This is a genomic window from Burkholderia sp. AU6039 (assembly GCF_002223365.1).
Lineage (GTDB): Bacteria > Pseudomonadota > Gammaproteobacteria > Burkholderiales > Burkholderiaceae > Burkholderia.
This window is the reverse complement of record NZ_NKFK01000005.1, coordinates 2,115,656-2,172,864: the sequence shown is the minus strand read 5'-3', so window position 1 is coordinate 2,172,864 and position 57,209 is coordinate 2,115,656. Positions and strand designations below refer to the sequence as shown.

The window sequence follows — 57,209 nt, the reverse complement described above, 5'->3', positions numbered from 1 at the left end:
TCGATCGTCTATGAGCTCACGCTCCGACCGTGGCTGTGGCATGCGACCAAGAATTGCGATTGCCGCATCTTTCAGGATATGTCCGTCGTAGAGATCACCGATGAGGTGCTCTCGGTATACCCGTTTCCGGTCAAAAAACGAATCACGACTCCGCGGCCGAACAAGGTATGGCCGAAACGGGATATTCAACGCCAGCACCTCGAAAGCGATTGGACGTTCCTGCAGCGCATGTGGGAAGAATGGGGTATTTATTATTTCTTCGAGCATGACGAAGGTAAGCATCGGCTCGTGCTTTGCGACTCGATGGGGGCACTCAAACCGCTGAGTGATGCTTACGCCGCGCTGCGCTATGAACCGCCGACCAGTCGTCGGATCGACGAGGAACACATTCACGAGTTATCGGTTTCGCATGCGTTGACCACAGGCGCAGTGACGAGTGTCGACTACGACTACACGTTGCCGCGCGCGAACCTCAAAGTGATGCGAGAAGACCCTCGCGACACCGGGCTCGCCCATCAGGAGCAGTACTCGTGGGGGGATTACGCGCAGCCTCAAGCTGGCGCGACCGGTCTCTCAGGCGACCACAACGAGCCGCGCACGGAGGCGGAGTATCTGACGCTGGTGCAGATGCAGGCGTGGCGTTGCCAAGGCTTGAGGGCACGCGGCAAAGGCAACCTACGTGGCATGGTCGCAGGTCAGACGTTCGTGTTGTCGCACTATCCGCAGGGCGCGGCCAACCGCGAGTACGCCGTCATTGGCAGCATGCTGATGATCGAGGATATCGGCGAAGCGTCAGGTTCCGGTCAGCGTTACCGCTGCGAAGCGGATTTCACGCTGCAGCCGACCAACGAGCCATTCCGCCTGTTGCGTACGATCGCAAAGCCGCGGATGACCGGCGTCGAATATGCCGTCGTGACGTGTCCCGAGAATCAGGAAATCTGGACCGATGCATATGGCCGGGTGAAGGTGCAGTTTCTGTGGGATCGGCTCGGCAATAACGATGAGCGCTCCAGTTGCTGGGTGCGCGTGGCCGGTGCATGGCATGGCGATCAGTTCGGTGGAATCTTTCTGCCACGCCGGGGGCATGAGGTCGAAGTCGCTTTCGTCAACGGAGATCCGGATTTGCCGATCATCGTGGGTAGTGCGACCAACGCATTCAACATGCCGCCGTTCGCATTGCCGGAGAACCAGACGCTGGCCGGCTATCGCAGCCGGGAGGTCGGCGGCCGTCGTGCGAACACGCTCGCCTTCGACGATACGAACGGAAAAATTCAGGCGCATCTGTCGAGCGATGAAGGCACCTCGCAGCTGAATCTAGGGTACATCACGCGCATTGCCGGCAACGCTGGACGGCAGGATGAGCGCGGTCGGGGTGTCGAATTGCGTACCGATGGAGACGGCGTCTTTCGTGCGGCGACGGGCATGCTGCTTACGACGGAAGGTCGTCCTAATGCGCAGGGTCATGCCAAGGCCATGTCGGAAGCGATTCGGCGGCTCGAAGATGCAAAGAGCTTGCATGTCGCGATGAGCAGGGCAGCCCAGGAAGGTGAAGCCCAGGAAGCCGACGGACACCAGTCCGATTTGGCGAAGACGATTGAAGCTCAGAACGACCAGATCCGCGGTGTCGCGAGTGACGGAAATCCGTTCCCGGAATTTTCTGAGCCCCATCTGATGATCGATGGTAAGGCGGGTGTTGAAATCACCACGCCTGCAACGGTTCACGTGGCTGCGCAACAAGTCGCAGTCACGAGTGAAGGGCATGTTGGTGTCGCCAGCGGTCGTAGCCTCTTTGCAAGCGTGCGTGACACGATCAGCCTGTTCGCGCAGCGTGCGGCAATCCGGATCTCGGCCGCGCTCGGTGACATCGTTCTTCACGCGTTGACCAGTTCGATCAAGCTGGAGTCTGCGAAGTCCATTCAGTTACTGACGAAAGTCATTCAGATCACGGGCGTTGAAAAGCTGGAGCTACAAGGCGGCAAGACTCGCATGGTGCTTGACGACAGTGGCGCCCAGATCTTTACGCCGGGCAGGTTCGTTGCGTTCGCATCCACTCACTCGCTACCGGGGCCGAAAGACTCGCCGGTCAGCCTTGCGCCGAAGAGTATCTGCATCGAGTGTCTCATCAAGGCCGCCAGAGGCGGTTCGGCGCTGGTGCCACGGCAATAACTTCAACCTTCGGATCGATAGCATGGTCAATAGCGCTTGTTTCTCACGGTTGGGAGTTTTCCTGAAGAAGATGCTGCCGGGGCTTTGCCTGTCATTGGCGGCTTGCGCGGGAGGACAACCAACTGGCACGACAGTACAACTTGAGGTGCCCAAAAAGGTCCAGCTACTGGCTGGGGATTCCAAGGCATTGAACTACACATCTTGGTACATCCATTCTTTCGCGCTTTTCGGACCATCTGGAAGCAGTATCGGGGGAGGAGGGGGGAATGTGGTGGCGGTAAAGGCAGACGGAAGGCCATCCGAAGGGGGGGGGAAATGCTGTACCAGTCTGCCTGCTGAATGGCAACCGGATCTGAAGTTGACGGTGCGCTGGCTGGTGGAGAAGAAGAGAACGGACGGAAAGAAATGGGGCTACTGGTACAAAGCGGAGAACGTGCAGATTGCTCCGTACGCCAGTGGGAACACGGGTGATGCGTGGGCCATATTTTTACCGGGAGATCGGGTGCGCATCATGCTGACGGATGGCAATCGCGATGGCGGGAACAACCCGAACATTCGCCCGGCGGACAACGATCCCTACGTTGCGCAGGGCGTGATCGATGAAGAATGGAACCGGCGTTATCCGCCGGCTCATGATTGAGAAAGGGGATGCAGTCATGATTCGATGGCGTATTGCAGTAACCACCCTGCTGTCGGTGCTCTGCCTTTCATTGGGTGCTTGCGCGGGCGGACAACCAACAGGGTCAACAGTACAACTCGATATGCCCAGAAAGGTCCAGCTGCTGGCTGGGGACACGAAGGCATTGAACTACACACCTTGGTATATCCACACGTTCTCAATAGTTGGTCCGCGCGGAAGTGGCATTGGAGGGGGAGGGCCGAATGTCGTGCCAGTTCAGAAGAACGGTCGACCATCAGGTGGCGGAGCGGGAGTCTGTTGCACGAGCCTGCCTGCTGAATGGCAACCGGATCTGAAGTTGACGGTTCGCTGGCTGGTGGACAAAAAGCAGGATGGAATAACTCCAGGCTACTGGTACAAAGCGGAAAACGTGCAGATTGCCCCGTACGCCAGTGGGAACACGGGTGATGCGTGGGCCATCTTTTTGCCGGGTGATCGGGTGCGCATCATGCTGACGGATGGTAATCGCGATGGCGGGAACAACCCGAACATTCGCCCGGCGGACAACGATCCCTACGTTGCGCAGGCCGTGATCGACGAAGAGTGGAACCGGCGATACAGAAAGGGGGGGATGCAGTGATGATTCGATGGCCCGAGGCAATGCCGGAAGGCGGCCGGTTGCCGCTCTCCGAAAGCGAAGACGCATACAAGCAGGGCGCCCTGCGGATGCATGACGAAACGCGGTCGTGTCAGCAAACGCTGCAGATCAGTCTGTTCTTCGACGGTACGAATAACAACGATGCGCCGGATAATCCCCTGCGCGATTCGCTCAGTCGCACCCATACCAATGTCGCTCGGCTATTCAAAGTCGCCCGCGACAAGGTGGACGATGGCATCTTCAAGTTTTACATTCCCGGTGTCGGTACGCCGTTACCCGAAATCGGCGAAATGACCTACCTACAGATGGGCAAGGCGATGGCCAAGGGGTTCAATGCGCGTTGCGTACTGGGCCATGTCAGTGTACTGAATGCGGTCTACTATGCGATCGCGCCAGACAAGACCTTGCCTTTGATCACCCGTGAAAAAGCAAAGACGTTGTGCGACGCCGCCGCAAACGGTGACGTCAGCGGGTTCGAGGAACCGATCCAGACGCTGGGCGTGACCCACAAGCTTGCGGTGGATGCCCAGCATCCCCCAGGGACGATCAGGAAAATCTGGATCAACGTGATTGGTTTTTCCCGTGGGGCCGCTGGCGCGCGCGCATTTGTTCACAAGCTGGTCAACAGTTGGGCGCCCGGCGGCAATCTCGTCAAGTTCACCGGCAAGTACGCGCTGCCGTATCAGGTGAATTTCCTGGGGTTGTTCGACACGGTCGCATCCGTGGGCCCGCCTGACTCGACCCGTGCGACTGTCGACATCGGGTCTTTCGACGGACACTTCGCCTTTGCCAACGACGGTGCCATGCGCATCCCCGAGTCGGTTCGCTACTGCGTTCATGCGTTCTCGATCCACGAGCAGCGCATGAGCTTTCCGGTCGATTCGATCCGCGAGGTGGGGGGAGCTTATCCAGCCGGCATACGCCACGAAATAGCCTATCCCGGCGTGCATTCGGATGTCGGCGGTGGCTATGCGCCGAACGAACAGGGCAAGGGCCGTGATCCCGACAAGGGTGACGGTGGCAAGCTAAGCCAGATTCCGCTGCACGACATGTACATCCATGCGCTCAAATACGGTGTGCCGATGATGAAGGGCGACGAGATTCTGTCCAGGCCAGATTCGAAGGCAGATTTTGACCTGTTTCCTACCACAATCGAAGCCTTCAACAACTGGCTGAAAACCGCCGGACCGATCGGGCGCATGGAAGATGCGATCAAGCATGGCATGGCCGAGATGCTGGCATGGCGGACGCTACGTGCTCAGCCGGAGACGCCCGAATACGTGGCCAGTCGGGAATTCTTCCTCAAGGCGAAGGAAGACGGCATGACGCCCTACAAGGTCGAAGAGGCACTGGAGAAAGCGAAGAAGTCTGATCCGCAGTTGAAAGCGCTCAAGGCTAAGCGAGCGCGGCTGCAGGTGCAGAAATCCCAGGAAACGGGTAATCATCGCTATCCGGCCAACATGCCCAGGATTATGGAGCTGAACGCGCAGATCGCGGCAGTCCAGCTAGAGATCGACCGGCGCACGGAAGCACTGTGTGGTGAGGTGGCTCATCCGGACGCCGACGATGCCGCGCCAGCGCGGCCCGGCGAAGGCGTCTGTGACATTACAACCAACGAGCAGACCGACTTGCGCCAAGGCGCGGAGGAGATGCGCCTGCTGCTGGGCTACTTGCATCCTGAGGATCGCGAATCGAAGTGGAAGGTCACCGTGACCTCACGCATGGACTCGGCACTCCGACAATACCCGGACACGGGTACGACGACAACGACACTTTCTGTGAAGCACGAGCAGCCTGGCAGTGACACCCCCGAGGTCAGGCTTGCCGAGAGCGGAATTCTGCTTGCATCGACATGGAGCACGATTTTCAGCATATTCAGCCCGCCAAATGACATCGTGGCGGCGCCCGCACGCGGTGTTGTCAGTTTCCTGAAAAAGCATGCGTCGATGGACGCTGCCAACCGGCTCCAGAAGGAGAGCATCGTCCTTCTCGATGACTATGTCCACGACAGCCGAATCTGGTTCCGCGTGCCCTGGTTTCACGAATACGCGCCGGGCGGTTATGGCTGGCCTCGCGTGATCTTCGAGGGCGGTAAAAAGCGGATAGCGTATCTGGGTCTGACTTCCGAATCCGAACTGCTGGTGGCCGGGCACACCGGTAAGGCCGCATGGGCGTAGAAGCAGGAGAGGAAGTCAACCATATGCAACAACGCGCACAATCATTCGGTCTTGTCGACGGGGCAGCCAACCCGGCGGGGATCTTGCCTTTACTTGAGCAGTCGGGCACGCAGTTCGTTTCGCTCTTTGACGGGCTACCTGAAGAGCAGCTCGGGCCAGCTTCGCTATTCCTTACCTGTATTGATGATCCGGCCGCAACGTGGATGAGCGAGCTAGATCGAATTGACCTTCACTCGCCATGTCTCACGCTTGTCTGGAGCCGTGTCGGCTTGCAGGAACTCGCCACGCATTTTCGCGCGTTCCTGTTTGCAGGGATCGGGGACGGTATGACCGCGATGGTCCGATTCTTCGATCCTCGCAATACCGGTGCGGTGCTCGATATGTGGGGTAAGCAGATCAGCGATGTGTTCCTGGCGCCGGTCGAACGGATCAAATATCGCGGGCGTCACGCGCAGTGGCAGACGGTAGAGAACGATTCGCTCCACGTGGGGCGAATTTCCCGATCCGTGATGATCGAGCTTGACCAGAAGGATGTGGACAAGCTGATGGCGCATACCGAGCCAGATGAACTCATCGCATCGCTGATCGACTTGGGACACATCGATGAAAGCCTGCCTTACCGGAGGCGTTTCTCCGAATTCGAGCCCCGGTACCGACGGGCACTGGAATGGGGATTCACCGAACCCGGAGACCGGTTGGCCTATTGCAAATACTCGTACCGCTACGGAGCGGGTTTTGATCAGCACCGGTACATGCGCGACGCACTGACGACTCGTCGTCGAACTGGCGAGGGATTCGACGCGCTGGTGGATCAGATACCCGGATGGGTGTGGAGCGAACTCAAGCGCGAGAGTGAAGCTGGATTGCGCGCGCAAGCTTGACAAGTCATAGACTCGGAAAATAAATATGGCGCTGAAAATCATCGTGGTCGGCGATACGACCTCGCACGGGGGCCGAGTCGTCAGCGGCTCGGAAACGCACACCATCGGCGGTCGGCCGATTGCTCGGCTGGATGACTTGGTCGATTGCCCCGAAAAATATCCGGACGGTCGACTGCACGGGGTCAACCGGATTGTGGAGGCACATCCGACGTTCACCATCGGTAACCGACGCGTGGCGATGCACGGACATCGCACGGAATGCGGTTGCACGCTGATCGGCAGCGTCTCAGCGGACGCCGGAGGCTAACGTATGGCGACAATGAGTTTTTCGGCTGACGAGGCTAAGGAGCAGTCTGCCGTTGAAGAAAGAGGTGGATCATCGTCGGCCAGCGTCCCGACCGCTTTCAGCGATGGAGGTACTTTCGCAAAAACGGTTCCAGAAGATCTCCCGTCGGAACCATTTGACCAGCGGTTGGCGGCGGTTCGCGTGGCACGGAATCCGTTGATGGAGGCGTCCCGTGTTTTGCTCCGCGCTCAGGCTGACATGCCTGATATGTTGACGTCGAACCAAGCCATTGCCTGGTTAAAGTCGTTGCTTGAACGGGAGGTGCGAATATTCGAGAAGCTGTGCGAGCAGGCAAACATCCGACGCGACCACATGATCGGCGCGAGCTACTGCCTGTGCACGGCACTGGACGAGGCCGCAACGCAAACCGCATGGGGCAAGGAGGGCTCGTCGGCGATCGAATGGATCCAAGGGGGGCTCGCGACTACTTTCCACAGCGACCTCAAGGGCGGCGACAAGGTCTATTTGCTGATCGGCCGGTTGCTGGAAGACCCTCGCGAGCATCGAGACCTGGTGGCAGTGATTTACCGCATTCTCAGTCTCGGCTTCCAAGGACGCTACCGAGGCGTGGCCGATGGTCCACGCAAGCACGACGCGATTCGTCAGCGACTCTACAACGTGATTACGTCGCAGCGCGGCCCCGTGCCGCTGACGCTATCGCCCCACTGGCAATCGACCGCGAAAGGCGAGCGCCTGTCGTTCACTGATTTTCCAGTATGGATCACCGTGACCGTCTTGTCGGTGATCCTGCTCGGACTTTTCGGATGGTTCAAGTACGAACTGTTCAGTCGCAGCGCGGTTGTTCAGAAGCAGATTGTCGACATCGCCCGCATGACACCGCCACCTGTGCAGCCGCCGCAGCAACTGCACCTCAAGCAATTGCTCAAGGATGAAATCGCTGCCGGCACCGTCAGCGTCGACGAGGACGCCCGCCACAGCGCCGTCACGTTCCGCGGTGACGCGATGTTCCGGCCCGGTGGCGCTTCGGTTCAGGCATCGATGAATCCGCTGATTTCGAAGATCGCGGCCGAGATCGCCAAAGTGCCCGGCAAGGTAACGGTTATCGGCTATACGGACAACGTGCCGATTCGAAGCCGTCATTTCGCATCCAATCAGGCGCTGTCGGAAGAGCGGGCCATCCAGGTCATGCAGATGCTGCAAGCCGCAGGGGTGCCGGCAAACCGTCTCGAAGCAGTCGGCAAGGGTGAGGCCGATCCCGTCGGCGACAACCGTACCGCGCAGGGGCGCGCGCAAAACCGGCGCGTCGAAATCGACGTCGCACGATAAGCCAGATCCGTTTCCGGAATAACACATGAAGAAGTTCCAGTTCCTGTCGTTTCTGGCCTCGCGCCAGTTCCTCGCGTTCCTCGCACTGATTGTCGTTGCATTGGTGATCTGGTTCGTCGGCCCGTTTTTCGCGTTCGGCGGGCTCAAGCCGCTTGCCGGGGCGGGCATGCGTGTGCTGCTGATCGCGTTGTTGCTCGCCGGTGTGCTGTTCTGGCTCGTGGGATGGTCGATCAGCATCGTGTTTGCCGCATTGCTTTGCCTGCTGGTCTGGTACGCGGGGCCGCTGCTTTCGCTGGGCCACACGGTACCGCTTGAACCGGCATCGGCGCGGTTTACCGCGATCGCGCTGGTAGTGGGCGTCTTCGTTCTTTTCGGGATGTTCCGCCTATGGCAGAAAATGCGCGAAGACGATGCGTTCCTGAAGAAGGTACTGCGTCTGGACCGCAAGCGGGAGGATTCGCCGGCTGCTGCCCGTCTTCGGAAAGTTGAAGGGGGCGTGACGAGCGCACTCGCGCGCCTGAAATCGATGCGTACTGGCGCGCGTGGTCTTGGCAAGTTGTTCCAGGGCAAGCGCTATTTGTACGAGTTGCCTTGGTACATCACGCTCGGTTCGCAAGGGTCCGGCAAGACCAGCGTCCTGATGAACGGCGGTCTGGCGTTTCCCGTTGGCGAGCAGATGCAGCGCGCTGCCGGGAGGCCCGCCGGCGATGCAGCCGCGGTGGACTGGTGGTTGACGAACGATGCGGTGCTGATCGATACGACCGGTTACTACACGCGCCATCGAACTTCGATGGCCGGCGGTGCCGATGCGCTCGCGGCCGAACCGAACAAGACCGCAATTGATGCTTCCGATAAGGATGCGGCGAACACCGAGGCGAGCACGGAACGTTCAAGCACTGGCACAAAGCAGGACGCCGCCCGGCAGTCGAGTGTGGCCACCGTGTCGAAATCGAGTGCCAATACTGTTCAGAGTCCTTCGGGCGAACATGACAGTCCACCGGAGATCGATCGCGCCGAGTGGCTTGGGTTTCTCGGCATATTGCGCCGGAACCGGCCTCGCGCACCGATCAACGGCGCGTTGCTGACCGTCGATCTCGCGACGCTGGCGAGTGCTGATGAACAGGCGCGTATTACCGAAGCCACTGCATTGCGCGCACGGCTGGCCGAATTGAGGCAGGAGCTGGGTATCCGTTTCCCTGTTTACGTGACGATCACGAAGATGGATCGCCTCGCAGGTTTTGCCGAGTATTTTGGGGCGCTCACGTCCGAGGGGCGGGCTCAGGCATGGGGTTTCGCGCTTCCGTACGGCAAGGAAACGGTCGCGAAAGAGGGGCTACGTGCGCGTTGTCACCACGAGCTCACCCAACTGGTAGAACGTCTGACGGGTTCGATCGATACGCATCTGCAGGACGAATACGATTTAAACAAGCGACGAAAGCTTGCTGCGTTGCCGGAGGAATTTTCCGCACTGTTCGGGCCGTTGCTCGACCTGATCGACCGGGTGTTCCTTGATTCGCGCTACGACGATACGCAACTCCATTCGACGTTGCGCGGGGTGTACTTCACGAGCGCCCGGCAACAGGGGGGCGAGATCGTCGCGCAACGCCATACGGTCGTTCAACGTCTTCTGTCGGCTCAGGATAGTGCCCCTGTCGTGCCGGCTCGCGCCGAAGGCAACCAGGGTTACTTCCTGCACGATCTCCTGACCCGTGTCGTGTTCCCGGAAGCGCATCTCGTGAGTCCCAACCTGCGCTGGGAATATCGATACCGGCTTTTGCGCCTGATAGGCCACACATTGGCGCTGCTGTTGTTCGTGTGGCTGGCAATTGGACTGCGCGTGAGCTTCGGCAACAACAGCGACTATCTCGACACGATTGGCCGCAAGGTGCAGGCGCTTACCGCGCGCGTCACGTCGTTGTACAAGACGCCCAAATTGCAAGCCGTGCCCGACACGCTGACGGAAGCGCGCAATCTGCCGACCCACCCTGGACTCGACTTGTCCGATCCGGATAGCGCGTGGCGCTACGGCCTCTACACGCCGGTAGGAATTGCGGCCGCAAGTCGCGACACCTACGATGCACTCGAAGACAACCTGCTGTTGCCTCAGATCGTGCATCGTCTGGAAGACGTCATGTCCGGTGCGATTGCCAACAAGGATCCAAAGTCCGCCTACGATGCACTGCGCGTATACCTGATGTTGTACGACAAGGCGAAGTTCAATGCAGGTGACGTCAAGGCGTGGGTGCTCGACGACTGGGCGAAGACCGACAGCGCGGCTGCTTTCGGTGGAAGAGCGTCGATGATCGACCACGTGCAACAGCTCTTCTCCGGGGAGCGTGTCGTGCAGTCTCCGCTGATCCGCAACGACGCGCTGGTACAGCAGACACGCGCGTTTCTCGACGGCAGCAATGCGACCGACCGTCTTTATCAGCGCGCGAAGGCGGCCATGCTCAAGGAGGCGCCCGATGAGTTTACATTGCTGCGCGCGGTAGGCCCGCAAGCCGGCACGGTGTTCACGCGAGCGAGCGACGCACCGCTGTCGCGTGGCGTGTCGGGGCTTTTCACGTTCGACGGCTATCGGAATCTGTTCGACAAGCGCCTGCCCGAGTTCATACAGATTGCCCGCGATGATGACGCGTGGGTGATGGGCCGATCGTACTTGGGCGAGGCTCAAAAAAAAACGGCTGAGATTGTGAGTAACGCCGCCGGCACGGACGATGCGTTGACCGACGCAGTCCGTCGCGAATACCTGATGGAGTACGCGCAGCAGTGGGATGCGTTTCTCAACGACATTCGGACCGTTAGCGGCACGAGTCTGGCGTTCAATTTGAAAGTGCTGCGCAGCTTTGCGGCGCCCGATTCTCCGCTCGCACGGCTTGCTCGTGCGGCAGTGCGCGAAACGACGCTCACGCAGCAGTCGGCTGCGTCGAATGGTTCGCTGCTGCAGAAGGCCGCCGACCAGTTGAATCAGAAGACCGACAAGGCGCTGGGCATTCGGGCGTCGGAGCGTGTCGAACGGGAACTCGTCGACAATCGTTTCACGGCACTACGCGAGGTCGTTACAGGAAACGCGGATGCGCAGCTCGATCCGCAATCGGCTACGGTGCAGTCGGACAAGACGGGGCTGGACGGCGTTGCCAACCTGCTGAACGACTACTACACGGCGCTTACCGTCGCAGATAACGCGCTGTCGAACAACAGCATGCCGCCCGCAAGCGACGCGGCCGCGAAGCTCAAGATGGCCGCCGACACGATGCCTGCACCGTTCCGCGCGACGTTACTCAAGCTTGCTGCCGATGGGTCACGCGAGGTCAATCAGGGAATCGGTCAACTGCTGTCGCGGCAGATGCAGGCGGTGGTTGGCGACACCTGTCGGCTGACGGTCGAAGGAAACTACCCGTTCTCGCCCGACAGCAAGCGCGATGTCGGCATTGACGACTTTACGCGCGTGTTTGCGCAGGGTGGCGTGATTGACGATTTCTTCGTGAAAACGCTGGCGCCGTTTGTCGATACGTCCGCAAAGCCGTGGCGCTACCGAACCCTGCCGGGGGCGACGGAGCCCGTACAGGGGCCGAGCCTTGAGCCGTTCGAGCATGCGAAGGCGATTCGCGACATTTTCTTCAACGATCCTGGCCGCAAGCAGATGACGTGGACGGCCGATATCAGGATTCCCGAGCTCGCACCGACCATCATGAGTCTCGCGCTCGACATCGACGGACAGACGACGCGTTACCAGCACGGTCCGGTCGCGCCGTTCACGGTCACTTGGCCTGGACCACGCGGCGGTGTCCATGCGGAGATCACGGCCAGCCCACGCATTCGGCCCGACACGTCGACGATTTCAACCGATGGTCCGTGGGCATTGATGCGGCTGCTTCAGAAGGGTCAGGTGATTGGAACGGCTACGCCGGGGCGCACACGAGTCGCGTTCAGTTTTGACGGGCGCGACGCGGCGCTCGACATCGCGAGCGCCGGCAGTGTCGCGAATCCGTTGACGAGCGATGTGCTGAAGACGTTCCGGTGCCCGACCTCGATGGCGATGTTCAATTTGCCGGATAGCGGTCCGCCGCCGGGATTGCCTCAGGGCATGTTGCCGATAAACGCGGGAAGCGTTTCCCGTTGAATCGAGAGGGGCGTTCAAGATGAGTCTTTCAACAGCCGATCCGCTGAGCCGCGCAGGGGCATTGGCGTCGCCGTCTATCGCAACAAGGCTCATGGTGGCGGAGCAGTCGATCAACCCGCTGCTCGAAGGAGCGCGCATCCTGCTTAGCGCGCTGGCAGACAGCCCTGAAATGCTCGACGCAGATTTGGTGATCCGCCGCCGACGTTGGCTGGAGCATGAAATCCGGTTCTTCACGCGAATGTGTGGCGAACTCGGCCTTCGCCCGGAGCACGTCCGCAGCGCAAGCTATTGCCTGTGCTCCGCGCTCGACGAGGCCGCGATGCAGACGACTTGGGGAAAAGGTGAAGCAACCGGTGTCGAATGGCAAGTCAATGGGCTGGCTGCGGCGATGGGTCACGATCGACAGGGCGGTGACCGTGTCTTCCAGTTGATCGACGAAGCGTTGCGCAGCCCGCGTGAGCATCTCGATCTGATCGAGTTGTACCAGAACATACTCGATCTCGGTTTTCGCGGTCGATACCGATTCGAGCGTGATGGCAGCAAGCGCCTGAAGGTCATTCGTGAGCGCGTGCACGACGTGGTTGTGACCGGCGGGCTGGGCATGCGTGATGTAACCGAGCCTGACAGATCAATGCGACGGAGGGTCGATCCGTGGGTACGCCCGGTGGTCATACGCCGATCACGTGTCGGAGCCGTCGTCGGCCTGGCTATTGCGTTGCTGGCGGGGGCTGCCGGATATGCCGCTGTGGACTATTGGGTCCGTCTGAAGGAGGTCCAGCGCGTGTCGTCGTTCGACTTGCTGGCGCGCGATCTGGATCAGCGACTCCGTGACGAGGTTGTCGCACGGAATGTCGAACTGATCCGAGATCCTGCGCGTAACACCTTGACGCTTCGCTTTGGCGGCATGTTCGTTCCCGGTGGTGTCACGGTGGCCCCGTGGGGCGCTTCCGTCGTGGCATCGGCTGGTCGGGAAATCGCGACGATGGCCGACGGTGCGACTGTTCGAGTGGCGGGATACGCGGACAGTGCGCCGACCAGTTCAGCGCGTCAGGTTTCCAACCAGGCGCTTTCGGAAGCGCGTGCCCGACATGTTGCCCAGATTCTTGTTGCTGCTGGTGTGCCCGTGCCGAGCATCAGCGTGGAGGGGCGCGGAGATGCCGATTCGTTGGCGGACAACGATACCGCTTCGGGGCGGGCAAGGAACCGTCGCGTTGAAGTGATCGTCTCGAATTGATGCGAAAAGCGTACAGACAAAAGATGCCGACCTTACTGACTACCTGGTGATGATGTGGCTGGGCCGCTTTTATATACGGGGTGATTTGACTGAGATGGAAAGACTTGAATTCGACATGCCACGGGATGACAACGCATCGATCCCGTCGCTGGAGGTGGATGAGTGGGACGCCGTTCGATCCCTGAACATCACGCATCTGGACGATGTCTATATGGAGGTGTCGTTCGCGACACCGATCCGGAGAATGATCGAGCTATGTGGATACGTCGCGATTTCGCCGCTTATCTTGGCTCTGCCGGCGTTCGGGATCTTTTCCGGTGATGCGGAGTTTTTCCTGTTCTTGCTTCTAATGTCTATTTTTTTGGGCGCCATTTTGTGTGTGGAAGCCTATCGGATTTTTCACAGGCCGCAAGATCAGCCGATTCGTTTCAATCGGGCGCGTGGGAAAGTTTACTTCTACTACTATAAGGATCGCCCATGCGCGCTACGGCGGAGCAGGGTCATTGCTCGAGGTTATGCGTGGGGGCAGTTGTGCATGAGGACATGGTCAACGGCCCGCGGTCACTCGGGTATCGAGATCATCGCGGTCAAACCAGCCACGAACAAAACCATCTTCACGTGCAGCATTCCTGATGCATTGATCAAAATCGATCTTTTTGCTGGTGGGGTGAGTGAGGATTTCTGGCATGTATGTGAAGCCTACATGGCTTATGGTGCCGATATTCTGAAGGAGACCGGGGCGTTTTCAGTCGGCCAAGGCGATGTGAGTTGGAAAAATGCATCCAGTATGAATCTCGCCATGCGTCTTGCGCCGAAAGTGGTTTGGCCTGCCAAGATGGACGTCGAATCGCGAACGGCCCCGGATGGGGGGCCAGTCAGAGACGGAGCAGGCGTGCCATCCTGGTTCCGTTCGGTCGTAGAAGACGATTGAGGCGCGTTGCGCTGCTTCAACCACCCCTCACTCCGGCAAATCCCGCTGACCGATATCCGGCTCGCTCCCCCCGGAATTCAGAAGTTCGATCTTCTCCATCCGCTGCCTTGCCATCTCCGGCAGCTGGTTCGTCACACCGATCACGAGCGCTTCGGCGAGTGCGAGCGCGGGCACGTTCGTCTGAAGCATCGCGAACGGCTGCCCGCGGATGCGCAGCACGATCTCGGCAAATTCGCCGATCGGCGAATGCCATTCGTCCGTGATCAGCAGCACGCGCGTGCCGAGCCGATGCGCGGCCTGCGCGAACCGAATACTGTCCCGCTGATAACGGCGAAAATCGAAAATAACGAGCACGTCACGGGCTCCCATGTCCGCGAGCGCGACCGACGCGAGGTTCACATTCGGTTCGACATGCTGAACATGTGGCCGCGCGTACGCGAGGGTGAACGAAAACAGCGACGCGAGCGGCGCCGTATAACGCCCGCCGCCGCAATAGACACGCACATCCGGATTGGCCAGCAGCGCCACCGCGGCGTCGAACGCTGCCGCATCGAGCCCTTCGATCGTGGTCGCCAGCGACTCGGACAGCCGCTGGAAGATTGCCGAATGACTGTCGCGCATGCCCGCGGCCGAGTGGAACGCATCCATCCGCGCGAGCGGTGAATTCATCGCCGTGTCGATCTCGCCGTACAGCGCCTGCTGGAACGACGAGTAATTCGGAAAGCCGATCCGGACGACGAAGCGAAACACGGTCGGATCGCTCACTTCCGCCTGTTTGGCGAAGCTCGCAATCGGCCCGAGCCCGAGACTCGGGTAGCGATCCAGCAACGCCTGCGCGACCTTCTGTTCCGACGGCGTGAAGCTATCCATCTGGGATAGCAGCAACGCCCTGATGCTCGTCCCCATCGGGCACTCCAACTCTCGTATCTGAATGACAAACGGCAGACGGGTGTCTGCCGGCGACTCCACGCATGTTAGCCGATCGACGTAAGGCAGACCGTGCACGCTCCGAAATTAGAGGGACGCATCGCTCGGTCGACCGGCTCATTCACCATTGTAATAAAACAAACATTGGCAAATGACCCATTCGGCCGATATTCGTTCGTTGTTCAGTGATAACCCTAGGTTTTGGCGCAAAAAGGCGAGTGCTATGATCGCGGCCTCGCTGGAATGTATTGTTTATTACAGACTTGATTGACGCGTCGACACACCCCGATGCGGCGTCGCATTCCGGCATGCCACGGTTTTATTTGTCTGGAGGATCCCGTCATGAGGCGGCTCGTAGTACTCACCCTGTTGTCGGCCATGAGCGTGTGCGCATTCGCCGCGTCCGACCCCGCGGTCGAAGCGAAGAACGGCATGGTCGTGTCGTCGCAGCACTTCGCGTCGCAAATCGGCGTCGACATCCTGAAGGAAGGCGGCAACGCGGTGGACGCCGCGGTGGCGGTCGGTTACGCGCAGGCCGTGACCAATCCGTGCTGCGGCAACATCGGCGGCGGCGGTTTCATGACCATCCACCTGGCCGACGGCCGCGACCGCTTCATCAATTTCCGCGAAACCGCGCCGGCTGCGGCTTCCGCGAACATGTATCTCGACGCGAAGGGCAACGTCATTCCGGACGACAGCCTGTACGGCTATCGCGCAGTGGGCGTGCCGGGCACGGTTGCCGGCCTCGATCTCGCGCAGCGCAAGTACGGCAAGCTGACCCGCAAGCAGGTCATGGCGCCGGCGATCCGGCTCGCGCGCGACGGCTTCGTGCTGACGCGTGGCGATACGGACATCCTCGACACGACGATCGACCGCTTCAAGAAGGATCCGGAAGCGGCCCGCATCTTCCTGCGTGCGGACGGCACGCCGCTGCAGCCGGGCGATCGCCTGGTGCAGAAGGACCTGGCGCGCACGCTCGAGCGTATCGCGGAGCAGGGCCCCGACGCGTTCTATCACGGCGAGATCCCGAAGATCGTCGAGGCGGCGGCCAGGAAGGGCGGCGGCCTGATCACGGCGGCGGATTTCGCGTCGTACCGTGCGCAGGACATGGCGCCGCTGACGTGCACGTATCGCGGCTACGAGTTCGTGTCGGCTCCGCCGCCGAGCTCGGGTGGCGTGACGATGTGCGAGACGCTGAACATCCTCGAAGGGTATGACATGCGCAAGCTTGGCTACCATTCGGCCGCGGCGGTGCACTACATGACCGAAGCGATGCGCCACGCATACGAAGATCGCAACACGCTGCTCGGCGACCCGAACTTCATCGACAACCCGGTCGCGAAGCTGACGAGCAAGGAATACGCGGCGCAGATCCGCAAGAGCATCCATTCGGATACGGCGACGCCGTCGGTTGACGTGCAGCCGGGCGTCGGCGTGCACGAGAAGCCGGAGACGACCCACTATTCGATCGTCGACCACGACGGCAACGCGGTGTCGACGACCTATACGGTCAACGGCCGCTTCGGCGCCGTGGTCATCGCGCCGGGCACGGGCTTCTTCCTGAACGACGAGATGGACGACTTCACCGTGAAGGTCGGCGCGCAGAACCTGTTCGGTCTCGTGCAGGGCACGCGCAACTCGATCGCGCCGGGCAAGCGTCCGCTGTCGTCGATGGCGCCGACCATCGTGAAGAAGGATGGCAAGGTGTTCATGGTGGTCGGCTCTCCGGGTGGCTCGCGCATCATCACGATCACGCTGCAGACGGTGCTGAACGTGATCGACTACGGGATGACGCCGCAGGACGCGGTCACCGCGCCGCGCATCCACCACCAGTGGCTGCCCGACGAGGTCTATTACGAAACCTACGGCCTGTCGCCCGACACGCTCGCGATCCTGCGCAACATGGGCTACAAGATGGTCGAGCAGACGCCGTGGGGCGCCGCCGAGCTGATCATGGTCGGCCTGCCGGGCACCGAAGCGGCGAGCCGCCAGAGTTCCGGGAACGATTCGTCCGTGTCCGGGAACGTGCGCGTCGGCTTCATCTACGGCTACAACGATCCGCGCCGTCCGGCCGGCTCGGCAATCGGTTACTGACCTGATCGGACCTGATCGCTTCATGCTGAATCGCTGCCCCGCAACGGCGCTCGCCCTCGCGCGAATGCCGTTGCGGCGGCGGCGCGTCAGTTCGCGGAGATCCGCGAGCCTGACCGGCGCCGGCGACCGTGCCTGATACACCGGGCACGACCGGCTCGCCACGCGCGCACCCTGGCACGGCACAGGCGTGCGCGCCTTTCATCCGTCAACTTCTTCCCGTGCGTCCAATTCCGATATGAACAAACGAATGTCCGCGGCAGGCTGGATCCTGCTCGCGATGGCGGCCGGCATCCTGATCGGCTACATGATCTATACGCAGCTGCCGGACAAACAGTCGGCGGCGGAAATCGCCGGCTACATCTCGCTGGTGTCCGACGTGTTCCTGCGGCTGATCAAGATGGTGATCGGCCCGCTGGTGTTCTCGACGCTGGTCGTCGGCATCGCGCACATGGGCGACGCGTCGTCGGTGGGCCGCGTGTTCGTGAAGGCGCTCGGCTGGTTCTTCACCGCGTCGCTGATCTCGCTGCTGCTCGGCCTGCTGATGGCGAACCTGCTGCGCCCGGGCGAGAACCTCGGTTTGCCGCTGCCGGATATCGGCGCATCCGCGCATCTGGCGACGTCCAAGTTCACGCTGAAGGATTTCGTCGGCCACATGGTGCCGAAATCGATCGCCGAGGCGATGGCGAACAACGAGATCCTGCAGATCGTCGTGTTCTCGATGTTCTTCGGGGTGGCGCTCGCGTCGCTCGGCGAACGCGGCAAGATTCTCGTCGCGGCGATCGACCAGCTCGCGCACGTGATGCTGAAGATCACCGGCTACGTGATGAAGCTCGCGCCGCTCGCGGTGCTGGCGGCGATGGCGTCGACCGTCGCGATCAACGGGCTGTCGATCCTGCTGAAGTTCGCGGTGTTCATGGGCGACTTCTACCTGAGCCTGTTCCTGCTGTGGGGCACGCTCGTCGCGGCCGGCCTGCTGTTCCTCGGCCGCCGCGTGTTCAAGCTGCTGGTGCTGATCAAGGAAGCGTTCATGCTGTCGTTCGCGACCGCGAGCTCGGAAGCCGCGTATCCGAAGATCCTCGATGCGCTCGACCGTTTCGGCGTACGCCGCAAGATCTCGAGCTTCGTGATGCCGATGGGGTATTCGTTCAACCTCGACGGCTCGATGATGTACTGCACGTTCGCGTCGCTGTTCATCGCGCAGGCCTACGGCATTCACCTGTCGCTCGGCACGCAGGTCACGATGCTGCTGATCCTGATGCTGACGTCGAAAGGCATGGCCGGCGTGCCGCGCGCGTCGCTCGTCGTGATCGCCGCGACGCTGCACCAGTTCAACATTCCGGAAGCCGGGCTGCTGCTGATTCTGGGCGTCGATACGTTCCTCGACATGGGCCGTTCGGCCACGAACGCGGTGGGCAACTCGATCGCCAGCGCGGTGGTCGCGAAATGGGAAGGCGAGCTGATGCCGGAAGCAGAAGCCGAAGCGAATGCGGCACGGCTGGATGCGGAAGCCGAAGCACGCATGAACGAGGCGGTTCGCGATACGGATCGCGTCACCCCTGCCTGAAGCAAGGCCCCGGGTCGAATCCCGGGCTGTCAGGCCGCCTCGGCGGGGCGGGCCGCGTCGAGGCACGCGGCCAGCACCATCGCGGCGGCGTTGCCCGGTGTCGAGCCGAGCAATTGCGGCGCATAGACGCTGTCGCCGATCTCGATCGGCTGCCCCGACAGCGCGCACACGCCGCGCTTGCGCGTGGTGAACAGCCGCCACTTCTGATAACCGTAGTGCCCGGTGCATGCGTCGCGCCATGAAATCATCACGGTGTCGGCCGTGGGCCGCTCGAGCACGCTGATGGACGGCTGGCTCGTCGCGTCCCACGACGGCAGCCGGTCGCGCGTGACGCTGCGCCGCCGCGGCGCCCCCCACGAGACGGACGGCATGTCGAAGCTGCTGATCGCGGCAACGGTCATGAGCCAGGGCGCTAAACGGTTGTTCATGTCGGTTTTCCTCGAAACGTTATGCGACACCGCCACGTGCGGTATCACGACAGGCGGATGCGCGGCTGCACGCAGCCGTTGATCCGTTCGGCGATCCACAGCAGGGTCGCCTTGGAGAAGCCGTGCAGCGCCTGCTGGTGCCGCCGGTAGAGCATCAGGTGGCTGAATTGCGCGAAACGCCCCTGGATGAAGCCGCCGCGAAAGAACCCGAACTGCCCGAGCGTGCCGAACGCGTCGTAGTCGCTGATCGACACGAGCGCGCCGAAATCGTGGAACGCGAACGGCGGAATCGGCGTGCCGTCGAGCCACGCGGGCAGGTGCTTCGCGAGATGCTCGGCCTGCTGCGTCGCGACTTGCGCGGTGGGCGGCAGCGGCCGTTCCTGGCCGTCGGGCAGCAGGCTCGCGCAGTCGCCGATCGCGAACACGTGCTCGTCGCCGGTGGCCTGCAGCGTCGGCCCGACGACGATCTGGTTCGCGCGATTCGTGTCGAGCCCGTCGAGCGCCTGCATGAAATCGGGCGCCTTCACGCCGGCTGCCCATACCATCAGGTCCGCTTCCGCGAACGAACCGTCGCCGTAGTGAAAGCCGTTTGCGTCGGCCGACGTGACGCGGGTGGACGTCAGCACATGAAAGCCGATCTGTTCGAGCCGCCGCTGCGCCGACGCGGAAATCCGCGGCGGAAACGCGGCGAGGATGCGCGGGCCGCTCTCGAGCAGCGTGAGCTGCAGCCGCTCGCGCACCGTCGCGTCACCGTACGCCTGTGCCACTTCCAGCAAGCGGCTCAGCTCCGCCGCGAGTTCCACGCCGGTCGCGCCCGCGCCGACGATCGCGACGCGAAACGGCTCGTCGCGCGCGATGCTGCGAAATACGCGCATCCGCAACGCTTCGTTGAAGGTCTCGGCCTGCTTCTGGCTGTCGATGAAGTAGCAGTGCTCGCGCACGCCCGGCACACCGAAATCGTTGGCCTGGCTGCCGAGCGCGAAGATCAGCACGTCGTATTCGAGTTCGCGTGCGTCGAGCACGAGTTCGCCGTCCTGCGAGCGGATCTCGCCGAGCTGTACGCGGCGGCGCGCCCGATCGAGCCCCGTCAGTTCGCCGGGCTGGTACGTGTAACCGTGATCACGTGCATGGGCAAGGAAGATCACCTGCTGCTGCTGCACGTCGCGTGTACCGGCCGCGATCGTGTGCAGCATTGGCTTCCAGATGTGGGTCGGGCTGCGGTCGACGACAGTCACCTGGGCGCGCCCGGACCGGCCGAGGCGCTCGCCCAGGCGGGTGGCGAGCTGCAGGCCGGCGATCCCGCCACCTACGATGACGATGCGTGTAGGGGTTGTCATGGATAAATCATCACGTGATGAATAAGGTATGATCCTAGCGCTTCCCGGCTTCGCGTGTCAACGGAGCGGGGCGGGTCACCCGGTGTTCGGCATCGCTCACGCGGGGCCGGAACACGGGTATTCGAATCATTCAAGGAGAGCAGGAAGACGTGGCTGAAGTCACTGAGCGCGCGCCGGCCAAGCGGCGTATGCGAGGGCGGCCGCTGGCCGGGGCGTCCGTGGGGCCGGACGTGATATTGCGGGCCGCGCGCCGCACGTTCGCGAAGCGTGGCTACGACGCCACGAGCGTGCGCGAAGTCGCGCGCGAGCTGGGCGTCGATGCGGCGCTGATCGCGCACCATTTCGGGACGAAGGAAACGTTGTGGCTGGCGGTCGTCGAGCAGATCGCCGAGCTGGCCGAGCCGATGTTCGACGCAATGCGCGCGCTGCGCACGTCGTCGCTGCCACATCGCGAGCGTGTGCGGCGCGCGATCGAGCTGTGCGTCGAGCACGAGTTCGACGAGCCCGACCTGGGCATGTTTTTCTCGACGGCGGCGACCGAGGAGGGCGGGCGGCTCGACCGGTTGCAGGAGCGGCTCGTGCGCCCGTATTACGACGTGATGTTCCCGCTGCTGTCGGAGGCGGTAGAGGCCGGTGTGATCCGCCCGGTCGATCCGGCGGTGCTGTTCTTCATGATCGCGAGCGCGATCGGCACGACCGTGTCATACAGTCACATGATGCTGGAGTACACGTCGCTGCCCACGCGGCAGGACGCGTTCCGGCAGGCCGTGGTGGACATTGCATTCAACGTCGTCGGCGGCTGAGCGCCGCGCGCGTGACGCGCGCGGTCACGCCGCCAGCACCCACCCCAGTTCGCGCACCGCGCTTCGCGTGATCTCGCGCAGCGCTTCGACGAGCGGCGATGGCGTCCGGTACGCGATCGCCAGCTCGTACGCGAGCGGGCTTCCCGCACCCGTCAGTTCGCAGAACGTAATGCCTTGCGGTTGCATCGGCACGAACAGGCGCGGCATCAGCGCGACGCCGATGCCGCCCGCGACGAGCCCGGCCGTCGTCTGCATCTGGCGCGGCTGCTGGACGATGCGCGGCGCGAAGCCGGCCTGCGCGCATGCGGTCACGATCAGCGCGTGCATGCCGGGCCCGTGGTGCGCGGCAAACATGACCCACGGTTCGTCCGCCAGTTCGGCAAGCGCAATGCGCCGGCGGTGTGCGAGCCGGTGACCGTCGGGCAGCGCGGCGACCATCCGGTCGCGCAGCAGCGGCTCGACGCGCACGTCGCCCGCATCGGCCGCCGGCAGCACGACGAGGCCGACGTCCGTGCGGTCCTGGCGCAGCGCGAGCACCTGCTCGGCGGTCGTGCCTTCCTCGAGCTGGAAATCGACGTCCGGATGGCGTTCCTGGAACGCGCGGAGGATCAGCGGCAGCAGCGCGTTGACCGTGCTGTCGACGAAACGCAACCGTAGCGTGCCGCCGAGGCCGGCGCCCGCGCGGCGGGCCACGGCCACCGCGCGCTCGGCCTGTTCGAGCGCGCGCCGTGCTTCGAGCAGGAACGCGTCGCCGGCCGGCGTGAGCGCCGTGCCGCGGTTGTCGCGCTCGAACAGCACGACGCCCAGCTCGTCCTCGAGCTTGCGGATCGCCGCGCTGAGCGGCGGTTGCGCCATGTGCAGCCGCTCGGCCGCACGCCGGAAACTGAGCGTCTCGGCGACCGCGATGAATTGCCTGAACTGGCGTAGATCGATCATGCGATACCTTTCGCGTATCAGTGGATCATCGAATTCGTATTTTACCTATCACACTGTGCTGCCCAGAATGGCCTTGTCATCAACGGTCGACATTCGGGAGGGCAGGTCATGACAGGGATCGAACAGCAGCGAACGGCAATCGTCACGGGCGGGTCGAGCGGGATCGGCTTCGCAATCGCGCGCCGGCTGGTGGAGGACGGGTATCGGGTCGCGATCGTCGGGCGCGACGCGGCGCGGCTGGAGGCGGCAGTTGCGCGTCTCGGCGGCGTGGTGATCGGGCGGGCGGCCGATCTGAGCGTGCGGTGCGAAGCGGAGGCGGCGGTTGCCGCGATCGTCGCGCAGTGCCGTTGCATCGACGTACTGGTCAACAACGCGGGGGCGACCGGCCGCGTCGGCGCGGATACGGAGGCAGGCGAGGCCGAGCGCGTGTGGGACGCCGTGCTCGACGCGAACCTGAAAAGCCTGTTCGTGACGACCATGGCGGTGCTGCCGCACCTGGCCGAGCGCGCCGCGAGGATCGTCAACATCGGTTCGATCGCGGCGCGTGCCGGCAGCCTGCTGCCGGGTGGTCTGGCGTACGCGGCGGCGAAGGCCGGCGTCGAAGGGTTCACCGTCGCGCTCGCGCGCGAACTCGGGCCGCGCGGCGCCACGGTCAATACGGTCGCGCCCGGCTATATCGCCGACACGCGCTTCTTCGGCGAAAGCGGCGTCGCGCCGGCCATTGCGGCGACGATCCGAGAGCAGACGCCGGCCGGCCGCGCCGGGCATCCGGACGATATCGCGGACGCGGTTGCGTGGCTCGCCGGGCCGCGTGCATCGTTCGTCACCGGTGCAACGATCGCGGTGAACGGCGGCTGGCGGGTCGGGTGACGCAATCGACCCAGGCGGCCGGGCGCGGCATCGCGCGCCACGTCCGGCCCGCCGGTCATTCGATATCCACGGGCGGCTTGTCGCCGAGCCAGCGCCGCGCGCCGGGCCCGTTGCGGCCCGCGCGGTCCTCCGGGTTCGTCAGCTTGCAGCGCTTCAGCGACAGGCAGCCGCAGCCGATGCATTCGTCGAGGTTGATGTACAGGCGCTGCAACTCCTCGATCCGGCTCGCGACGCGCTGCTTCCAGCCGCGCGACAGCCGCTGCCAGTCCTTGTTGCTCGGCGCGGTGTCCTCGGGGAGGCTGACGAGCTGCTCGGCGATCTCGTCGAGCGAATAGCCGATCTTCTGCGCGAACACGATGAACGCGATCAGCCGCAGCACCGCGCGCGAATAGTGGCGATGGCTCGAGCCGTTGCGGTGCGACTTGATGAGCCCGCGCGTCTCGTAGAACCGCAGTGTCGATGCCGGCACGCCGCTGCGCGCGGCCACTTCGCGGATCGACATCAGCGGCCATTGCGGTGTTTCCTGGATACCCATGTCGCCCCTCCGGGAAAGCTTGACTTGAAGTTAACTTCAACTTTTATGCTACGCGGCAGTTTAACCCGTCGCGAGGCATCATGCTCTCCTTATCCCTACGCAGGACGTCGCCTTTGGGCGCGGCCTGCGCACTGCTGCTGGCGTTGTCGGGCTGTCACGACGGCAAAGGCGCATCGTCGGCCCAATCCCTTCCCGAAGTCGGCGTCGCCACCATCGCACCCCGCACGATCCGCCTCGCGGACGAATTCAACGGACGCGTCGAAGCGGTCGACGCGGTCGAACTGCGGCCGCGCGTGAGCGGCTACCTGCAGCGCGTCGCCTACAAGGAAGGCGACCTGGTCGCGCAGGGCGCGCTGCTGTTCGAGATCGACCCGCGCCCGTACCGGATCGCGCTCGATCGCGCCAATGCGCAGCTGCAGCGGGCGCGTGCGGCCGCGAGCCTCGCGAACGTGCAGCTCAAGCGCGTGCAGACGCTGATCGATGTGCATGCGACGTCGCAGGAGGAACTCGACAACGCGCGCGCCACCGCCGAGCAGGCGCGCGCGGACCTGCAGGCGGCCGACGCGGCCGTCGCGGATGCGAAGCTCAATCTCGGTTTCACCGAAGTGCGCGCGCCGATCGCGGGCCGCGTCGGCCGCGCGGTCGCCACCGTCGGCAACCTGGCGCGCGCGGACGACACGCTGCTGACGACGGTCGTGTCGCAGAACCCCGTCTACGTGTATTTCGACTGCGACGAACAGAGCTACCTGCGCTACAACGCGCGGCGCGCCGATCCGAAACATCGCGCGATCGGCGCCGATCCGGTGCGCGTGGGCCTTGCGAACGAGACGGGCTTCCCGCATGCGGGCACCGTCGACTTCCTCGACAACCGGCTCGACCCGCAAACGGGCACGATCCGCGCGCGCGTGCGGCTGCCGAATGCGGACCATACGTTTACGCCGGGCCTGTATGCGCGCGTGCAGCTCGTCAGCGGCCGCGACCAGGATGCGCTGCTCGTCGACGACAAGGCCGTGCTCACCGACCAGGACCGCAAGTACGTGTATGTGATCGGGCCCGGCGACAAGGCGCTGCGCCGCGACGTGACGATCGGCCGCGGGGTGGAGGGCGAGCGGATCATCGAGAAGGGGATCCAGGTGGGCGACCGCGTGGTCGTCGACGGCATGCAGCGGATCTACTATCCGGGCGCGCAGGTGAAGCCGAAGACGCTGCCCGCACGCGCCGACGCCGGTGCCGGCAATGGCGCGGGCAACGGGCCGGTCAACGGCGCGCAGGCCGTCGCCGATGCCGGCGCGCCGGCCGCGCAGTAACGGGAGACAGCCAATGGATTTCTCCCGATTCTTCATCGACCGGCCGATCTTCGCGGTCGTGCTGTCGATCGTCATCTTCGCGATCGGCCTGATCTCGATCCCGATGCTGCCCGCCGGCGAATACCCGGAAGTCGTGCCGCCGAGCGTCGTCGTGCGAGCGACGTACCCGGGCGCGAACCCGAAGGAAATCGCCGAATCGGTCGCCGAACCGCTGGAAGAGGCGATCAACGGCGTCGAAGGCATCATGTACATGAAGTCGGTCGCCGGTTCCGACGGCAGCCTGCAGGTGGTCGTCACGTTCCTGCAGGGCGTCGATCCCGACACGGCCGCCGTGCGCGTGCAGAACCGCGTGAGCCAGGCGCTGTCGCGCCTGCCCGACGAGGTGCGCCAGTACGGCGTGACCACGCAGAAGCAGTCGCCCACGCCGCTGATGTACGTGAGCCTCTATTCGCCGGACAACAGCCGCGATTCGCTGTACCTGCGCAACTACCTGACGCTGCACGTGAAGGACGAGCTGTCGCGGCTCACGGGGGTCGGCGACGTCGGCCTGTCCGGTTCCGGCGACTACGCGATGCGGCTGTGGCTCGACCCGAACCGGCTCGCGTCGCGCGGGCTGACCGCGAGCGACGTGATTGCCGCCGTGCGCGAGCAGAACGTGCAGGTGTCGGCCGGCCAGCTCGGCGCGGAGCCGTCGCCGAAGAAGAACGACTTCCTGCTGTCGATCAACGTGCGCGGCCGGCTGCGCACGGTGCAGGAGTTCGGCGACATCGTGCTGCGCACCGGCGACGACGGGCAGGTCGTGAAGCTGTCCGACGTCGCGCGCGTCGAACTCGGCGCGGGCGACTACACGCTGCGCTCGTATTTCAACGACAAGCCATCGGCGGTGGTCGGCATCTTCCTGTCGCCGGGCGCGAACGCGCTCGAGGTCGCGAAGGCCGTGTATGCGAAGTTCGACGAACTGTCGAAGCGCTTTCCGCCCGGCGTTGCGTACCGGCCCGTGTGGGATCCGACGGTGTTCGTGCGCGAATCGATCCGCGCGGTGCAGCACACGCTGATCGAGGCCGTGGTGCTGGTCGTGCTCGTCGTGATCCTGTTCCTGCAGACGTGGCGCGCGTCGATCATCCCGCTCGTCGCGGTGCCCGTGTCGGTGGTCGGCACGTTCGCGTGGCTCTATCTGCTCGGCTATTCGATCAACACGCTGACGCTGTTCGGGCTGGTACTGGCGATCGGGATCGTCGTCGACGATGCGATCGTGGTCGTCGAGAACGTCGAGCGCAACATCGCGCAGGGCCTGAGCCCGCGCGACGCCGCGCACCAGGCGATGCGCGAGGTGTCGGGGCCGATCGTCGCGATCGCGCTCGTGCTGTGCGCGGTGTTCGTGCCGATGGCGTTCATGTCCGGCGTCACGGGCCAGTTCTACCGGCAGTTCGCGGTGACGATCGCGATCTCGACGGTGATCTCCGCGATCAACTCGCTGACGCTGTCGCCCGCGCTCGCCGCGAAGCTGCTGCGTCCGCACGATGCGCCGAAGGATGCGCTCACGCGCGGGCTCGACCGCGCGTTCGGCTGGCTGTTCCATCCGTTCAACCGTTTCTTCGACCGCAGTTCCGATCGCTATCACGGCTTCGTCGGACGCACGCTGAAGCGGCGCGGCGTGGTGTTCGCGGTCTATGCGGCACTGCTCGCGGCCACCGCGCTGCTGCTCAACGCGGTGCCGGGCGGCTTCATCCCCGTGCAGGACAAGCTGTACCTGTTCGCGGGCGCGAAGCTGCCGGAAGGCGCGTCGCTCGCGCGCACCAGCGAGGTGACCGAGCAGATGACGAAGATTGCGCTCGGCACCGACGGTGTCGAAATGATGCCGGCGTTTGCCGGGCTGAATGCGCTGCAGGGCGTGAACACGCCGAACATCACGAACTCGTACGTGATCCTGAAGCCGTTCGACCAGCGCCACCGCAGCGCCGCGGAGATCAACGCGGACCTGAACGCGCGCTTCGCGGCCATCGGCGGCGGCATCACCTATGCGCTGATGCCGCCGCCGATCCAGGGCCTCGGCAACGGCTCGGGCTATTCGCTGTACCTGGAGGATCGCGGCGGGCTCGGCTACGGGGCCTTGCAGAACGCGCTCACCGCGTTCCAGGGCGCGGTCGCGAAGACGCCGGGGATGAGCTACCCGGTCAGCTCGTACCAGGCGAACATCCCGCAGCTCGAGGTGAAGGTCGACCGCTTGAAGGCGAAGGCGCAGGGCGTCGCGCTGACCGACCTGTTCAGCACGCTGCAGGTCTATCTCGGCTCGATGTACGTGAACGACTTCAACCTGTTCGGCCGCGTGTACCGCGTGATGGCGCAGGCGGATGCCGGCCACCGGCAGACGGCCGCCGACATCGCGAACCTGCGCACGCGCAATGCCAAGGGCGAGATGGTGCCGATCGGCTCGATGGTGACGGTGGCGCCGGCGTACGGGCCTGACCCGGTGGTGCGATACAACGGCTATCCGGCCGCGAACCTGATCGGCGACGCCGATCCGAAGGTGATGTCGTCGTCGCAGGCGATCGAGAAGCTCCAACAGATCGCGAAGGACGTGCTGCCGCCGGGCATCACGCTCGAATGGACCGACCTCAGCTATCAGCAGGTCACGCAGAGCAACGCGGCGATCGTCGTGTTCCCGCTCGCGGTGATGCTCGTGTTCCTCGTGCTCGCGTCGTTGTACGAGAGCTGGACGCTGCCGCTCGCGGTGATCCTGATCGTGCCCGTGTGCATCTGCGCCGCGCTGTTCGGCGTGTGGCTGTCGGGGGGCGACAACAACGTGTTCGTGCAGGTCGGTCTGGTCGTGCTGATGGGGCTGGCGTGCAAGAACGCGATCCTGATCGTCGAGTTCGCGCGCGAGCTCGAAATCCAGGGCAAGGGCGTGATCGACGCCGCGCTCGAAGCGTGCAAGCTGCGGCTGCGCCCGATCGTGATGACGTCGGTCGCGTTCATCGCGGGCTCGGTGCCGCTGCTGATCGGCGGCGGCGCGGGCAGCGAAGTGCGCGCGGCCACCGGCATCACCGTGTTTGCGGGGATGCTGGGCGTCACGCTGTTCGGGCTGTTCCTGACGCCCGTGTTCTATGTGGCGATCCGCAAGCTCGCGGGCGGCACGCCGGCCGTGTGGAGCGAACACCACGGCACCCTCGAAGGAGAAAACCGATGAGCGCCGTTTTTCGTCTTTCCGCGCTCGCGATGTCGGTGACGCTCGCCGCGTGCGCGGTCGGCCCCGATTTCAAGCGGCCCGACACGGCCACGGCCGCGCGATTCGCGCGCGATGCGCATCCGGCGGCGCCGTCCGGTACGACGCCGGAGACGCCGGATATGCCGCCCGACGCGTCGGCCGATGCCGATGCCGCGTTCTGGCGCGGCTTCGGCGATCCGGCGCTGACGCAGCTGATCGACACGGCGCTCGCCGCGAACCAGGATCTGCAGGTCGCCGTGTCGCGCTACGACGCATCGAATGCGCTGCTGTCACAGGCGACGTTCGATCGTTACCCGACGATCACCGCGAGCGGACAGATCGGCCATCAGCTGATGAGCAAGGACCAGGCGTTCGGCGCGCCGCGCAGCCAGCGCGATACGCCGACGTCCAGCGTCGGGATCAATGCGGCGTGGGAGCTCGACCTGTTCGGCCGCGTGCGCCGTTCGATCGAGTCGCAGCGTGCGGAAACGGCCGCCAGCGCGGCGGACGTGCGCGCGGTGCGCGTCGCGATCGCCGGCGAGGTGGCGAGCACGTACGTCGATCTGCGCGGCTCGCAGGAGCGGCTGCGGATCGCACGCGAGAACGCCGACAACCAGAAGCAGACGCTCGCGCTGATCAATGCGCGCGTCGGCGCGGGGAGAGGCTCCGAACTCGATGCGGCGCGGGCCCGCGCGCAGTACGAATCGACGACGTCGCGGATCGCCGTGTACGAAGCGGCGATCGGCGTCGACGAGCACCGGCTCGCGGTGCTGACCGGACAGACGCCGGACGCGCTGATCGGCCGCTTCGATCTCCCGAAGGCCGCCGTGTCGGCGGGCACACCGGTGCCGCTGCCGGCGCTGGCCGCCGACATCGATCCCGGCACGCCGGGCGACCTGTTGCGGCGTCGGCCCGACGTCGCGGCCGCCGAGGCACGGCTGCACGCGGCGACCGCACGCGTCGGCGTCGCGACGGCCGACCTGTTTCCGCGCTTCACGCTGTCGGGGCTGCTCGGCAGTGCGACGAGCAGCTACGGGTTCTTCCGCGCGGGCAGCGATACGAACCTGATCGCGCTCGGCATCGACTGGTCGTTCCTCGACGTCGGCCGCGTGCGTGCGCGGATCGCCGCGAGCGATGCGGAAGCGGCCGGGCAGCTCGCGCAGTACCGGCAGACCGTGCTCGGGGCGCTGGAGGAAACGGAGAACGCGCTGCTGCGCGCCGCCCGCACGCGTGACGAGACGGGCCATCTGGTGCAGGCCGCGACCGACAGCGCGCGTGCCGCGCAACTGGCGCAGGCGCGGTTTTCGGCGGGCGCGATCGACTACTACGAAGTGCTCGACGCGCAACGCACGCTGCTGCAGGCACAGGATGCGGCGGCCGACGGGCAGATGCGCAGCGCGTCGTCGACAGTGGCGTTGTACAAGGCGCTGGCGGGCGGCTGGCCGTCGGGAACCGGGCAGGGCCCGCAGCAAGGCCCGCTCGCGCAGGCGGGGCAGTCAGCGCAGTAGCGCGGACAGGGCGGCGGCGCGGCAGGTCGGAGTAATCCCGCCTGCCGCGCGCCGCTTGATTACACGCTGGCCGGATCGACCTTGTCGATGTCGATGCCGTAGCGCCGGATGGCTTCGCCGACGCGTGCACGCGGAATCGCACCGTCATCGGCGAGCGCCTTCAACGCCGCGATCACGACGAAGTGCCGGTCGACCTCGAAGAACGTGCGCAGCGCGTCGCGCGTATCCGAGCGGCCGAAGCCGTCGGTGCCGAGCGACACGAAGCGCCGGCCGTCGACGAACCCGCGGATCTGGTCGCCGACGATCTTCATGTAGTCGGTCGCCACCACCACCGGCCCCGTGCGGCCGTCGAGACATTGCTGCACGTACGGCACGCGCGGCGCGTGCTCGGGATGCAGCAGGTTCCAGCGTTCCGCGGCGAGCCCGTCGCGACGCAACTCGTTCAGGCTCGTCGCGCTCCACACGTCGCTCGACACGCCGAAGTCCTGCGCGAGCAGGTCGCTCGCGGCGATCACTTCGCGCAGGATCGCGCCGCTGCCCATCAACTGCACATGCGGCGCATCGGCCGTGTGCGACGTGCCTTCGCGCAGCAGGTAAAGCCCCTTCAGAATGCCGGCTTCCGCGCCGTCCGGCAGCGCCGGATGCGGATAGTTCTCGTTGAGCAGCGTGATGTAGTAGTACACATCCTCCTGTTCCGCGAACATCCGCCGCAGCCCGTCGCGCACGATCACCGCGAGTTCGTACGCATAGGTCGGGTCATACGACACGCAGTTCGGAATCACCGACGACAGCACGTGGCTGTGCCCGTCGTCGTGCTGCAACCCTTCGCCCATCAGCGTCGTGCGGCCCGACGTCGCGCCGAGCAGGAAGCCGCGCGTACGTGCATCGCCGGCTGCCCAGGCGAGGTCGCCAACACGTTGCAACCCGAACATCGAATAGAAGATGTAGAACGGGATCGCCGGCAGGCCGTGGTTGCTGTATGCAGTGCCGGCCGCGATCCACGACGCGATCGCGCCCGATTCGTTGATGCCTTCCTGCAGGATCTGCCCGTCCTTCGCTTCCTTGTAGTAGCTGAGCTGGCCGGCGTCCTGCGGCGTGTAGAGCTGGCCGAGATGCGAGTGGATGCCGATCTGACGGAACAGGCCCTCCATCCCGAACGTGCGCGACTCGTCCGGCACGATCGGCACGACGAGCTTGCCGAGTGCCGGATCCTTCAGCAGCGTGCCGAGGATGCGCACGAACGCCATCGTGGTCGACAGCCCGCGCTCGCCGCTGTCCTTGAGCTGACCGTCGAACGCGGCGAGCGGCGGCACCGGCAGCGGTGCCGCGGTGCTGAAGCGGGCCGGCACGTGGCCGCCGAGTGCGGCACGGCGTTCGGCGAAGTAGCGTGCCTCGGCGCTGCCCGGTTCCGGCTTCAGATAGGGCAGTTCGTCGAGCTGCGCATCGCTCACCGGCAGCGCGAAGCGGTCGCGAAACGCGCGTACGGCATCCGCGCTCATCTTCTTCAACTGGTGGTTCACGTTCTGGCCTTCGCCGGCTTCGCCCATCCCGAAGCCCTTGACCGTCTTCGCGAGCACGACGGTCGGCCGTCCGTCCGCGCGCATCGCCTGCGCATAGGCCGCATGCACCTTTTCCGGATCGTGGCCGCCGCGTGCCAGTTTCCAGATGTCGTCGTCGGAGAGGTCCGCGACGAGTTCGAGCAACTCGGGATACTTGCCGAAGAAATGCTCGCGCACGTACGCGCCGCTCTGCGACTTGAACGTCTGGTAGTCGCCGTCGACGCATTCCATCATGCGCTGGCGCAGCAGGCCCGTCGTGTCGCGTTCGAGCAGGCGATCCCAGCCGGCGCCCCAGATCACCTTGATGACGTTCCAGCCCGCCGCGCGGAACGTGCCTTCGAGCTCCTGGATGACCTTGCCGTTGCCGCGCACGGGGCCGTCGAGGCGCTGCAGGTTGCAGTTGACGACGAAGATCAGGTTGTCGAGCCGTTCGCGCCCGGCGAGCGAGATCGCGGCGAGCGATTCCGGCTGGTCCATTTCGCCGTCGCCGAGGAAGGCCCAGACCTTGCGGCCCTGATGCGCTTTCAGCCCGCGATATTCGAGGTAGCGCATGAAGCGCGCCTGATACGCGGCCGTCAGCGGCCCGAGCCCCATCGACACGGTGGGGAATTGCCAGAAATCCGGCATCAGCCGCGGATGCGGATACGACGACAGCCCGTCGCGTCCCGCTTCGCGGCCGGTCTCGCGGCGGAAGTTGTCGAGTTGCGCGTCCGTGACGCGGCCTTCCAGGTACGCGCGGCCATAGATGCCGGGCGCCGAATGGCCCTGGATGTAGACCATGTCGCCGTCGAAGGTATCGGTGCGGCCGCGGAAGAAGTGATCGAAGCCGACGTCGTACAGCACCGCGGCCGACTGGTAGGTCGCGATGTGCCCGCCGACGTTCGAATGCCGGCCGGCGCGCAGCACCATCACCATCGCGTTCCAGCGGATCATCGCGTTCAGGCGCCGTTCGAGCGCGAGATCGCCCGGGTAGGCCGGCTGCCGTTCACGCGGCACCGTGTTCACGTACGCGGTCGTCACGCGGCCGTGCAGGTCGCCGTGGCGTGCCGCGTCGAGATCGGAAAGCCGGTCGAGCAGGTAGTGCGCGCGCGGGCGGCCTTCGAGCGCGATCACGGATTCGAGCGCATCGAGCCATTCGCGGGTTTCCTGCGGGTCGATGTCGGGTAGCGTGAGAGGTGCGGTCATGCAGTGTCTCCAGAAGCATAAGGCTGCGCGGGGCGACGGTCGTGGCGCCGCGACGCGCGACGGAACGCCCGCCGATCGGCGGGCAGATGGTTGCAATTGCAATCGTATGAGGGCAATTGTTATCGAGGTAAAATTTAATTGCAACTGCAATTCAACGAGAGGAACGACCTGACATGAGCGCACCCGAACCCGATCTGTGGTTCTCGTTCGTCCGCGCACACCGGACGATGATTCGCGAGATCGAGCGCCGCCTTGCGGCGGCCGGCCTGCCGGCCTATGCGTGGTACGACGCGTTGTGGGGGCTCGAAAGCGGGCCCGACGGCACGCGCCGCATGCACGAGCTGGCCGACGTGCTCGCGATCGAGCGCTACAACCTCACGCGGCTCGTCGACCGGCTCGAACAGGAGGGGCTCGTCACGCGCGCCCGTTCGGCGGACGACGGCCGCGCCGCCTATGCGAGCATCACCGACAAGGGGCGGACTCTGCGCAAGAAGATGTGGAAGGTGTATCAGTCGACGGTCTCGGAACTCTTTCTCGATCAGTTCGGCGGCAAGGAGCAGGCGGCGATGGCCGCCGCGCTCGACCGTGCGACCGCCGCGGCGCGCGACGCGGGAGCCGACGCGAAGTAGCGTCAGCCGGCACGCACGTCAGCCGCTCGCACAGCGGCGCATCGCCTGCGCGGCCCAGTCGGCCGGCACGCGGCCGTCGTCGGCCAGCAGCCGAAGCGCGACCGCGGCGATCCAGCGCGCGTTCGGCGCGCGCGTGCCGGGGCCCGGGCCGGCCAGATCCGCGCCGAGCGCCGCGAAGCGGGCCGGTACGAACGCGCCGATCTGCGCGGCGACGTGCCCCGCATAGCCTGTCACCGCAAGCACCGGCGTGCGGCTGTCGCCGATGCATCGGCGCACATGTGCGATCTGCGGTTCGTCGTGCGGATGCAGCAGGTTCCACCGGTCGGCTGCATGACCGTCGCGGGCGAGTTGCGTGTAGCTCGGGCAGCTCCAGATCGTCGAATCGATGCGCCATTCGTCGTGCAGCAGGTCGGCCGCCTCCAGCACCTGCGCGAGCGTGCTGCCCGCGCCGCACAGCCGGATCTGCGCAGCCGCGCCGGCCGCCGTGCGCCGGCCGGCCCGCACCATGCCGCTGCACGCATCGCGGGCCGCGGTGGCCGACAGCGGTTTCGCATCGGGTACGAGGTCGTCGTGGCTCGCGAGGTAACAGAATCCCGGCTGGCCGGCGACATAGAGCGTGCGCAGCGCGTGGCGCAGGATTGCGATCGCCTCATGGCCCGACGCCGGATCGTACGGCGTGCACGCGGGGTTCGCGGCCAGCCAGTGCGGGACATCGGGCGTCACGCCCTTCGGCCAGGACGACGCGACCGTTTCGGCATCGTTGACGAAGATCCCGCGATCGATGGTTTCGACCGACGCCAGCCGCAGCCGGTCGGTCGCGCGTGCATGCAGCAGGTACAGCAGTGGTTTCTCGAACCGCTTGCGCGCATCGAGAAACCGTAGCGGCCACGCACTGATGCGGCGATGTGCGTCCGCGTCCGCAGACGGCTCCCGCGCATCGGCTCGTACGACCCAGACGCGTTCCGACGTCGCCGCATCGCATTCGAGGCAATCGGCGGCCGCGCGCATCGCGCCGAGCGGCGACACCGCTCGGCCACGCGGCGCGAGCCGCTGCGTGATCAGCCTGTCGAGGCAGGCCGCCGCGGCGCGGCGGGTGTCGGGTGTCCGCACGGGCGGACCGGATCGAGCAGTCTGCATGTCCCTCCTTCGAGTACTGGCATGTCGCCGGGTCTATCGGTTCCGGCATAGGATTGCAATTGCAACGATTGTAGTTGCAACGACAACCGGAAGACAAGGACCACCATGATCTCGACGCATCCCCTCACGTTTTATACGGCCAACACGCCGAACGGGCACAAGGTCGCCATTTACCTGGAAGAGGCCGGGCTCGCCTACGACCGCGTGCACGTGAACCTGTCCGCCGGCGAGCAGCGCAGCCCGGCGTTCCTCGCGATCAACCCGAACGGCAAGATCCCGGCCATCGTCGACCACGACGCCGGGCTGACCGTGTTCGAATCCGGCGCGATCCTGAGCTATCTCGCCGCGAAGACGGGCGTTCTGCATCCCGACACGCTGGCCGAGCGCACGGCCGTCCAGCAATGGCTGCACTTCCAGATCGGCGGGATCGGGCCGATGCTCGGCCAGCTCTGGTGGTTCCTGCATGCATCGAAGACGGTCAATGCGCAAGCGCTCGAGCGCTACCGGAACGAAGCGCGGCGTCTCTATGGGGTCGTGAACGGCCGCTTGGCGGAATCGGCGTATCTCGCGTCGCCGCGCTACTCGATCGCCGACATCGCCGCGTTTCCGTGGCTGCGCACGGCGCCCGAACTCGATCTCGATCTGGCCGACTACCCGCACGTCGAGCGCTGGCTCGCCGGCATCGAGGCGCGGCAAGCCGTTCAGCGGGGCCTGATCGCATGCCGCGCGCCGGCCGCGGAGGGCGCGCACTGACCTCGCATCGCCCGCGCCGGACGGATGGCGCGGGCGCCGTCCGCCGGCCTGCCGGGAAACATTGTTCTCCTTCGTCGTAAACGTCTCGAATGCGTGATATTTGCGCCGCGCGATCCGGTTTAGAGTGGCCGCGAATCGATGACGATGTGTCGTATCGCCGCAGTCCCGGGCGCTACAGACGCACCAGAGGAGTGGGAGACAAATGAGTGAAGGCAGGATTACGCAGGTCGAGTCGTTCGGTTTCGAGCGCATTCCCGATGCATCGCGCTATGCGCGGCCGATCGATCTGTTCAGGTTGCTGTTCGGCGGCTGCAATACCTTTTCCACCTCGGTGCTCGGCAGTTTTCCCGTGCTGGTCGGGCTGTCGTTCAAGGCGGGTGTCTGCGCGATCGTGCTCGGCGTGCTCGCCGGCACCTGCATCCTCGCGCCGATGAGCCTGTTCGGCCCGCGCAACGGGACGAGCGACCCGGTGTCGTCCGGCGCGCATTTCGGCATCCACGGCCGGATCGTCGGCTCGTTCCTCGCGCTGCTCACGTCGATCGCGTTCTTCTCGCTCGCGGTGTGGAGCTCGGGCGACGCGCTCGTCGGCGGCGCGCACAACATGGTCGGCGTGCCGGTCAACGGCTTCACGCTCGGCGCGGCGTACATGGTGTTCGCGGTGCTCGTGCTGATCGTCTGCATCTACGGCTTCCGCTTCATGCTGTGGGTCAACAAGATCGCCGTGTGGGCCGCGAGCGTGCTGTTCGTCGCGGGCCTGTTCGCGTTCGCCGGCCTGTTCGACGTGAGCTATGCCGGCACGGTGCAGCAGGGCAGCGCGGGCTTCTGGGCCGCGTTCGTCGGCGCGGTGCTGGTGGCGCTGAGCAACCCGGTATCGTTCGCGTCGACGCTCGGCGACTGGGCGCGCTACATCCCGCAGCGCACACCGAAGCATCGCGTGATGGGCGCCGTGTTCGCCGCGCAGATCGCGACCTTCGTACCATTCTTTTTCGGGCTTGCAACCGCGACGATCATCGCGACGAAGGCACCCGCGTTCATCGCGTCGAACGACTATGTCGGCGGGCTGCTCGCGATCTCGCCACGCTGGTTCCTGCTGCCGATGTGCCTGATCGCGATCATCGGCGGGATGTCGACCGGCACGACCGCGCTGTACGGCACCGGCCTCGACGTGTCGAGCATGTTCCCGCGCCTGCTGAACCGCGTGCGTGCGACGCTGCTGATCGGCACGATCGCGATCGCGTTCATCTTCGTCGGCCGCTTCTGGTTCAACCTCGTCGAAAGCGTCGCGACGTTCTCGACGCTGATCGATACGTTCAGCTGCCCGTGGATGGCGATCATGGTGATCGGCTACGTGACGCGGCGCGGCTACTATCTCGCGGACGACCTGCAGGTGTTCAACCGCGGGCTGCGCGGCGGCCATTACTGGTTCACGCACGGCTGGAACGTGCGCGCGATGGGCGCGTGGCTGCCGGCCGCGTTCGTCGGGTTGTCGTTCGTGAACCTGCCGGGGCAGTTCGTCGGGCCGCTCGGCAACCTCGCGGGCGGGCTCGATCTGAGCGTGCCGGTGTCGCTGGTGGTGGGCGGCGTGCTGTATTTCGTGCTGCTGATGCTGTATCCGGAACCGGATGGCGTGTACGGTCCGCACGGGCGACGCTTCGTGCGGGGCGGCGGCAGGCAGGCGGCGCGCGGCAATGGCGCACCGGCGATCCAGCCGAGGGGGTAAGCGCGGCGCGTGGTGCGTAGCGCCGCCCAAGACGATGCCGCCGCGCGGGGCAGCCGCCGGCGGCATTGTCGTTTTTGAGCGTGTGGTTGCCGGAGGGGGCGGCTGTACGCTCCACGCAGCACCGCACAAACGCAAACGAAAACGCCCGCCGGGTTGGCTGGCGCGCGTCGACCTGGATGCGGTTCAGTGGAACGAACTGCCCGCGAGCATCCCGCCGTCGACGATGAATTCCGACCCGGTGCAATACGCGGATTCGTCGGACGCGAGGAACAGCACGAGATTGGCCACCTCGTCGGGCTTGCCGATGCGCGCGATCGGCAGGCCGCTGTAGATCGAAGACGGATCGAAGTCCGCGAACTCGGGCGGGCGCGCCATCACCGTATCGATGCCGCCGGGGTGCACCGAGTTCACGCGAATGCCGTAGCGGCCGAATTCGAGCGCGGCGGCCTTCGTCATCCCGCGCACCGCGAACTTGCTCGATACGTATGCGCTGCCGCCCGCGACGCCCTCCATCCCGGCCGTCGACGACACGTTGACGATCGAGCCGCCGCCCGCCGCCTTCAGTGCGCCCAGCGCCGATTTCATGCCGAGCCAGCAGCCGACCTGGTTCACGTCGATCACCTTGCGATAGTCGTCGAGCGAGCACGCTTCGATCGGCACGAGCTTCAGGATTGCTGCGTTGTTCACGAGGATGTCGAGGCGACCGAACCGCGCGAGCGTCGCATCGACGGCAGCCTGCCAGTCGGCTTCGTTCGTCACGTCGAGATGCTGGAAACGTGCGGCGTCGCCGAGTTCGGCCGCGACGCGCTGGCCGGCTTCGTCCAGCACGTCGGCGATCACCACGCGTGCGCCTTCGGTGACGAACCTGCGCGCTTCCGCTTCGCCCTGGCCGCGGGCACCGCCCGTGATCAGCGCCACCTTGCCTTCGAGTCGTTTCATGCCGCTTGCTCCTGTGAGTGAGAGGGGCGCGCGCGGGGCCGCTTACGCGGAGGCGCCCGCCGCGTCGATGATGCGAACCGGATCGGCGCCGTCCCATGCGCGGGCCTCGGCGATGCCGCGCGCGATCATGTCGCGCATGCCGGCGCCTTCGATCACTTCGACGCGCACGCCGGGATCGCAGGCGTCGTCGAGATAGACGATGCGCGTGGCCGGGTTGCGTGCGTCGAACACGACACGCAGGCCGCGGGCCGTGAGCTGCGCGAGCACGGTATCGAGATCGTCGACGACCCACGCGACGTGATGCAGCCCGACGAGCGGCTGCCCATGCACATCGCGGTATGGCGAGCGCGCCTCGTTCGTCACGTGAATCAGTTCGATCTGCAGATCGCCGCGATACGCGAGCCCGACGTCCATCGTGACCGTCACGGGTTCGCCGAGATGGAAGCCGTCGAGGCGCACGTTGCGAAATACGGTCCACGGGCCGACGTCGTGGCGTTTGCGCCAGCGCGCGATGCTGCGGTCGAGATCGGCGACCACGTAGCCGATCTGGTCGATGGGGCCGAGGAGTGTGTCGTTCATGGCGTCTCCGTGGCGGACGCACGTGTGCGTGCCGTGCGATGCATGCCGGCCATGATCGCAACAAAGCGCGTGCTGCGAGCCATCCAAACGGATGAGCTCGCGCGCTTCGTCGCTGCGTGGCGGGTGGGTAGGTGCGCCAGGGCGCGACGATGCAGGCGTGCGAAGTAGAACGGAGAAGGCGCGCTTCGGGCCGGGCGATCCGCGTGTTACCGCGCGTTCGGCCCCTTGACCGTCAGCCGGCACACGGTGGCCAGCGCAAGCAGGTTCGGGTCGCGTTCGCGCCGGTGCAGGAAGCTCAAGCCGATCGTCTGGCGGATCGTCGGCCCGGCGAGCGGTACGAGCGCGATCTTGTGCGCGAACAGGTCGCGCACGCGGCCGGGCAGCAGCGAGCAGCCGACGCCGCCCGACACGAGGTTGATCAGCGAGAAGATGTCGCCCACCCGCATCACGACGTTCGGCGTGACGCCGGCCGAACGAAACGCTTCCGTGAAGCCGTGATGCGTCGCGAAGCCTTCGCCGAGTGACACGAACGGCGCGTCGCCGCACGAGCACAGATCGATGGCATCGTGCCGCGCGTACGGCGAGTCGATCGGCGCGGCGAAGAACATCTCGTCCTCGAACAGCGCGATCGATTCGATCTCGGCATCCGGTTCGGGCAGCGCCATCAGCGTCGCGTCGATCGCGCCTTGCCGCAGCTTGTCGAGCAGGTCGGCATTCGAGCCGAGCACGAGCTCGGCCTGCAGCTCGGGGCGGCGCTCCTTCAACGCGATCACGACTTCGGGCACGGTGCGGATCGTCAGCGAGTAGAGCGAACCGATCTTCAACTGGCCGGCGCCGTAGCCGGCCGCCTCGCGCGTCGAGCGGATCCCGTCCGTCATCGTCTTGAGCACTTCGCCCGCGACTTCGGCGAGCACCTGCGCGGCGTCGGTCGGCATCAGGTTCCGCCCCTCGTGGCGAAACAGCGCGCAGTGCATCCCTTCCTCGAGCGTGTGCAGCGCCCGGTGCACGCTGACCGTGCTGACGCCCAGCGCCTCGGCGGCCTTCGCGAGGCTGCCCGCTTCCATGAAGGCGAGCAGCACCTCGAGCTTGCGGAACGTGATCTCTTCGTTGATGCGGTTGCGCATGGTCCGGGCGACGGGAAGGGCGGCCGTCGATTCTGCCGCAGAACAGGGGCTGCAACAATGCGCGGATTTCCGGGGTTTCCGCAGGAGGGTGCTGGGCGTGGCAACATTTAATCTCCGGCTAATCATCCGCCGCGGGCGTTAATTGATGCGGGTTTTCGGCGTCCCTATGATCGTTTCACGCTGGTCGTACGGGCAGGCCGCGAGGTTCCGATGGTGCGGGTCCGTGCCCGCGCCTTGCCGGCCGGTGATACGAACACCCGGTTCGCCCATGCGTGCCAAGCAACACGGCACACATGCGGCGCGGCGCCATGAGACTGCAGGAGAGACAAGCATGCGCGACTCACGTCGGAACTCGCGGCATCGGCAGGTGGTGGCCGCTGTCGTCGGCAACACCCTCGAGTGGTACGACTTCATCGTTTACGGTTTCTTCTCCGGCATCATCGCGCGGCTGTTCTTTCCCGCCGAGAGCCAGTACGCGTCGCTGCTGATGTCGCTCGCGACCTTCGGCGTCGGCTTCTTCATGCGCCCGGTCGGCGGCATCCTGCTTGGGCTCTATGCGGACCGCAAGGGCCGCAAGGCCGCGATGCAGCTCATCATCTTCCTGATGACGCTGTCGATCGCGCTGATCACGTTCGCGCCGTCGTACGCCGTGATCGGCCCGGCGGCGCCCATCCTGATCGTCGTCGCGCGGTTGCTGCAGGGTTTCGCGACGGGCGGCGAATACGCGAGCGCGACCGCGTTTCTCGTGGAAAGCGCGCCGGAGAACCGGCGCGGGCTGTACGGATCGTGGCAACTGATCGGCCAGTGTCTCGCGGTGTTCTCGGGCGCCGCGATGGGCGCGTGGGCCACGCAATCGCTGTCGGACGCGGCGCTGGATAGCTGGGGCTGGCGCGTGCCGTTCGCGCTCGGGCTGCTGATCGGGCCGGTCGGCCTGTGGATCCGCCGGCACATGGAGGAGACCGAGGCGTTCGTCGCCGCGAGCAAGTCGACCGTCGAGCCGCCGGCGAGCGTGTCGGGCGTGCTGCGCGACAACCTGCGCGGCGTGCTGGTGTCGATGGGGCAGACGATCACCGGCACGGCCGTGTTCTACGTGATGCTCGTCAACATGCCGACGTTCGTGCACAAGACCTTCGGGCTGCCGCTCGACCAGGTCTTCAAGGTGCAGATGGCGGCGGTTGCGCTGCTGACGGTGACGATCCCGTTCGCGGCGCTCGTGTCCGACCGCATCGGCCGGCGTCCCGTGCTGATCGCCGGTTCGCTGGCGCTGCTGACGGTCACGTATCCGCTGTTCACGTGGCTGGCTGCCGCACCGGGCATCGGGCGCCTGCTCGTGATGCAGCTCGTGATCTGCACGATCATCGGCATCTGCTACGGGCCCGCGCCGACCACGCTGGCCGAGCAGTTCGCGACGCGTTCGCGCTCCACGGGCATCGCGCTCGCGTACAACGTCGCGGTGATGGTGTTCGGCGGCTTCGCGCCGTTCATCGTCACGTGGCTGACGCACGCGAGCGGGTCGCCTGTCGCGCCCGCGTGGTACGTGTTGTTCGCGGCATCGTTCGGGCTGCTCGCGAGCGTGTTCATGCACGACGGCGCGCCATGCGTGATCGCACGCCGGCAGTTTCAGGGCGAGCCGTTGAGCGCCAAGTAGCGGCCGTGGCCTGCCGCCCGCGCCGGCGAGCCATCGGCGCGGGCGGTGGGCAGGGTAGCGGTCCTGCCGATGCTTAGCATCACGGGCGGCGGCCTACCGCGGCCGCCACCCCATCGTTACGCTTGGGCGATCATCCACTCTGTCCGGAAGGTCGCCATGTCCCGGCTCGACTACACGCTGCTCGGCCCCTGCCTGCTCGCCATCGCGATCGACGCGATGGGCTTCGGGCTCGTCTATCCGATGATGTCCGCGATCTTCAGCGATCCGCACGCGGGCATCCTGCCGGCCGACGCCGGCGCGCATGCGCGCAATTTCTACCTCGGTCTCGGCTACGGGATCTACCCGTTGTGCATGTTCTTCGGCTCGTCGCTGATGGGCGACCTGTCCGATCGTTACGGCCGCCGCAGGATCCTGCTGCTGTGCGTGATCGGCCTCGCGGCCGGCTACGCGATGATGGCGGCCGGCGCGTGGCACGCGAGCGTCGCGCTGCTGCTGGCGGGCCGCGGGCTCACCGGGCTGCTGGCCGGCTGCCAGGGCATCGCGCAGGCGGCGATCACCGACCTGAGCACGCCGGAGAACAAGGCATACAACATGAGCATCATGTCGCTCGCGTTCAGCGCGGGCGTGATCGTCGGCCCCGTGCTCGGCGGCGTGACGTCCGATCGCACGATTTCGCCGCTGTTCGACTACGGCACGCCGTTCGTGCTGGTCGCCGCGCTGTCGCTGGCCTGCGCGTTCTGGACCTGGGCGTCGTATCGCGACTCGGCCGCACCGCGCGGCGACACGCGCATCGATCCGCTGCTGCCGCTGCGGATCATCGGGGAGGCCGCGCGCCAGCGCAACGTCGCGTTCCTGTCGGTCGTGTTCTTCCTGATGCAGGTCGGCTACGGGCTCTACCTGCAGACGATCATGCTGCTGCTGCAGGCGAAATTCGGCTACACGAGCGCGCGGCTCGGATTGTTCAGCGGCGTGATCGGCCTCTGCTTCGTGTTCGGCCTGCTGTTCGTCGTGCGGCTGATGCTGCGCGTGTGGCGCGTGGTCGACATCGCGAAGACCGGCCTGCTCGTCGCGGGCGTCGGCCAGGTCCTGTCCGCGCTGTTCCCGCACGAGCCGGTGCTGTGGGCGCTCGCGATGGTCGTCGGCTGCTTCGACATGGTCGCGTACACGACGATGTATACGGCGTTCTCCGACGCAGTCAGCGAGGACCGGCAAGGCTGGACGCTCGGCGTCGCGGGCTCGGTGATGGCCGTCGCGTGGGTCGTGACGGGCGCGCTCACGAACCTGCTGCCGGTGTTCGGCGAGACCGGCCTGCTGCTGATCGGTGGCGCGGGCTTCCTGCTCAGCTTCGCGATGATGGTTGCGTATGGCCGCACGCAGCCGTGCGCGCGAACAGCCGCGCTGTCGTAGGCGGTTTGCACGTTGGCCCGATCCTGTCGGACGTTGTCCCGCGCACCGCTGTCGCGCCAGGCCGCGCGGCACGACACTGGCGCCTCGCGTCCCGGGCGTATCCGGGCCGCGTCCGGCGGCGCCGGCTGACCCGGCGCGCCGTTCCTTCGACATGCCAACCGAGAGAGCGACCCATGCAACATCCGACCATCCGTACCCTGGCGGGCGCGAGCGCGCCGACATCGATCGCCGCCGCCCGCACCGCGCTGCTGGTGATCGATTTCCAGAATGAATACTTCAGCGGCCGCCTGCCGATTCCGGAGGGGCCGCGCGCGCTGGGCAACGCGCAGCGCGTGATCGCGTTCGCCGACCGCGCGGGCATGCCGGTGTTTCATGTCCAGCACGTCGATGCGGCCGACGGCCCGATCTTCGCCGACGGCAGCGACGGCTTCCGCTTTCACGCGGACCTGCAGCCGGCGGCGCATCACAGGGTCGTGAAGAAGACGTCGGTGAGCGTGTTCCCGACGACGGACATCGATGCGCGCCTGAAGGCGGCCGGTGTCGACACGCTGATCGTCACGGGCCTGATGACGCATGCATGCGTCGCCGGCGCGGCACGCGATGCGGTGCCGCTCGGCTACGCGGTGATCGTCGTCGACGACGCATGCGCGACGCGCGACCTCGACCTCGCGGATGGCGGCACGGTATCGCACCGCGACCTCCATCGCGCGACGCTGGCCGCGCTGTCGGACACGTTCGGCGACGTGCTGACGACCGAGCAGGTGCTGGCGCTGGCCGTCGCCTGACGGCCGCCGGATGCGTGCTTCAGTCGGCCCAGCCCGGCGCGGCATACACGACTTCGCCGCGGAAGCACGTCTCGATCACACGGGTTTGCGCAAACGTCTCGACCGGGTGCGCGAACGGATTGCGGTCGAGGAGCGCGAAGCTCGCGTCCTTGCCCGCTTCGAGCGAACCCGTGCAGTCGTCGAAGCGCAGCGCATACGCGGTGTTCACCGTATAGGCCTCGAGCATCGTGAGCAGGTCGAGGCGTTCGTGCGGATTCCACGGCGGGCTGTCGGGCTGGTCGATCAGCAGGTGCGTGACGCCCGTCTGGATGATCTGCATCGGGTCCATCGTGCTGACCGACCAGTCGGAGCCGGCCGCGAGCATCGCGCCCGCATTGCGCAGGCTGCGGAACGGATAGTTGCGCGCGGTGCGTTCCGCGCCGAGCAGGTCGCGATAGAGCTGCTGCTGCTCCTCGCGCGCGGCCGTCCACAGCGTCTGCACGCTGGCGATCGCGCCGAGCCGGTTGAAGCGGCTCATGTCGGCCGGATCGACGAGCTGCAGGTGCGCGAGCTGCGCGCGCCGGTCGCGCATGCCGTTGCGGATCTGGACGTATTCGAGCGCGTCGAGCGTCATGCGCACCGCGCGGTCGGCGAGCGTGTGGAAGTGCAGGTCGAAGCCGGCCGTATCCGCGAGCAGGCAGATCTCGTTCAGCGCGTCCTGGCTCCACAGCGCGAGGCCGCAGTCGTCGGTGCCGGCGTACGGCTCAAGCAGCGCGGCCGTCTTCGATTCGGGCACGCCGTCGACGAAGATCTTCACCGTATGCAGGCGCAGGTTGTCGCATTCGTATTCGCGACGCCATCTGGCGAAGCGCTCGATCTGCTCGCGCGGATCGCGGCGCGGGTTCGCATAGAGGCCCGCGCTCATGTACACCTTCAGCGTGCCCGCGCGCTGCGCGTCGGCATACGCCTTGAGTTCGGCCTCCTCGACGCGCGCGTCGAACCAGCCGGTGAGGCCGTAACCGTGCGCCATCGCGTGCGCTTTCGCGAGCGACTTCGGGTAGCCGGCCGGGCTCAGTTGCGGAATGATCGGGCACACGCGGTAGAACGCCGCTTCGTGCACGACGCCATTCGGCGCGCCGGACGCATCGCGCTCGTACACGCCGCCGGCCGGGTCCGGCGTATCGGCGTGAATGCCGGCCGCTTCGAGCCCTTTCGTGTTGAGGCAGCCGCTGTGCACGTCGAAGCCGACCACGAGCAGCGGCCGGTCGGGCACGATCCGGTCGAGCAGCTCGCGGGTCGGATACGCGCCGAATGCGGCCAGGTTGGCGCCGCCGAGATAGACCCACGGTTCGTTCGGCGTCGCATCGGCGCATGCGCGAATGCGCTGCAGGATCGTGTCGGGATCGTTGATGCCGGACAGGTCGAAGTCACCGAGGATCTGGTGGCCTTCGAGCGGGTGCACGTGGCCGTCGATGAGGCCCGGCAGCATCAGCCTGCCGGCCAGGTCGACGATGCGCGTCGCGGGGCCGGCCAGCGGGCGGATGTCGTCGTCGCGGCCGACGGCGACGATCTTGCCGTCCTGGGTGGCCAGCGCCTGAGCGAAGCGGCGCTGCGCGTCGCCCGTGTAAAGCAGGCCGTTCAGATAGACGGTATCGGCGTGTTGCATGTGTCTCCTCCTGATGAGGGGGGCGACGGGCGCACGTGTCCGGCGGGCGGGCCGTGTGGCTCGTCCGGTCGCGTGAACCCGGTCCGGTTGGAATGGGGGGCGGCTAGGTGCCGAGGCGGCGCGGCAGACGCGGCGATGCGTCGTGGTGAAGGCCGGCTGTCGCCGGAGCGTCATGCCGATCGCGCCGCCAGGTCTGGATCGGCGGATCGATGGGCGACGCGCGCGCGGCCGTGCGGGCCGGCGTCCATCCGGTATTCGGCATGCCGTGTCTCCGTGATATCCGACGCGTTCCGGTCGTCGGGTGAGTCAGATACTAGGAGCGGGGCGGCCGGCTGTCTGTCATCGTTTTGAGGACAAGACGCGACAAAGAACGCGGGGGTGAGTAGGCGTGCAGCGATGCGGGGGTGTCATCTATTGGCCGCGGTCCCCCGGCGGTTCCTCTTCGGTCACGCACCACGCGAACAGTCCGGCCCGGTTCGCCACGCCGAGCTTCGCGAGCGCGCGCCCGAGATAGGTGCGCACGCTGCTGGGCTTGAGTGCGAGGGTGTCGGCGATCTGCGGGACCGGCTGGCCTTGCAACACCGCGCGGCATACGAGCCGTTCGCGCTGCGACAGCGCCGCGCCGCCGGCCGACAGGCGCTGCTCGAACCGCTGCAGCAACGCGCCGTCGTCCGAACGCGGCGTCAGGCGGGCGAGCCGTGCATGCTGGATCAGGAGCGGCAGCACGAAATCGCCGAGCTGCCGCAGCAGCGCCAGTTCGGCCAGCGTATAGGACGGCTGGCCGCGCCGGCGGAACAACGAGAACGCATAGACATAGTCGCGCTCGCTGCCGAGCAGCGTGCAGTCTTCGCCGAGTTCGCCGAGCGCGAAATGGCGGCCGTATTCGGTCGCCGTATCGATGTCCTCGTTGCACGAGAACACGAGCTGCGAATCGGTGGCGCGCTCGATATGCGGGAGCAGCGTGTCGGTGCGCCAGTCGCCCTGGGTATAGAGATCGAGCGCGTGGCGCGTGCCGTCGGGATCGTCGCCGCCCGCGAAGAACAGCACGTCGACGCTGTCGACCGACTGCGACGGCGCATCGCGGCGGTAGCGCGTCGCGACGCTGTAATGGGACTGCGGATCGACGGTTTCGCGCAGCCATGCCCAGAGCCGGGCGGGAAACTGCGGACTGCCGAGGCTGGCGACCAGGTCGCCGGCATTGCTGAGGGAAATATGGGCGGGGCTCATCGTTGACACCGTCTTCGCGAACGGCCGCCCGTGCCGGCCGTGCTTCGCTTGCGACGGCGCGCCGGCGGCGCGGCGGCTGGCGGTGCGGTCATGCGGAACGGGGGCCGGCGCGGCGGCGAAGCTCGATTGTAGGGGAGTTCGCCGCCGCGGGGCATGCGCGCTTGCCCGGCGGGCGGCCGATCTCCCTTGGACGGGTGGTGCGCATCGTGGCGCACCACGTGGCGGCCGCGCGCATCAGAACATCGTGTTCGCGTTCGCGGACTTTTCCGGTACCGACTGGATCACGTCCCAGTGCTCGACGATCTTGCCGTCTTTCACGCGGAAGATGTCGACGACCGCTTCGCCGCGGTCGCCCGGACGCTCGGTCGCATGCACGTGCAGGTAGACGAGGTCGCCGTCGGTTGCGCTACGCACGATGCGTGCGCGCGATGCCGGGTTCTTCTGGAACGCGCCGACGAAGTACGACACGAACGGCTTCTTGCCGTCCGGCACGTGCGGGTTGTGCTGCTTGTAGTCGTCCGCGACGACGGCGGCGGCCTCGACCGCTTCGTGCTTGTTGAAGAAGCGATCGTAGAACGTCAGCACGAGCTGGCGGTTGGCTTCCTCGGCGGCCAGGTCGCGCGTGGCCGGGCCGGCGGCCAGCGCGGCCGTCGACGCGGCCAGCAGGACGAGCGCGGCAACGGCGCGAACGGGGGAGCGGAGCGATGACATGTAGCGGGTTCCTTGTCTGACGAAGCGTGGGTGGGTGTGCGATGGGCGACGGCGGGTCGAGCCTGCCGCGGCGATCGGCGGGCGGCGGTGCAGGGTTGCGGATACACGCGCCTTGGCGCCGCGAGGGGGTTTCCGACCGGCCCGTATCGTGACGACACGGGCCGGTAACGGCCGCGCGCCGTCGTCATGCTTCGTTGAACTGGCGAATCCGCGCGGCTGTCGGGCCGATCGAATGGTACAGTTGCCGCGAACCCGTCACAAGAAGTCAGCGCGGTGTGAACAGGTCACACCGCGCTGACCATGCGTTGCCCGTGAAAGAGAATCCAGTCATGCCGTTTTCGCCCGCCGACGAATCCGTCGAACTCGATCAGCCATGCCCGATTCGCGATGTGCTCGACCGCATCGGCGACCAGTGGAGCCTGCTCGTGCTCGAGACGCTGTCCGGCGGGACGATGCGTTTCAACGAACTCGGCCGTGCGATCGGAGATGTGTCGAAGCAGATGCTGTCGCGCACGCTCAAGCGGCTCGAGCAGGACGGCTTCGTCAGTCGCACGCTGTACGCAGAAGTGCCGCCGCGTGTCGAATACGCGCTGACCGACCTCGGGCGCTCGTTCCTGACGCCGATGCAGGCGATGATCCGGTGGGCCGACGAACATCATCGCGCGATCTGCGCTGCGCGACGTCGTGCGAGGGAAACCGAAGGGGGCGGGCGCTGAGCGGGGCGCTTGCGCCGCCTTGTCGCTGGGCGTTGTGCTGCGTTCGGGTGCGATGCGACGACGCGTGGCTTGATTGCCAGTGCATCGCCATTGCATGAGTTCGTGATCCGAATGATTTCGTCGAGTTGAGCAAGGACGCTGATGTTGCGGTGCGTTCCATTCGTCCCATATGCGGAAAAGCGCTGGCGATGCTCCGTTTACAAGGGCAGGTACGGGATGATCGAGACGGCGGTCTTTCTGCGCATCGCGTGCGAAGGGTGCGGCAGGGTGCGGCAGGGTCCGGTCGAGGCGGGATGGTGCGCCGTAGACCGGCGAGCACGTCGATGGGCGAGGTTGCGTGACCGGAAGCATCCCCCGGTTAGCGCGCCGGCATCGGGCTGGGGGCAGGATTCGTTGGGGCGCCTGCCGGGCATCATGATGTTGATGTCGCGGCGGAGCGGCACGGGTTCGCTCGCGCCGCCTGCCCCGAGCCTGCTACTGGTCAGGCGCCCGGCGGCTGCCTATCGCCACGTACCGTCGACGTAGATCCACACCTGTCCCTGGCGTCGCCAGTAGCCCGGCACCCATCGACGCCCGGGGCGTCGTGCGACCCAGCGCCCAGGCACCCATATATAGCGGCCACGCTGCCAGCGCCAGTAGCCGTCGGTCCATATATAGCCATGCGGCCGTGGCGGCGGCGGACGGCGGTCGTGCCGGGCGGCCGGCGGTGCGAAGCCCGGGCGGTCCGGATAGGGCGGGCCGCCGGGCACGCGATTCGGGCCCGACGGCCGGTACACGGGCGGTGCGGGCTGGGCCGAGGCAGCGCGGAGCCAGCCGCCGGTGCCGACGAAGGCGGCGGTCAATCCGATGGCGCGTAACAACGAGCGTCGATTCATGGCGTGTCCTGTTCTGTATTCGAGGCTGCCTTACATTAGCCTGCCAGTCGGCTGGCCGGGTTACGCGAGCGGTTAACGCTGTTACCGTGTGTCACGGCAGGTGGGTGAACCGTCGGCGGGTGGATGCTGGCCTTTCTATATGGATGGCTGCCGGGGGAATGTGACCCGCTGAACGACTGTCGAGCCCTGTTTACTGGCCGACGGATGCGTTTTAGGTGTCCGAGGCCAGAAATTCGAGATCAAGTTGGGTAAAATTTGCCGATTTCGGGGTGTCGCGCCGAATCCGTTTGTTGTTTCTATGCAACCGTCAAGACGATGACATGTAAGAATGGTGCGATGAAAGGCTCCAAAAAGCCCCCGTCAAGAAGTCAAAAACAAACGTCAAAACAAATACTTATAACTCGTCCCCACTTTCATTATTTCTAGTTCTGGAAAAGCTTATTTCTTTATTTGCGGATCGCTCCCCTAGGGTACACCCCTAAACTCACGGTTCCCAAACGGGCAACTATCCGGGCGCGGCCAGCAGGATCGATGGCGCTCCCGGGCGGTTGAAGACCGTTTATGAACAAGGTCGCGAGACCTGCCTCTTTTTAGAAGGGAGCTCCACGAATGAACAAGACTCTGATCGTTGCAGCAGCTGCAGCATCGTTTGCTACCGTCGCTCACGCACAAAGCAGCGTCACGCTGTACGGCGTGCTGGACGCAGGCATCACCTACACGAGCAACGTCCAGCCGGCACTCGGCCAAGCTGGCAAGTCGCGTTGGGCGATGGGTTCGGGCATTGACCAGAGCCGTTTCGGCCTGCGTGGCTCGGAAGACCTGGGTGGCGGCCTGAAGGCAATCTTCACGTTGGAAAGCGGCTTCAACATCGGTAACGGCAAGTTCGCGAACAGCAACGGCATGTTCAACCGCCAAGCTTTCGTCGGCCTGTCGAGCCAGTACGGCACGGTCACGCTGGGTAAGCAGTATGACGCAACGCAAGACTACCTGGCGCCGCTGACGGCAACGGGCTCGTGGGGCGGCACGTACTTCGCGCACCCGCTGAACCTCGACCGTCTGAGCACGAACGGTGATGTCGCTCAGAACAACACGATCAAGTTCACGAGCGCTAACTACGCTGGCCTGCAATTCGGCGGCACGTACTCGTTCTCGAACAACACGAACTTCGGTAACAACCGTGCGTACAGCGCAGGCGTTGCATACCAGTTCCAAGGCCTGAAGCTGGCGGGTGCATACTCGCAAGCGAACCTGGGTGACGGCACGAACGTAGCAAACGGCGCAACGTCGTCGGCGATCGGTGGCATCGCTAGCCAAGGCCGCGTCCGCACGTACGGTGCTGCTGCTGGCTACGCATTCGGCCCGGCACAAGTCGGCGCTGCATGGACGCAAGCTCGCCTCGACAACAACGCAGTCGGTGCCCTGGGCTCGGTCCGCACCGACAACTACGAAGTCAACGCAAAGTACAACCTGACGCCGGCTCTCGGCCTGGGTGCTGCTTACACGTACACGAACGCGAAGATCAACAACGGCAGCACGCACTGGAACCAGTTCGGTCTGCAAGCTGACTACGCTCTGTCGAAGCGCACGGACGTCTACGCACAAGCTGTGTACCAGCGTGCAGCTAAGAACGGCGTTGGCGCATCGATCTACAACGGCAGCAACTTCACCGACAACCTGCCGAGCTCGTCGATCAACCAAACCGCAGCAACGGTTGGTCTGCGTCACCGCTTCTAAGCGTGACGGCGGGGTAACCCGCTACGCAGCATCGAAAAAGGCGCCTTCGGGCGCCTTTTTTTCGTCTGCGGAATGCGATGTCGAGGATTCGTGCCGCCCGGATGCAAAAAAGCGAGGCCTGTGCCTCGCTTTTTTCGTTGCGCGCCACTACGGCGCGGTGCCGACGGCAGGGTGCTCAGCGCGTGTATTCGCCGTTGGCTTCCGGCTGGAACACGATCGCGGCGACCTTCATCTGCTTTTCGGCGCCGCTCGGCTGCGTCACCTTGACCATCTGGCCGCGCTGGGTGCCCAGCAATGCCATGCCGACGGGCGAGAAGACGTTCAGGCGGCCGAGCTCGAGATTGGCGGCATCCGGATAAACAATCGTCCAGGTGGCTTGTTCCTGGGTCGCTTCGTCGAGCAGCGTGATCTGCGAGTTCATCGTGACGACGTTCGCCTTGATGGCGTCGGGCTGGACGATGTCGGCGCGCTCAAGAAGCGTATCGAGCATCGTCTGAAAGCGCGGGTTGTGTTCGGCGTGCTTCTCGAGGCGAGCAACGTCGAGTTCGGTCAACTGGTAAAGGCGTTGTTTCATGGCAGTTCTCCAAATGATCGGCAAGGGCAGGCGTGGCGTGCCTATGGGGATCGCCCGGAGCCTGTCTGACCTGGCTCCGGGAGGAGACCGAGCCGTCAGATCAGGCGCCGGGCAGGGGCGAGCGGCGCCTGGGCCGTGCGTCGAGCGAGGGGATGCGCCGGATGACCGGCGCGCGCGCGCACGCCGGCCGGGCCGGACGGCGAAACCGAAAGGGGCGTGAGCGCGCACATGGTGGATGGAAGATCGACTGACGAATATAACCTTACGATTCTACAACACAACCTTCGGGATATGTGATTCGGCTGTCGGCATTTTGTCAGCGATTGTTGTGCGAGTGAAGCAAGTTGCTGCGATATCGTCCGTGATGTGCCCGCGATTTTTGTCAAAATCGCAACGCTGTATGTTCAAACTAAGGGTTTCCCCTTGGGTTGGCGAGAACTACACTGGATTCAATCGCTTCAGACAGTCCCTGCCGAGGCGACGCCAAAAGAGAACATATACCGGAGGTAAATCATGAAGTCGGTCATCTACGCAGCTATCGCCGCATCCGTCCTTGCCACCCCGATCGCATCGTTTGCACAGTCCGAGCAGGGGCTGACGCGCGACCAGGTCAAGGCCGAGCTCGTGCAACTCGAACAGAACGGCTACAAGCCGCTGGCGAGCGATTCGCAGTATCCGGACAACATCCAGGCCGCGGAACAACGCATTCAACCGAACCAGCCGATGCTCGCGCAAGCCGATACGAGCGGCTACGGTGCCGTGGCGACCAGTGCGGGCCAAGCCGGCCGTCGCATGACGCGTGAAGCACCGAATCCCGTGAACTCGGTCTATTTCGGCAACTGAACGTCCCCGGGTCTGCCCGAGCGCACCGCTTAATCGACGAGACGCGCACCCGTTGTGCGCGTCATTCGCCCGCAGGAGCAGAACCTCCGTCGCCGCATTCCGGCGGCTTTCCGCCCAGACGCTCGCGCGTTTGGGCCTTTTTTGCTGGGCGGGTCAGGCGGACGTGACCGCGGGTGTGCCGTGGATATAGTGTTCGAGCTGGCTGATCGTGAACTGCTGATCGGCAATCACGCTCTTGACGAGGTCGCCGATCGAGATGAGGCCGACCAGCTTGCCGCCGTCGAGGACGGGCAGGTGGCGCATCCGGTGCTCGGTCATCAGCGCCATGCACTCGTCGGTGGATTGCGACGGTTCGACGTAGCGTACCTTCGCCGTCATGATTTCCTCGACGCGGGTGGCTTTCGACGAGCGGTCCTGCAGGACCACCTTGCGCGCGTAGTCGCGCTCGGTGACGATGCCCGCGATGTCGTCGCCGTCCACGACCAGTAGCGCGCCGATGCCTTTTTCGGCCATCAGCTTGATGGCGTCGTAGACGAGGTCGCTCTTCGTGACGGTGTAGATGGTACGGCCCGAATCCGGCTTGGCCTTGAGAAGTTGCGCGACAGTCGTACTCATTCGCTTTCTCCGTGTGCAGGTCGATGCTGGGCAGGCAGGGTGTGATGCTTGTCACCCGATGAGCCCAGTATAGCCGCGCAGGTGGCGGCAGTCGCGTGACGATTCCAGATTAGCGGTAAACTCCGGTCACGCACTATCCACACAACTCCTACATTCCTGAACGTTTCGATTGAATTCATGATGTCTTCGCGTCCCCAATCGCCCACGCCGGGCAATGGCCAGGCCGACGAGTGCGTGACGCTCGTCGCTACCGCGTCGCTGCCCACGCGTTACGGTACGTTCACGTCGTACGCTTTCCGCGTATCGGGCAGCGATGCCGAACATCTCGCGCTCGTGATGGGCGACGTCGCCGGCGAGCAGTCCGTGCTGACGCGCCTTCATTCCGAGTGCCTGACCGGCGATGTATTCGGCTCGTACCGCTGCGACTGCGGCGAGCAGCTCGATCTCGCATTGCGTTACATCGCGGCCGAAGACCGCGGCGTGCTGCTGTATCTGCGCGGCCATGAAGGGCGCGGGATCGGCCTGAGCAACAAGATCCGCGCTTACGCGCTGCAGGAGCAGGGGCGCGACACCGTCGAGGCGAACCTCGACCTCGGCCTGCCTGACGACGCCCGCGAATACGACTCGGCTGCCGCGATTCTCCGGATCCTTGGCGTGACGTCGGTGCGGCTGATGAGCAACAACCCGGCGAAGTTCGATACGCTCGCGAAGCACGGTATTCCGGTTTGCGAACGCGTGGCGCTTGCGGTGCCCGTGCGTGAGGAAAACGAGCGTTATATCCGTACGAAGCAGACGAAGTTTGGGCATTACTTCGAGGAAAACGAGTAATCGCCGCGGGCGCACCGGCGCCCGTTTCTCGTCATCTGTTCCCTGGATCGTCGCCTGCAAAGGCGACGATTTTCATTTCTCCCATCCGTTCCGCTTTCAGGTTTGTGACGGCGCTCGCGTTATGCCGCCTGAACGATCCATCGCCCCTATGTCCACACCGTCGAAGATCGAAACCGAGCGCTTGACGCTGCGTCGCTGGCGGCCGACGGATGCGGGCGCGCTGTCGGCGATGCATGGGGATCCAGACGTGACCGCATGGCTCGCGCGCGGCCCGATGTCCGTTGACGAGGCGAGCGACGTCATCGCGCGCTTCGACGCGCATTTCGAGGCACACGGTTTTGGCCCGTGGGCCATCGAGCGCCGTGCCGACGCGATGCTGATCGGGGTGTGCGGCCTGTCGCACGAAGCGCGAGCAACGCATCCGATGGCGCCGTGCGTCGAGATCATGTGGCGGCAGGCGCGTCACGCCTGGGGGCATGGCTACGTTGCCGAAGCGGCCGCTGCCGCATTGGCCGACGGGTTCGACCGGATCGGGCTCGGCGAGATCTTCGCGTGGACGGCCGACACCAACCTGCGGTCACGGCACGTGATGCAGCGGCTCGGCATGCAGCATCAGCCCGCGCGTGATTTCGACCGCCCTGCGTTGCCGGACGGGCACGCGCTGCGTCGGCACGTCGTGTATGCCGCTCGCGCCGCCGGCCTGGCCGGCGCGTAACGGTTCACGCGTGTTCGCCTGTCAGCGCCATGTGCCGTTCTGCAGCACGATCCGGTAGCCGTCGGCATCCTCGAAGGTCTGGCCGGATATTTCCCAGTACGGATTGAACGACGTCACCGGCATGAAGCCATGTTCTGTGGCGCGCGCGCATGCAGCCTCCCATTCCGGCCGATCGGGCAGGTAGAACACGATCAGGTCTTCGGGCGTCGGTGACGGCGCGATCGGATGGTCGGGGCAATGCGTGAATTCGAAGTGATAGTCGAGGCCGTCGCGCCCGAGCATCACGCCGGAAAACCCGTCGTGATCTTCAAAGCGCGCAAGAACGGACAACTCGAGGGCGTCGCGATACATGCGCTCGGTGCGGGCGAGGTTGCTGACCGGGCGGGCAATGCGCAGATGGGCGTGCAAGATGGCCTCGGGGGCGAGTGGCGGGCCGGTCAATGATAAGCCGGCCGATCCGGATTGCGTGTGACGAACGGAGCGCGCTTCGGCGCAGGCCCATCGTATCGAACGATATGGGCTCCTTCCGGCCAAACGAATCGAACCGCCGAACCTCGTCTCGTGAAAGAAAAAAACATGACGCTCCCGATCAAATGCGCGCACCCCATTGCAGCCGGTGCTTGTCAGGACAACCTTCGACGTGCTGTTTTCGCGTCAGTCTGTCGATCGATGGGCCGACGTGCCGATCCCGGGCGAGTGCGCGCAAATGAGTAAGCCCGATCTCCGTCGGCCGGTTACCGGCCCTTATCGCCAGTCGCGATGGGCGGGCGCGTTGGAGGTTGCCTTTGGATGGGGTGGCCAAGGGAACGATGGTGCTGGTTGGACTCGGCATGGTCGCGTTGGCGGCCCTGACGGGCGACGTGAGCGCGCTGGTGGATCTACCAACGACCAAAAAGGGCTGGTTGTACCTGCTGCTGGTCGTGATCGGGGTGGTGGCGCTGATATTTGCGGTACACCACTACTGGCCGTGGCCGTCTGGTGTGCGCCCGGCAGGTTAGGCGGGGTGGAAGGAGATCTGTCCCCGTAATTCGCGCAGGCAAGAAAAAGCCCGCTACATTGAGCGGGCTGAATCCATGTTTGGAGACATGGAGGAGACAGACGTAAATTTAAGGGAAAACCCGAGGCATGGCAAGCCCTAGTTGTATCGATACAACTTTCTGTTGCATCGCACTCACATGCCGCCTGCCCGGGCGTGCGCCGCAAACGCGCTGAAACGCTCCTGCGCGACCGGTAACGCGTACTTGTCGCGCATCTCCGTCTCGATCCATGCGCAGGCCTCGCGCGCGCAGTCGGTCAGCGCATGCCGCGTCGCATGGCCATCGATGTCGTAGACGAAGCGCACGCCGACCTCGTCGTCGGCCACCTGCCGCTCGAGCTGGTTGAGCTGCAGTTGCGGCCCATGCTGTTGCGACAGCGCACGGAGTTCGTCGAAGTGATATTCGAGCCAGTCGGCAAAGAACAGCGCGTCGCTGTGGCACGGCAGCCGGAAGGCCGCGCTGCGCGACGGGCGCGGCGCTGCTTCGCCGGCCGACGTGTGCGGGTCGCCGTCAGTGGCGATGGACGCGTCGACGGGCGCAAGCGGCTGCTGAATCTGGCGGTAGGGCTCGCGATCACGCAACGCGTGCCACAGCAATTCGTCGCCGGCGGCGCCGGATGGCTGCATCGTCAGGTCATGCCGGCCTTCGCCAGCCGGCGCGATGTCGCGGATCACGAGGCGCAGCGAGCAGAGCGGCTCGTCCGCGACCAGCAGCGTCGCCGCGCGCGGCAACCCGCAGACGAGCGGCGCGGCGCCGGCCGCACGGAACACGAGCCCGCGGCGGTCGAGCCGCACGAGCGGCAGCGGCCGGGGAAACGACGGGTAGGCGACCGCGATGCGGGCGCCGTTGGCGCTCGTCAACCCGGGCATCATCGCGCGAAAGACCTGAGACTGGTCCACGTTGATTCTCCTTCGTTACGATACCGCCCGGACAGAAACGCGCGTTCCGGTTCAGGCGGCGATGGCTTGCCGGGCGGCCTGCCCCGGCTCGATTCCTAGTGCGGCAAACGTTTGCGGATCGATGTCGATCCAACACGCGACCACCAGACGTCCGTCAACCTGCTTCGGCGGGCCTGCGCGGTGCGCGTGTATGCCGATCCGGCGGAACAGCCGTTCCATGCTCGCGAACGTCACGCCGATCAACTGCCGCGCGCCAAGCTGCGCCGCGCATTCGACGACGGCTGCGAGCATCGGGCGCACGGCCCATTCGGCATTGCCCGGCCCGCCTTCGTCGTCGGTTGCCGCAAACCGGGACAACTCCCAGACGGCGGCCGATTGCGGCAGCGGCATGTCTTCGGCGATCAGGTCGGCGAACAGCGACTTCAGCAGATACGGGCGCGTCGTCGGCAGCAGGCGCGCACATCCGCACATGTCGCCGCCGGCGTTCCGCGCGAACACGTACACGGTATCGTCGCGATCGAACTGGTCGCGCTCGAAGCTTTCGTTCGCCGACGGGAGAGCCCAGCCGAGCTGCTCGACGAACACACGGCGCCGGTAGCGCCCTAGATCCGCCGCAAGTTCGTGTGGCAACCGCCCTTCCTCGTGAACGAAGGTCCGCATGGTGTCCTCGGATCTGTGCTTTTGTATGCATGCATTACATCGCGCAGCACGAGGGGGCTGTAACTGGTAACTCTTACAGGATCGCGTCGGAAAGACGCTGTTTAGGACGTGGTAACGGTTTCTTGATCAACGGGATTGAAAACCGTGGCGCTTTTGCTTATAAAGAGCGCCAGCATGGCGGAAATTGTCAGAGGAATAGAGGCGCAGCCAGTTGTCACTGGAGCGTCGGACCGGCATGATAGGCGTCGTTGTGCCCGAGCAGGGCCGACGCGACCGCGGCGGGCCAGTCGATGCACGCGAGCCGTGCGGCGAGCGCGGCGGCCGTGCGGACCATGCCGATGTCGGCGCCCGTGGCGTCGGTGACCATCACGTTGCTGCGGACGTCGCCGCCCGCGATCACGAACGCGCCCGTCGCGCGTTCGAGGTACCAGTCCCAGCCGATCGTCACGTAAGCGACGCCGGCGCTGGCCGGGCGGTGCCATTCGGTGTAGCCGGCGAGGCGCGCGTCGATGGCGCTGTCGCGCAATTCCTCGAGCAGCGATGCGTCGAGGCCGCTTGCGACATGGTCGAGCGCAAGCACGGCTAGTGCGCTTTCTGACAGGCGTACGTAGCCGTCCGGGGACGGGCCGGGGACCGAGTGCAGCAAAGGTGAAGTCATGCGCGGAATGTATCAGCCTCGAACGGGTCTGGAACCTGACAAGTATGACAGCGTGACGTTGTCGGAGAATG

At 65.2% G+C, this 57,209-nt stretch carries 50 protein-coding genes (1 of these 50 cut by a window edge); 29 read left to right on the top strand and 21 right to left on the bottom strand.

Features of this window, described 5'->3' with window-relative positions; translation table 11 throughout:
* The 10 genes in view from CFB39_RS27440 to CFB39_RS27395 are tightly spaced (at most 49 nt apart) and all read left to right on the top strand, a layout consistent with a single transcriptional unit that may run on beyond the window.
* On the top strand, nt 1-2,166 hold the 3' portion of the coding sequence (locus tag CFB39_RS27440; RefSeq protein WP_089475187.1) for a type VI secretion system Vgr family protein. It extends 360 nt beyond the left edge of the window; the window shows 2,166 of its 2,526 coding nt (coding positions 361-2,526); its start codon lies off the left edge, out of view; its stop codon occupies nt 2,164-2,166.
* A 22-nt stretch (nt 2,167-2,188) separates the two neighbouring features.
* The gene (locus tag CFB39_RS27435) at nt 2,189-2,806 is read left to right on the top strand and encodes a DUF3304 domain-containing protein (RefSeq protein ID WP_089475186.1); all 618 of its coding nucleotides are present in this window, start codon (nt 2,189-2,191) and stop codon (nt 2,804-2,806) included.
* Nucleotides 2,766-3,425: a DUF3304 domain-containing protein gene (locus CFB39_RS27430; RefSeq protein ID WP_256991463.1), complete on the top strand. Its 660-nt coding sequence runs from the start codon at nt 2,766-2,768 to the stop codon at nt 3,423-3,425. Before CFB39_RS27435 ends, CFB39_RS27430 begins: the two co-directional genes overlap by 41 nt.
* A complete protein-coding gene (locus tag CFB39_RS27425; RefSeq protein WP_256991462.1) occupies nt 3,425-5,620 on the top strand; it encodes a DUF2235 domain-containing protein in 2,196 nt (731 codons plus the stop codon). Before CFB39_RS27430 ends, CFB39_RS27425 begins: the two co-directional genes overlap by 1 nt.
* Entirely contained in the window at nt 5,611-6,501 is an 891-nt protein-coding gene (locus CFB39_RS27420) for a DUF4123 domain-containing protein (RefSeq protein ID WP_256991461.1), read from the top strand. The genes CFB39_RS27425 and CFB39_RS27420 overlap by 10 nt, the downstream gene beginning before the upstream one ends.
* A gap of 25 nt (nt 6,502-6,526) precedes the next feature.
* Nucleotides 6,527-6,808: a PAAR domain-containing protein gene (locus CFB39_RS27415; RefSeq protein WP_089475183.1), complete on the top strand. Its 282-nt coding sequence runs from the start codon at nt 6,527-6,529 to the stop codon at nt 6,806-6,808.
* A 12-nt stretch (nt 6,809-6,820) separates the two neighbouring features.
* Nucleotides 6,821-8,134 (top strand): type VI secretion system protein TssL, long form, encoded by a 1,314-nt coding sequence (tssL, locus tag CFB39_RS27410; protein ID WP_089475686.1) that lies wholly within the window; start codon nt 6,821-6,823, stop codon nt 8,132-8,134.
* Between the two features lie 25 nt (nt 8,135-8,159).
* On the top strand, nt 8,160-12,257 hold the full coding sequence (gene tssM / locus CFB39_RS27405; protein WP_089475182.1) for a type VI secretion system membrane subunit TssM: 4,098 nt from the start codon (nt 8,160-8,162) through the stop codon (nt 12,255-12,257).
* Nucleotides 12,258-12,276: 19 nt separating this feature from the next.
* The gene (gene icmH / locus CFB39_RS27400; RefSeq protein WP_089475181.1) at nt 12,277-13,491 is read left to right on the top strand and encodes a type IVB secretion system protein IcmH/DotU; all 1,215 of its coding nucleotides are present in this window, start codon (nt 12,277-12,279) and stop codon (nt 13,489-13,491) included.
* Between the two features lie 49 nt (nt 13,492-13,540).
* On the top strand, nt 13,541-14,422 hold the full coding sequence (locus CFB39_RS27395) for a DUF6708 domain-containing protein (protein WP_089475180.1): 882 nt from the start codon (nt 13,541-13,543) through the stop codon (nt 14,420-14,422).
* 27 nt (nt 14,423-14,449) lie between these two features.
* Here CFB39_RS27395 and CFB39_RS27390 read toward each other — a convergent pair whose 3' ends face one another.
* Nucleotides 14,450-15,328 carry a MurR/RpiR family transcriptional regulator gene (locus tag CFB39_RS27390; protein WP_089475179.1) on the bottom strand — a complete coding sequence of 293 codons (879 nt, stop codon included), beginning with the start codon at nt 15,326-15,328 and terminating at the stop codon, nt 14,450-14,452.
* A gap of 363 nt (nt 15,329-15,691) precedes the next feature.
* Here CFB39_RS27390 and ggt point away from each other — a divergent pair, with 363 nt between their 5' ends.
* Together ggt and CFB39_RS27380 are read left to right on the top strand one after the other, a co-directional pair.
* Nucleotides 15,692-17,443, top strand: a complete 1,752-nt coding sequence (gene ggt / locus CFB39_RS27385) for a gamma-glutamyltransferase (RefSeq protein WP_089475178.1) — start codon at nt 15,692-15,694, stop codon at nt 17,441-17,443.
* A gap of 235 nt (nt 17,444-17,678) precedes the next feature.
* Entirely contained in the window at nt 17,679-19,007 is a 1,329-nt protein-coding gene (locus CFB39_RS27380) for a dicarboxylate/amino acid:cation symporter (RefSeq protein ID WP_089475177.1), read from the top strand.
* Between the two features lie 29 nt (nt 19,008-19,036).
* On the opposite strand, the gene CFB39_RS27375 is transcribed toward CFB39_RS27380, so the two are convergent.
* Both CFB39_RS27375 and CFB39_RS27370 read right to left on the bottom strand, forming a co-directional pair.
* The gene (locus CFB39_RS27375) at nt 19,037-19,435 is read right to left on the bottom strand and encodes a DUF3331 domain-containing protein (protein WP_089475176.1); all 399 of its coding nucleotides are present in this window, start codon (nt 19,433-19,435) and stop codon (nt 19,037-19,039) included.
* Between the two features lie 44 nt (nt 19,436-19,479).
* Nucleotides 19,480-20,772: an NAD(P)/FAD-dependent oxidoreductase gene (locus tag CFB39_RS27370; protein WP_089475175.1), complete on the bottom strand. Its 1,293-nt coding sequence runs from the start codon at nt 20,770-20,772 to the stop codon at nt 19,480-19,482.
* 149 nt (nt 20,773-20,921) lie between these two features.
* On the opposite strand from CFB39_RS27370, the gene CFB39_RS27365 reads away from it, so the two are divergent.
* A complete protein-coding gene (locus CFB39_RS27365) occupies nt 20,922-21,575 on the top strand; it encodes a TetR/AcrR family transcriptional regulator (RefSeq protein WP_089475174.1) in 654 nt (217 codons plus the stop codon).
* A 24-nt stretch (nt 21,576-21,599) separates the two neighbouring features.
* Here CFB39_RS27365 and CFB39_RS27360 read toward each other — a convergent pair whose 3' ends face one another.
* Nucleotides 21,600-22,511 (bottom strand): LysR family transcriptional regulator, encoded by a 912-nt coding sequence (locus CFB39_RS27360; protein ID WP_089475173.1) that lies wholly within the window; start codon nt 22,509-22,511, stop codon nt 21,600-21,602.
* Between the two features lie 108 nt (nt 22,512-22,619).
* Here CFB39_RS27360 and CFB39_RS27355 point away from each other — a divergent pair, with 108 nt between their 5' ends.
* Nucleotides 22,620-23,381 carry an SDR family NAD(P)-dependent oxidoreductase gene (locus CFB39_RS27355; RefSeq protein ID WP_089475172.1) on the top strand — a complete coding sequence of 254 codons (762 nt, stop codon included), beginning with the start codon at nt 22,620-22,622 and terminating at the stop codon, nt 23,379-23,381.
* A gap of 55 nt (nt 23,382-23,436) precedes the next feature.
* On the opposite strand, the gene soxR is transcribed toward CFB39_RS27355, so the two are convergent.
* Nucleotides 23,437-23,916 (bottom strand): redox-sensitive transcriptional activator SoxR, encoded by a 480-nt coding sequence (gene soxR / locus CFB39_RS27350; RefSeq protein ID WP_089442076.1) that lies wholly within the window; start codon nt 23,914-23,916, stop codon nt 23,437-23,439.
* An 80-nt stretch (nt 23,917-23,996) separates the two neighbouring features.
* On the opposite strand from soxR, the gene CFB39_RS27345 reads away from it, so the two are divergent.
* The 3 genes from CFB39_RS27345 to CFB39_RS27335 are packed head-to-tail and all read left to right on the top strand — an operon-like array spanning nt 23,997 to nt 29,936.
* Nucleotides 23,997-25,223 carry an efflux RND transporter periplasmic adaptor subunit gene (locus tag CFB39_RS27345; protein ID WP_089475171.1) on the top strand — a complete coding sequence of 409 codons (1,227 nt, stop codon included), beginning with the start codon at nt 23,997-23,999 and terminating at the stop codon, nt 25,221-25,223.
* 13 nt (nt 25,224-25,236) lie between these two features.
* Complete coding sequence (locus tag CFB39_RS27340) at nt 25,237-28,410, top strand: efflux RND transporter permease subunit (RefSeq protein WP_089475170.1); 3,174 nt, start codon at nt 25,237-25,239, stop codon at nt 28,408-28,410.
* Entirely contained in the window at nt 28,407-29,936 is a 1,530-nt protein-coding gene (locus CFB39_RS27335; protein WP_089475169.1) for an efflux transporter outer membrane subunit, read from the top strand. Before CFB39_RS27340 ends, CFB39_RS27335 begins: the two co-directional genes overlap by 4 nt.
* A 59-nt stretch (nt 29,937-29,995) precedes the next feature.
* Here the strand turns inward: CFB39_RS27335 and aceE are convergent, their stop codons facing one another.
* On the bottom strand, nt 29,996-32,680 hold the full coding sequence (aceE, locus tag CFB39_RS27330; protein ID WP_089475168.1) for a pyruvate dehydrogenase (acetyl-transferring), homodimeric type: 2,685 nt from the start codon (nt 32,678-32,680) through the stop codon (nt 29,996-29,998).
* A 173-nt stretch (nt 32,681-32,853) separates the two neighbouring features.
* Between aceE and CFB39_RS27325 the strand changes: the two genes are divergently transcribed.
* Nucleotides 32,854-33,309, top strand: coding sequence for a MarR family winged helix-turn-helix transcriptional regulator (locus tag CFB39_RS27325; RefSeq protein WP_089432930.1), 456 nt, complete (start codon nt 32,854-32,856; stop codon nt 33,307-33,309).
* Between the two features lie 18 nt (nt 33,310-33,327).
* On the opposite strand, the gene CFB39_RS27320 is transcribed toward CFB39_RS27325, so the two are convergent.
* A complete protein-coding gene (locus CFB39_RS27320; protein ID WP_089475167.1) occupies nt 33,328-34,446 on the bottom strand; it encodes a pyruvate dehydrogenase in 1,119 nt (372 codons plus the stop codon).
* Between the two features lie 105 nt (nt 34,447-34,551).
* Between CFB39_RS27320 and CFB39_RS27315 the strand changes: the two genes are divergently transcribed.
* Entirely contained in the window at nt 34,552-35,199 is a 648-nt protein-coding gene (locus CFB39_RS27315) for a glutathione S-transferase family protein (RefSeq protein WP_089475166.1), read from the top strand.
* A 202-nt stretch (nt 35,200-35,401) separates the two neighbouring features.
* Nucleotides 35,402-36,919 (top strand): cytosine permease, encoded by a 1,518-nt coding sequence (locus CFB39_RS27310; protein ID WP_089475165.1) that lies wholly within the window; start codon nt 35,402-35,404, stop codon nt 36,917-36,919.
* Between the two features lie 183 nt (nt 36,920-37,102).
* On the opposite strand, the gene CFB39_RS27305 is transcribed toward CFB39_RS27310, so the two are convergent.
* The 3 genes from CFB39_RS27305 to CFB39_RS27295 all read right to left on the bottom strand — a co-directional run bounded on the left by CFB39_RS27305 (nt 37,103) and on the right by CFB39_RS27295 (nt 39,561).
* Nucleotides 37,103-37,858: a glucose 1-dehydrogenase gene (locus tag CFB39_RS27305; protein ID WP_089475164.1), complete on the bottom strand. Its 756-nt coding sequence runs from the start codon at nt 37,856-37,858 to the stop codon at nt 37,103-37,105.
* A 42-nt stretch (nt 37,859-37,900) separates the two neighbouring features.
* Nucleotides 37,901-38,437, bottom strand: a complete 537-nt coding sequence (locus CFB39_RS27300; RefSeq protein ID WP_089475163.1) for a VOC family protein — start codon at nt 38,435-38,437, stop codon at nt 37,901-37,903.
* Nucleotides 38,438-38,643: 206 nt separating this feature from the next.
* The gene (locus CFB39_RS27295; protein WP_089475162.1) at nt 38,644-39,561 is read right to left on the bottom strand and encodes a LysR family transcriptional regulator; all 918 of its coding nucleotides are present in this window, start codon (nt 39,559-39,561) and stop codon (nt 38,644-38,646) included.
* Between the two features lie 331 nt (nt 39,562-39,892).
* Between CFB39_RS27295 and CFB39_RS27290 the strand changes: the two genes are divergently transcribed.
* The 3 genes from CFB39_RS27290 to CFB39_RS27280 all read left to right on the top strand — a co-directional run bounded on the left by CFB39_RS27290 (nt 39,893) and on the right by CFB39_RS27280 (nt 43,401).
* Nucleotides 39,893-41,209, top strand: coding sequence for an MFS transporter (locus CFB39_RS27290; protein WP_089475161.1), 1,317 nt, complete (start codon nt 39,893-39,895; stop codon nt 41,207-41,209).
* Nucleotides 41,210-41,365: 156 nt separating this feature from the next.
* Nucleotides 41,366-42,616: an MFS transporter gene (locus CFB39_RS27285; RefSeq protein ID WP_089475160.1), complete on the top strand. Its 1,251-nt coding sequence runs from the start codon at nt 41,366-41,368 to the stop codon at nt 42,614-42,616.
* A gap of 173 nt (nt 42,617-42,789) precedes the next feature.
* Nucleotides 42,790-43,401 (top strand): cysteine hydrolase family protein, encoded by a 612-nt coding sequence (locus CFB39_RS27280; RefSeq protein ID WP_089475159.1) that lies wholly within the window; start codon nt 42,790-42,792, stop codon nt 43,399-43,401.
* Nucleotides 43,402-43,420: 19 nt separating this feature from the next.
* On the opposite strand, the gene CFB39_RS27275 is transcribed toward CFB39_RS27280, so the two are convergent.
* The 4 genes from CFB39_RS27275 to CFB39_RS27265 all read right to left on the bottom strand — a co-directional run bounded on the left by CFB39_RS27275 (nt 43,421) and on the right by CFB39_RS27265 (nt 46,984).
* Entirely contained in the window at nt 43,421-45,046 is a 1,626-nt protein-coding gene (locus CFB39_RS27275) for an amidohydrolase (RefSeq protein ID WP_089475158.1), read from the bottom strand.
* A 103-nt stretch (nt 45,047-45,149) separates the two neighbouring features.
* On the bottom strand, nt 45,150-45,308 hold the full coding sequence (locus tag CFB39_RS40350) for a hypothetical protein (protein WP_179257736.1): 159 nt from the start codon (nt 45,306-45,308) through the stop codon (nt 45,150-45,152).
* Between the two features lie 149 nt (nt 45,309-45,457).
* Complete coding sequence (locus CFB39_RS27270) at nt 45,458-46,273, bottom strand: helix-turn-helix transcriptional regulator (RefSeq protein WP_089475157.1); 816 nt, start codon at nt 46,271-46,273, stop codon at nt 45,458-45,460.
* A 234-nt stretch (nt 46,274-46,507) separates the two neighbouring features.
* Nucleotides 46,508-46,984, bottom strand: a complete 477-nt coding sequence (locus CFB39_RS27265) for a nuclear transport factor 2 family protein (protein WP_047849714.1) — start codon at nt 46,982-46,984, stop codon at nt 46,508-46,510.
* Nucleotides 46,985-47,313: 329 nt separating this feature from the next.
* Between CFB39_RS27265 and CFB39_RS27260 the strand changes: the two genes are divergently transcribed.
* Entirely contained in the window at nt 47,314-47,700 is a 387-nt protein-coding gene (locus CFB39_RS27260; RefSeq protein ID WP_089475156.1) for a helix-turn-helix domain-containing protein, read from the top strand.
* 500 nt (nt 47,701-48,200) lie between these two features.
* Here CFB39_RS27260 and CFB39_RS27255 read toward each other — a convergent pair whose 3' ends face one another.
* On the bottom strand, nt 48,201-48,575 hold the full coding sequence (locus CFB39_RS27255; protein WP_089427150.1) for a YXWGXW repeat-containing protein: 375 nt from the start codon (nt 48,573-48,575) through the stop codon (nt 48,201-48,203).
* Between the two features lie 609 nt (nt 48,576-49,184).
* Between CFB39_RS27255 and CFB39_RS27250 the strand changes: the two genes are divergently transcribed.
* Nucleotides 49,185-50,309: a porin gene (locus tag CFB39_RS27250; RefSeq protein WP_089475155.1), complete on the top strand. Its 1,125-nt coding sequence runs from the start codon at nt 49,185-49,187 to the stop codon at nt 50,307-50,309.
* Between the two features lie 175 nt (nt 50,310-50,484).
* Here CFB39_RS27250 and CFB39_RS27245 read toward each other — a convergent pair whose 3' ends face one another.
* The gene (locus tag CFB39_RS27245) at nt 50,485-50,883 is read right to left on the bottom strand and encodes a GreA/GreB family elongation factor (RefSeq protein ID WP_059239999.1); all 399 of its coding nucleotides are present in this window, start codon (nt 50,881-50,883) and stop codon (nt 50,485-50,487) included.
* Between the two features lie 513 nt (nt 50,884-51,396).
* On the opposite strand from CFB39_RS27245, the gene CFB39_RS27240 reads away from it, so the two are divergent.
* Nucleotides 51,397-51,726, top strand: a complete 330-nt coding sequence (locus CFB39_RS27240; protein WP_089427152.1) for a DUF4148 domain-containing protein — start codon at nt 51,397-51,399, stop codon at nt 51,724-51,726.
* Between the two features lie 153 nt (nt 51,727-51,879).
* Here the strand turns inward: CFB39_RS27240 and CFB39_RS27235 are convergent, their stop codons facing one another.
* A complete protein-coding gene (locus CFB39_RS27235) occupies nt 51,880-52,341 on the bottom strand; it encodes a CBS domain-containing protein (protein ID WP_069252006.1) in 462 nt (153 codons plus the stop codon).
* Between the two features lie 177 nt (nt 52,342-52,518).
* On the opposite strand from CFB39_RS27235, the gene ribA reads away from it, so the two are divergent.
* Both ribA and CFB39_RS27225 read left to right on the top strand, forming a co-directional pair.
* On the top strand, nt 52,519-53,169 hold the full coding sequence (gene ribA, locus CFB39_RS27230; protein ID WP_069260282.1) for a GTP cyclohydrolase II: 651 nt from the start codon (nt 52,519-52,521) through the stop codon (nt 53,167-53,169).
* Nucleotides 53,099-53,884 (top strand): GNAT family N-acetyltransferase, encoded by a 786-nt coding sequence (locus CFB39_RS27225; RefSeq protein WP_256991460.1) that lies wholly within the window; start codon nt 53,099-53,101, stop codon nt 53,882-53,884. The genes ribA and CFB39_RS27225 overlap by 71 nt, the downstream gene beginning before the upstream one ends.
* Before the next feature lie 21 nt (nt 53,885-53,905).
* Here CFB39_RS27225 and CFB39_RS27220 read toward each other — a convergent pair whose 3' ends face one another.
* Complete coding sequence (locus CFB39_RS27220; RefSeq protein WP_089427154.1) at nt 53,906-54,292, bottom strand: VOC family protein; 387 nt, start codon at nt 54,290-54,292, stop codon at nt 53,906-53,908.
* Nucleotides 54,293-54,678: 386 nt separating this feature from the next.
* Between CFB39_RS27220 and CFB39_RS27215 the strand changes: the two genes are divergently transcribed.
* The gene (locus CFB39_RS27215; protein WP_256991483.1) at nt 54,679-54,882 is read left to right on the top strand and encodes a hypothetical protein; all 204 of its coding nucleotides are present in this window, start codon (nt 54,679-54,681) and stop codon (nt 54,880-54,882) included.
* A gap of 173 nt (nt 54,883-55,055) precedes the next feature.
* Here CFB39_RS27215 and CFB39_RS27210 read toward each other — a convergent pair whose 3' ends face one another.
* The 3 genes from CFB39_RS27210 to CFB39_RS27200 all read right to left on the bottom strand — a co-directional run bounded on the left by CFB39_RS27210 (nt 55,056) and on the right by CFB39_RS27200 (nt 57,138).
* Entirely contained in the window at nt 55,056-55,820 is a 765-nt protein-coding gene (locus tag CFB39_RS27210) for a hypothetical protein (RefSeq protein WP_179257735.1), read from the bottom strand.
* Between the two features lie 51 nt (nt 55,821-55,871).
* Nucleotides 55,872-56,480, bottom strand: coding sequence for an acyl-homoserine-lactone synthase (locus CFB39_RS27205; protein WP_027789397.1), 609 nt, complete (start codon nt 56,478-56,480; stop codon nt 55,872-55,874).
* A gap of 214 nt (nt 56,481-56,694) precedes the next feature.
* Nucleotides 56,695-57,138, bottom strand: coding sequence for a DUF4902 domain-containing protein (locus CFB39_RS27200; protein WP_089432911.1), 444 nt, complete (start codon nt 57,136-57,138; stop codon nt 56,695-56,697).
* Nucleotides 57,139-57,209 lie beyond the last annotated feature (71 nt).

Coding starts and splice junctions, on each gene's coding strand:
- CFB39_RS27435 (WP_089475186.1), top strand. CDS start 2,189: ATGGTCAATAGCGCTTGTTTCTCACGGTTGGGAGTTTTCCTGAAGAAG.
- CFB39_RS27430 (WP_256991463.1), top strand. CDS start 2,766: ATGAAGAATGGAACCGGCGTTATCCGCCGGCTCATGATTGAGAAAGGG.
- CFB39_RS27425 (WP_256991462.1), top strand. CDS start 3,425: ATGATTCGATGGCCCGAGGCAATGCCGGAAGGCGGCCGGTTGCCGCTC.
- CFB39_RS27420 (WP_256991461.1), top strand. CDS start 5,611: ATGGGCGTAGAAGCAGGAGAGGAAGTCAACCATATGCAACAACGCGCA.
- CFB39_RS27415 (WP_089475183.1), top strand. CDS start 6,527: ATGGCGCTGAAAATCATCGTGGTCGGCGATACGACCTCGCACGGGGGC.
- tssL (WP_089475686.1), top strand. CDS start 6,821: ATGAGTTTTTCGGCTGACGAGGCTAAGGAGCAGTCTGCCGTTGAAGAA.
- tssM (WP_089475182.1), top strand. CDS start 8,160: ATGAAGAAGTTCCAGTTCCTGTCGTTTCTGGCCTCGCGCCAGTTCCTC.
- icmH (WP_089475181.1), top strand. CDS start 12,277: ATGAGTCTTTCAACAGCCGATCCGCTGAGCCGCGCAGGGGCATTGGCG.
- CFB39_RS27395 (WP_089475180.1), top strand. CDS start 13,541: ATGATGTGGCTGGGCCGCTTTTATATACGGGGTGATTTGACTGAGATG.
- CFB39_RS27390 (WP_089475179.1), bottom strand. CDS start 15,328: ATGGGGACGAGCATCAGGGCGTTGCTGCTATCCCAGATGGATAGCTTC.
- ggt (WP_089475178.1), top strand. CDS start 15,692: ATGAGGCGGCTCGTAGTACTCACCCTGTTGTCGGCCATGAGCGTGTGC.
- CFB39_RS27380 (WP_089475177.1), top strand. CDS start 17,679: ATGAACAAACGAATGTCCGCGGCAGGCTGGATCCTGCTCGCGATGGCG.
- CFB39_RS27375 (WP_089475176.1), bottom strand. CDS start 19,435: ATGAACAACCGTTTAGCGCCCTGGCTCATGACCGTTGCCGCGATCAGC.
- CFB39_RS27370 (WP_089475175.1), bottom strand. CDS start 20,772: ATGACAACCCCTACACGCATCGTCATCGTAGGTGGCGGGATCGCCGGC.
- CFB39_RS27360 (WP_089475173.1), bottom strand. CDS start 22,511: ATGATCGATCTACGCCAGTTCAGGCAATTCATCGCGGTCGCCGAGACG.
- CFB39_RS27355 (WP_089475172.1), top strand. CDS start 22,620: ATGACAGGGATCGAACAGCAGCGAACGGCAATCGTCACGGGCGGGTCG.
- soxR (WP_089442076.1), bottom strand. CDS start 23,916: ATGGGTATCCAGGAAACACCGCAATGGCCGCTGATGTCGATCCGCGAA.
- CFB39_RS27345 (WP_089475171.1), top strand. CDS start 23,997: ATGCTCTCCTTATCCCTACGCAGGACGTCGCCTTTGGGCGCGGCCTGC.
- CFB39_RS27340 (WP_089475170.1), top strand. CDS start 25,237: ATGGATTTCTCCCGATTCTTCATCGACCGGCCGATCTTCGCGGTCGTG.
- CFB39_RS27335 (WP_089475169.1), top strand. CDS start 28,407: ATGAGCGCCGTTTTTCGTCTTTCCGCGCTCGCGATGTCGGTGACGCTC.
- aceE (WP_089475168.1), bottom strand. CDS start 32,680: ATGACCGCACCTCTCACGCTACCCGACATCGACCCGCAGGAAACCCGC.
- CFB39_RS27325 (WP_089432930.1), top strand. CDS start 32,854: ATGAGCGCACCCGAACCCGATCTGTGGTTCTCGTTCGTCCGCGCACAC.
- CFB39_RS27320 (WP_089475167.1), bottom strand. CDS start 34,446: ATGCAGACTGCTCGATCCGGTCCGCCCGTGCGGACACCCGACACCCGC.
- CFB39_RS27315 (WP_089475166.1), top strand. CDS start 34,552: ATGATCTCGACGCATCCCCTCACGTTTTATACGGCCAACACGCCGAAC.
- CFB39_RS27310 (WP_089475165.1), top strand. CDS start 35,402: ATGAGTGAAGGCAGGATTACGCAGGTCGAGTCGTTCGGTTTCGAGCGC.
- CFB39_RS27305 (WP_089475164.1), bottom strand. CDS start 37,858: ATGAAACGACTCGAAGGCAAGGTGGCGCTGATCACGGGCGGTGCCCGC.
- CFB39_RS27300 (WP_089475163.1), bottom strand. CDS start 38,437: ATGAACGACACACTCCTCGGCCCCATCGACCAGATCGGCTACGTGGTC.
- CFB39_RS27295 (WP_089475162.1), bottom strand. CDS start 39,561: ATGCGCAACCGCATCAACGAAGAGATCACGTTCCGCAAGCTCGAGGTG.
- CFB39_RS27290 (WP_089475161.1), top strand. CDS start 39,893: ATGCGCGACTCACGTCGGAACTCGCGGCATCGGCAGGTGGTGGCCGCT.
- CFB39_RS27285 (WP_089475160.1), top strand. CDS start 41,366: ATGTCCCGGCTCGACTACACGCTGCTCGGCCCCTGCCTGCTCGCCATC.
- CFB39_RS27280 (WP_089475159.1), top strand. CDS start 42,790: ATGCAACATCCGACCATCCGTACCCTGGCGGGCGCGAGCGCGCCGACA.
- CFB39_RS27275 (WP_089475158.1), bottom strand. CDS start 45,046: ATGCAACACGCCGATACCGTCTATCTGAACGGCCTGCTTTACACGGGC.
- CFB39_RS40350 (WP_179257736.1), bottom strand. CDS start 45,308: ATGCCGAATACCGGATGGACGCCGGCCCGCACGGCCGCGCGCGCGTCG.
- CFB39_RS27270 (WP_089475157.1), bottom strand. CDS start 46,273: ATGAGCCCCGCCCATATTTCCCTCAGCAATGCCGGCGACCTGGTCGCC.
- CFB39_RS27265 (WP_047849714.1), bottom strand. CDS start 46,984: ATGTCATCGCTCCGCTCCCCCGTTCGCGCCGTTGCCGCGCTCGTCCTG.
- CFB39_RS27260 (WP_089475156.1), top strand. CDS start 47,314: ATGCCGTTTTCGCCCGCCGACGAATCCGTCGAACTCGATCAGCCATGC.
- CFB39_RS27255 (WP_089427150.1), bottom strand. CDS start 48,575: ATGAATCGACGCTCGTTGTTACGCGCCATCGGATTGACCGCCGCCTTC.
- CFB39_RS27250 (WP_089475155.1), top strand. CDS start 49,185: ATGAACAAGACTCTGATCGTTGCAGCAGCTGCAGCATCGTTTGCTACC.
- CFB39_RS27245 (WP_059239999.1), bottom strand. CDS start 50,883: ATGAAACAACGCCTTTACCAGTTGACCGAACTCGACGTTGCTCGCCTC.
- CFB39_RS27240 (WP_089427152.1), top strand. CDS start 51,397: ATGAAGTCGGTCATCTACGCAGCTATCGCCGCATCCGTCCTTGCCACC.
- CFB39_RS27235 (WP_069252006.1), bottom strand. CDS start 52,341: ATGAGTACGACTGTCGCGCAACTTCTCAAGGCCAAGCCGGATTCGGGC.
- ribA (WP_069260282.1), top strand. CDS start 52,519: ATGATGTCTTCGCGTCCCCAATCGCCCACGCCGGGCAATGGCCAGGCC.
- CFB39_RS27205 (WP_027789397.1), bottom strand. CDS start 56,480: ATGCGGACCTTCGTTCACGAGGAAGGGCGGTTGCCACACGAACTTGCG.
- CFB39_RS27200 (WP_089432911.1), bottom strand. CDS start 57,138: ATGACTTCACCTTTGCTGCACTCGGTCCCCGGCCCGTCCCCGGACGGC.